We start from the raw sequence: 57,671 nt of genomic DNA, 5'->3' as shown, positions 1-57,671 counted from the left end.
TTCTAAACTACTTCGTGCCGCTGGATCGTTCTTTTTATAGGTTTCCATATCCTCTTGAAAACTCCCCATCTTCTCACTCTCCTTTACTCGTACTATTTTTTTATTATAGCATATTTTCTACCGTTTTTTCGCTTTCTCAAATTAATAAACAAAAAACAGTAAACCTTTTTTGATTTACTGTTACTAAAACTATTATATTCAATTATACAAACTGGAATTTAAAGTGCTATCTTCTTCCATTTTCTAATTTTTGTTCTGAAAGTTCCAAAAGGTGCAACTGTATTGACATGAATAAATTTATATACTTCCCATACTGCTGTTTTAGTCGCTTCATCAGCCCATTTTCTCATATGTGGTTTAAATAATTCTTCCTCACTCAACGAATCAATCATTACACAAATAGAATTAACATTTGCTTTTAATTTTAGTTTTAACTCTTGTATAGATAAATGAGCATAAGTATCCGTAAACCACTGATATAATTCACCAAGTTGATTCCATTTGAATTCATTTGATGGTGTTTTTACTTGAAGTCCATTTCTTTCATCTTCCTCCCATTTAAGAACTAAGCTTGTCCAGCCTACCTGATAAGCAAGATTTTCAGCCGGAGTTCTATCGACTTCATCAAATTTCTTATCTTTTAAACTTTCCGGAATATCCTCAAATTCTGAAATATATTTGCCAAATGCTTTATTTATTTCAAGTTTGAGTTCTTCTTTATTTTCGTATGCTCTCAAAAGCTCACCTCTTCAACTTCTAATTTGTTTCACTCAATATTCCCATGATATTATAGTATATTCTTATCAAGTTTTATAGGTCTAACTCTTATTTTTTTACCTGTGTTAGTTTTCTTTCAGTAATTTCTCTATACAACTTCTAACTCTTTCAGCTTGTTCAACTTCTTTTCGTAGGTTTTGCTTTCTCCTAAATGTTCTTTGAGGTATTTTTAGCCATGAGATTCGCTTTTGCGAAGCTGCTGGCGTCCTTCGCTATATTACGTAAATCATCCTAATATACATCCCTCATCAAAAAAAGTAGAAAACAGAAAATGATTTTTTGATGCTGCATTAGCAATATAAGCCACTCCATTTGTGGCTTATATTGCTGGGAAAATTCGAGACCTTAGGCTCGAATTTTAGGAATGAGACTCGCTTTTTTGCGAGGCTGCTTCCGTCCCTTACTACATCATAAAAATCATTTTCTGTTTTCATACGGCAACACTAGGTTCAAAATAACCCCTGCTAATGCACATAATGATGTACCGGACAATGTCACAGGACCTAATTCTAAAATTGCTCCACCTAATCCTAACACTAACATTGAACTCGCAATAATCAAATTACGCACTTCTCTAAAATCTACTTGCTTTTCAATTAACACTTTCAAACCATTACTTGCAATAACTCCATATAGTAAGATAGCCATCCCACCAAGCACTGCATTTGGAATAGTAGAAATCAACGCTGTAAACTTCCCAAGGAAACTCAACCCAATCGCAAATAATGCTGCATTACGAATCACTGAAACACTAGCAATTCTTGTCATCCCTACAACACCGGTATTCTCACCATAAGTTGTATTCGCAGGACCACCCATAAATGCTGAAACTGCAGTCGCAACACCATCTCCAATTAATGTACGATGTAAGCCCGGTGTTTTCAAAAATTGTCTTCCACAAATTTGACTTAAAACCGTATGATCTCCAATATGTTCTGCAATGGTTACAACGGCAACTGGTAAGATTGCCCAAGTTTCAGGTCCAAAATACCAATGATATTCTTTGAAAAATCCATTTGTCGAAAATGGTAAATATAATTGCGGAATCGCAATCCAATCTGCTTCTAATACTGGAGTGAAATCAACCAATCCAAACAGTACAGCTACAATATATCCTCCAATAATTCCGAATAAGAATGGAATAATTTTTAAAAATCCTTTAGCTTTTGTATTAATAAATGCTGTAATCAAGAAAGTTACAATCGCTACTGTTATTTGTTGAACTGTACCATCTTTAATAAATCCTGCATTTGTCACGGCTGAATTTGCTAATCCTAAACCAATTACCATAATCATTGGTCCAATGACAATCGGTGGTAATAAACGATCAATCCATTTTGTTCCAATTAATTTAACCGCTAATGCTACTATTACATAAACAAGACCTACAAGAACAACCCCTGACTGAGCCGCTGAAACATCTCCATTCATTTGTTTCATTGCAAATGCCATCGCTGAAATAAATGCAAATGAAGAACCTAAGTACACTGGCACTTTAAATTGAGTTGCTACCATGTAAATCAGAGTTCCTAAACCTGAAGCAAATAATGCTACAGAAACAGGCATCCCTAAAATTAATGGTACTAAAATCGTTGCCCCAAACATCGCAAACACATGTTGCAAGCTTAGTAATAAGCCTTTGGCTAAAGGTGGATTTTGATCCACATCAAGTAATAAGTTGACTTTTGAAGTTTGTAACTCCATCATTTCCTCTTTTCCGGGCCTTTTTGTGCATACAAAAAAGCAACCCTATCAAATTTTGTTTGCAAAAGGGCTGCTTTCATACAGAAGAATTCTCTCTATGCATAAAAAATTCTCCTAGAAATATAAACTTGAACTATGATCGCCTTTTTCACCTCACGGGATGAATTTAAAAGCCCTCGCTATGCGAAAGTATACTAGACTTTTCATAAAATAACAAGTGAATTTTTTCGTTTATTTAAAAATTTGTCAAATTTTACACCACGAGTATATCTGTCTCTTAGTTTTAATATTCATTGTATTTTGCTTAAAAATTAATTATAATACAAGCATAAAAGAAAGCGATTTTTTGGCGACTCTTTTATGTATAACTGTATAAGTTATATTCTGCAAATTTTTCTAATCAAAGAAATATAATAGTAAGTGTTAAAGATAAAAATATTGAATTAGGGGATGAATATATGAAAAAGAGAATATTAACGAGCTTGATAACCGTTTTAGGAGTAGCCTTATTTTCTTTTCTAAAAAATTATATGAATGTATCACTAGTAATGAGCGCAGTAATTTCCTGTATTTTTATAGTTTTAGGTGTATTTATGATAGAATTTCGATGTAATAAATAATTCTGAAAAAACGTGTATCTCAATCCTAAGTGAGAAAGTTATATAGTGAGCTTCTCTCGGCTCTAAAATCAAGAAAGTTATCAGTAATTTTTTGCTACTTAAAGTGTGTATATAACAACAGGGACAAAATACTTGCCCCTGTTTTTTATCTTTCTATACCTTCTAATTCAAAAATTTTCTGTTGTCCATAAATGCTATTATTTCCATTTACGACAAATGCGACAATACATACAATTGCTGCATATGGCATCATACTATATCCGAATACTTCACCGATAATAAAAATAGGGGCTAGCCAAGTATTTGTCGCACTTCCAAATACAGCTCCATAACCTAATGCAGCTGCTACCATTGGAGAAATTCCTAGCCAAGAACTCATTACAATTCCTAAAGAAGACCCAATTGAAAAGAGTGGAGTTACTTCCCCACCTAGAAATCCTGCACTAAGAGAAAAAACTGTTAATCCTAATTTTAAAATCCAATCTTGTACAAAAATTGTCTCACTATAAAAACTAGCATGAATTAAATTCGTCCCTAATCCTGCATAACGGCCACTACCAAAAGCCACGATTAAAATACTGACAACAATTCCTAATAAAAATATTCTTAAAGTTGGACTTGGAATTTTGGTACTCCAATATTTTTTCAAATACGCCAAACTCACACTAAATAGTCTTCCTGTTAATCCAAAAGCAATTCCTAAACCTACCATCTTTAATAAAGTTTCATCGAATTGAATTTCTACAGGAATGCCCACCATAAATTTCTCTAATCCTAAACTTTGAGCTACATTCATCGAAATAAAACTGGACAACAATGCATAAAATAATGCATCAATTTGTAATTGCCCGACAATCATTACTTCAATCGCAAAGAACGTCGCTGCTAGAGGAGTTCCAAATAATCCAGCAAAACCACTCGCCATCCCAATCATTAATAAAATTTGACGATTTCTCTTAGAAGAAAACCATTGTTGAAACTGATTTGCAACCGTTGCTCCTAATTGAACCGCAACTCCTTCTCGACCCACACTTGCTCCAAATAAATGAGCTAGCCATGTTCCAATCATCATAAAAGGAATTAACCATTTTGAAATACGATTGTCCTCTCCTTGACCAATTCGAAAGACAATATTCATACCTTCTACTGCATTTTTCCCATATTTTAAATAGACTGTATGAAATAAAAATCCTACTACTGCTAAAAACGGAATCAAATACGCAAAATATTCTACCCGTAATTCGGATACTTTTAATAATACTTGCCCAAAAAAGGACGTTAAAACACCAGTAATCACTCCGACGATGATACTAACCATTCCTAGTAAAACTTTTTCCTTAATTGTACACGAATTCACTAATTAACCTCCTTTAGAATAAAAAAGACTGAAGAAATCTCTCCAGCCTCCTATTTAACCTTCAACTTTTTAATCTATAATTGTGAACTTTTCAATAAATAATGGACTTACTGAACGATTTTCATGAATACGTCTAATCGCTTCAGCCATTAATTGATCCACGCTAACTTGTACAATTTTTCCACCTGTTTTTTCTTCAGGAACTTGAATGGAGTCCGTTACAACTACTTCTTTAATTACAGAAGCATTTAAACGATCTAATGCTGGACCCGATAATACAGGGTGAGTACAACAAGCATAAACTTCTAATGCCCCCGCATCTTGTAAAGCTTGAGCTGCTAATGTAATAGTTCCAGCTGTATCAATCATATCATCGATTAATACGGCAACTTTCCCTTTAACATCCCCAATAATATTCATCACTTCTGCAACATTTGCTTTTGGACGACGTTTATCAATAATCGCAATTGGAGCATGTAAGAATTCTGCTAATTTACGTGCACGAGTTACTCCACCATGATCTGGTGAAACAACGACGATATCTTTATCTTTGAAATTATTTTCTAAGAAATAATTGGCTAATAATGGAGCTCCTAATAAGTGATCCACTGGAATATCAAAGAATCCTTGAATTTGAGCAGCATGTAAGTCTAATGTTAACACACGGTCAGCACCTGCTTGTGTAATCATATTTGCTACTAATTTTGCTGTAATTGGTTCACGTGATTGAGCTTTACGATCTTGACGTGCATATCCATAGTACGGTAATACAACGTTAATTGTTTTTGCACTTGCACGACGTAATGCATCGATCATAATTAATAACTCCATTAAGTTATCATTTACTGGATACGATGTTGATTGAACAATATAAACATGATCTCCACGAATACTTTCATCAATGTTAATTTTAATCTCTCCATCACTAAACTGAGTAACGGATACTTTCCCTAATTCTACCCCGACTTGATCTGCAATTTTTTGAGCTAATGGACGATTTGAGCTTAATGCAAAAATCTTTAAATTTGGATCGGAATAATGTTCCACAATGATAACCCCCGAAGAATTTTATTTTTGTTTTTTCACTACTATAATAATAAACGTTTTTGATTCGTTTTTAAAGAACTAAATGTATATTTCTATGAATTTTTTTGAGCTGAAGGTAATTTTTCAGCATAGTTTTCTTTATTTTCTTGACGAGAACGAGCAATTGCTAATGCTCCATTTGGAACGTCTCTTGTAATTGTAGAACCCGCTGCAATAAAGACATCATCTCCAATTGTAACAGGTGCTACTAAATTCGCATTACAGCCGATAAACGCACGGTCGCCTACAGTGGCTCTATGTTTATTTTTACCGTCATAGTTTACAAAGATTGTTCCACAACCAACATTAATTTCTTTTCCTAAATCAGCGTCACCTACATACGTTAAATGACCGACTTTTGTACCTGTTCCTAAAGTTGCATTCTTCACTTCTACGAAGTTTCCAATGTGAACAGAATTTCCTAGTACAGCTTTTGGACGAAGATGTGCAAATGGGCCTGCATTACTATGAGATTTCATCAATGATTCTTCAATATTTGAACTTGTGACTGTTACATAATCTTCTAAAATAGAATCACGAATGACACTTCCTGAAGTAATATGGCAATGTTGTCCAATGACTGTATTCCCTTTTAAATACACTCCTGGTTCAATGACTGTATCTGAACCAATCACTACTTCTGAGTCAATATACGTTTGTTCAGGGTCAATTAATGTTACACCGTTTCTCATATGTTGTTCATTAATACGTTGACGCATTGATTTTTCTGCTTTTGATAAAGCAACTCGGTCATTAACGCCCATTCCTTCATCCACATTTGGCATTTGATACGCAGAAATAATTTCTCCACGTTTTTTCAAAATTTCTAATACGTCCGGTAAGTAATATTCCCCTTGTGCATTATCATTTCCAACTTCGCTTAATGCGCTGAATAGAGATTGATTATCAAAGCAATAAGTTCCTGTATTAATTTCTTGAATCACTGCTTCTTCTGGAGTAGCATCTTTATGTTCTACATTTTTTAAAACTGTTCCATCTTTCTCACGAACTACATGTCCATATCCAGTCGGGTCGTCTACCCAAGCTGTTAAAATCGTTGCTTTTGCTTTTGTATCTTCATGAACTTTCATTAATTGTTCAAAAGTTTCAGCTGTTAATAGCGGTGTATCTCCACAAACAACTAAAGTTGTTCCTTCTTTGTCTTTCAACAATTCTTCTGCTTGTAAAACGGCATGACCTGTTCCTAATTGTTCTGCTTGCAATGCATAAGAAACACGTTCCCCTAATTGTTGTTGTACCATTTCTGCACCATGTCCAACAATGGCTACAATCGTTTCGGCTCCTGCACGTTCTACTTGATCTACCACATGCTCTACCATTGGTTTTCCACAAACTGGATGCATCACTTTATAAAGTTCAGATTTCATTCGTGTGCCTTTTCCAGCTGCTAAAATAATTCCGTATTTTTGATTCATATTATCCCTCGCAAGTTCTATTTTTACTTCTTTATAATAGTAAACTATGATGTTTTTTGCAAGAAAGTGTCTTGAATATTGGTGAATTTATAAAAAAAGATTCGAATGACATATTTCTATCATTCGAACCTTTAATAATTTAACGTTCTTTATACAACTGAATTAATTCTTTGGAAAATAATTGAACCATTTCAGTCATTGCCATTTGATCTTCAGCATGAATAAAAAGTAGAGATAGTTCAGTCTTTTCTCCTGCAGCTTCTTTTTGAATTAAATCTGCATGAATTTTATGCGCTTGAACAAAGCATTCTTCTGCTTCTGTTACTTTTTCATCAGCACCTTTAAAATCCCCTTTTTTCGCTAATTCCACAGCTTCCATATAAGAAGATTTTGCTGCCCCACTATTCGCAATCAACTGAAAACATACTAATTCCATATCTTCAGACATATTATCCCTCCACTAATGCCAAAGCTTGATCTAAAACTTTCGGTCCATTCATCATGCCATAATCTCTCATGTCAATTGCAGCAACTGGAACATCTCCTGCCAATGATTTTACATTTTCAAGTTCATATCGAATTTGAGGACCAATTAAAATAACATCCGCCTCTTGTAAATTTTTCTTAGCTTCTGTTAGTGACTTGGCTTCAATATGTACTTCAATAGAACGTTCTTCGGCACTTGATTGCATCTTTTTTACTAACATACTTGTAGACATTCCTGCATTACAAACTAATAATATATTTTTCATATTAATCACTAACCTTCGTATTGATTTTCCATGACACGATCATGAACTTTGATAAACGGAATATAAATTAGAACTCCTAAAACTAGGATAATCGCTTGAACAACTACCGCTCTCCAGTCACCACCAGTTGATAAGAATGAGCTAGCAAAAATTGGTGTAGTCCATGGAACTTGTACCACACTAGGACTCATTAATCCAAGACTTGTTGCAACATAGCTAATTAAAATTCCTAAAGCTGGAACTCCGATAAATGGAATTGCCATAGATACGTTATAAACAATTGGATAACCAAATAATACTGGTTCATTAATGTTAAATAATCCTGGAGCAAATGCTAATTTTGCAACATTTCTACTTGCAGCATTTTTACTTACTAAGAATGTAGCAATTAATAAACAGATTGTTGAACCACTACCACCCATTAATGCATATGTTTGAACTTGTGATACATTAATAATATGTGGAATTGCTTCCCCAGCATTATAAGCTGCTGTATTTTCAAGAATGTTGATAATTAATAATGGTTCTAAAATAGAACTATAAATAACGGCTTGGTGAACACCAAATAACCATAACATATTTCCTAATGAGTAAAGGATGATTGCTCCCCATAGACCAGTACTTACGTGACGTAATGGTTCTTGAATAAATGTAGTAATTAATGTAATTAAGTTAGTTCCCCAAATATTGAATAATAGTGTTGATACTAAACCAAAGACTGAAACTACTAAAATAACTGGTACTAAAACGTTAAATGATTTTTCAACTGCAGGTGGAACATTATCCCCTAAATGAATTTTCAATGCTTTAACACGTGTAATTTTAATAAATAATTCTGAAGCTAATAAAGCAACAATAACCCCAGCGAACATTGCTCCTGTACCTAAGTTAGAGAATGTTAATACTCCAGACACTGAAACAGGATCTTTTGCTCCATTTGCCACAACTTGAACGGCATTTGGCATCATCGCAATTAATGAAACTGCTGAAATCATAGCTGCCGCTAATGGATTTTCATAATCACGATTTTGTGCTAAATAATAACCAACCATTACTGCAATTAAAAGACTTGAAATATTCAATGTTCCATTTGCTACAGTAATTCCCCAATATTGAACATTTGATAATGTAGTTGGATCTGAAATAATCCATTTAAATACAGTATTATTTAATAAAACAACCAACCCTGCAAGAATATAAAGTGGCATTACTGTTGCGAATGCATCTCTTAATGTTTTTAGATGAATTTGGTTTCCAAGTTTCCCAGCAAACACAACAAATTTATCTACAAATTTTGAATTTTCCATGTTTATTCCTCCATTATAAATATTTATCTACGTCAATCGTAAATCCATTTTTATTACTTACTTCTTTGTACCAATATCCCGATTTTTTAATGGTTCTTTTTTGTGTTACTAAATCTACCGAAATAAATCCATAACGATTTTTGTATGCATTATTCCAAGACCAACAATCAAAAGCTGTCCATGTATGATAACCGAAACAGTTACTTCCTTCTTCTATCGCTTGATGCAACCACAATAAATGCTCTTCATAGAACTCAATACGATAATCATCCTGAATCATTCCTTGACTATCCATAAAACGTTCTTCACCTTCAACACCCATTCCATTTTCACTAATAAACCATGGGATATTGTGGTAATTATTTTGAATATTTTTAGCAATATCATAGATGGCTTTAGGATAAATTTCCCATCCTCTATAAGGATTTATTCTACGTTCTTTCCACTCATAGTCTGAGAAATATTTATCTGGCATCCATTTTCCATTAAAGGCTTCAGAAGATTCAGGAGCTTGAACTCTTTTTGGATGATAGTAATTCACTCCTAGAAAATCTACCGTATTCTCTTTTAAAATATTGAGTTCATCTTCTGTATGTTCCCAAAGTACTCCATCCTGTTCTAATATTTCTACTAAACTTTCTGGAAATACTCCATTCACAGCTGGCTCTAAAAATGAACGGTTGAAAAAATCATCAGCAAAATGACCTGCTTCAACATCCTCTTTTGATGAACTTCTTGGATAAGCAGGCGTTAAATTTAAAATAATTCCAATTTTTCCATTTAAATTTAAGCTACGATATAATTGAATCACTTTCGCACTAGCTAAATTTAAATTATAAATAATTTGCACTGCTTCTTTTCCATAATATTTTTTATTTGGATAATGAAATGCATATAAATATCCTGCTTCTGGGATTACCATCGGTTCATTAAAAGTAGTCCAATACTCTACTACATCTCCGAATTGTTCAAAACAAGTTCGAGCAAACTTTACAAACAAATTGACTACATGCTTACTTTCCCAACCACCATATTTTTTCAATAAATCAATTGGCATATCAAAATGATGTAAGTTTAGTACCAATGTAATTCCACGCTCCTTAGCTTCTTGAATCACATTACGATAAAACTCTACTGCTCTTCCATCCGCTTCTCCCGTTTCGAAGTCTTTAATCAATCGACTCCATTGAATTGAAGTTCTAAAAGAATTAAATCCTATTTGCGTCATTCTCTCAAAATCTTCTTGATAGTGATGATAAAAGTCACTGGCTACTCCTGGACCAACTTGATTAAAAAATACTTCTGGAGATTTTCTATACCAATAATCCATTACATTTTCATGAATTTTATCTGTACTACCTTCTGTTTGAGGTCCACTAGTAGCAGCTCCCCACCAAAAATTTTCTGGAAATACAATATTTTTATCCATATTTATCCTCCTTCCTCAAATATTTACACCATTAGTATATCACTTTATTTTCATTTGTCTAGACATATTTTATAAAAGTTATAGTCAAATTCTTTTGTTTGTTGATTGTTGTGTATCTGTTTGTTATAATTTTCTTATTAAGAATGAAGGAAAATGAACATGAGTACAAAATATTTAAAAATATATCAACAACTACGTGAAGAGATATTACATCAAGATACTCCTTCTAATACGCAATTGCCTGATGAAATTTCATTAACAAAAAAATTTCATTGTAGTCGTATGACCGTAAAAAAAGCTTTAGACATGTTAGTGGATGAAGGTTTAATTTATCGCAAACGTGGGCAGGGCACTTTTATCATGCCTCAAGTTGAACAAAAACATAAAATTATTGTCCCTGAAAGAGATATTCAAGGTTTAACAAAAATTTCTAAACAATCGCATGCACAAGTGCATTCAGAAATTATTCATTTTAAATTAGAATTCGCTACAAAAAGCATCGCTGAAAAGTTACAGATTTCTGTATCTTCTCCTATATACAATATATTTCGATTAAGAATTATTGATGATAAACCATACGTTTTAGAACAAACTTACATGAGTACTGATTTGATAAGTGGTATTACTGAAGAAATTCTTCACCATTCTATTTATTCTTATATCGAAGGTACTTTAAAGCTACGTATCGCAAGTGCAATGAAAATTTTACGAGCCTCCATTAGTACGGAAACAGATCAAAAATATTTACACTTATCCCCTACTGAACCTATTTTTGAAGTAGAACAAATTGCCTATCTAGATAATGGAACACCATTTGAGTATTCTATCTCAAGACATAGATACGATTTATTTGAATTTAGTTCATACGGATTAAAAAAATCATAAAGGAGCCGACATCATGCAACCTATCTTTTTAAAACCAGTCCTACAAGAAAAAATTTGGGGCGGAAAAAAATTACAAACAGAATTTAACTTAACCTTGCCAAGTGATAAAGTTGGTGAATCTTGGTCGATTAGTGCTCATCCAAATGGACAATCAACTGTTCTTTCTCCTTCTGAATATCAAGGAATGACATTAACAGAACTATATGCTGGGCATGCTGAATTATTTCATCAACAAACATTGCCAACTTTTCCTTTGTTAATCAAAATTTTAGACGCAAGCGACGACTTATCTATTCAAGTTCACCCAGATGATGCTTATGGATTAGAACATGAACACGAATTAGGGAAAAACGAATGTTGGTATGTTATCTCTGCTGAACCAGGTGCCAAAATTATTTATGGACATACCGCACAAACAAAAGAAGAATTTGTTCAATTAATCCAAGAAGAAAAATGGAATGAATTATTTACAGAAGTTCCTGTCAAAGCAGGAGATTTCTTCAATGTTCCAAGCGGCACAATTCACGCTATCGGAAAAGGCATCGTCATTTTAGAAACACAACAAAACTCTGACACTACTTACCGTGTCTATGATTACGATCGAAAAGATGATGCAGGAAATCCTCGTCCATTACATATTCCACAAACGATTGATGTTACTACAATTCCACATCAATTACCAAGTTTTGAACAAATAGTTGAAAATTTTGATGATGCAACGATTACCCATTTCATTACAAATCACTATTTCTCTGTTTGGAAATGGGAAATTGATGGAACTTACGCTACTACATTAGATGACAACTACTACTTAGCAACAGTTATCGAAGGGGAAGGAACGCTAGTAGTAAATGACGAATCATTTGCACTTAAAAAAGCAGATTCCTTTATCTTACCAACACCAATTCATGATGTAACTGTAAAAGGAAATCTAACACTAATCATTTCTCGTTCAGAAGAATAAGACAAAACAAAAGAGTGAAATCAACCTTCATCGATTTCACTCTTTTTTACTTTACCCTAATAAATACAAAATCACTGCAACAATAGTACTTGTCAAACCTACTAATGCTTCGTAAGGAATTAATTTCATACGATCTTCAATACTCATAAAGACTGAGCCTCCAGTAGCATGGAAGAATGAGCCATGAGGAAGAGAATCTAACACTGTTGCCCCAGCATGAATCATTGCCGCTGCTGCCACTGCAGGAACTCCAGAAGAAACTAGAGGAGCTGCAAACGTTTGAGAAGCTATCGTAGCACCAGCTGTTGTAGAAGCTGTAGCTGCTCCCATTAAAATACCTGATAATGGTGCTAAAACGAATGATGGCATATTCAAAGCTTCCAACACATGAATCATATCAACTTGTAGCGAAGAAGCTTTAATAATTCCTGCAATCGTTCCTGTTCCAATTAATAAAATCGATACACCAATTACTTTACTCAATCCAAATTCAGTATATTCTACGGTATGTTTTGAATGCCCTGTTACTAAAATCGTTACTAATCCACCAATTGGTAATGCAATTAAAGGATCCACGCTTACTCCGACTAATGAACGTAAAGCTAATAACGCAATGACCACAACCGGTCCAAGAATTGCTTGGAAAAATGGTACAGAATTGTGATGTTCTGCTTCCTCTTCCATATTGTCAAAAGCATGATCGACTTTCTTTGCTAGAAATCCTGCTAATACAATACTCACAACTAATGCCACTAATGCTGGAATAATATTTTTAGCCATTAATGCTGTTAAATCTAATTGAAATGCTTCTGAAGCAGCAATCGTATTTGGATTTGGAGAAATAATATTTCCTGCTTTTCCCCCACCAATCATCGCTAATAAAATACCTGCTTTTGATAAATTTGCTTTTTTTGCAATCGCAATAGCAATCGGTGCTACTGTAATAACAGCAATATCAATAAATACTCCCACTGCACAAATAATCATTGTAGCAATCGCAATCGCTGCAACAGCTCTTTTCTCCCCTAACTTCTTCACAATTGTTTCAGCAATCGTTTCAGCAGAACCTGTTTTAATTAAAGCTCCTGCTAAAATACCAGAAGTCATAATTCTTAATACCGGAGACATCATTCCTTGTGCTCCTGTTACCATCGCACTAACGGAATCTGCTAACCCTGCTCCACCAATCACGCCCCCTACTAAAGCTCCTAAAATTAAACTATAAGCTGGATGAACTTTTTTAATAATCAGTATAATTGCGAGAATTAATCCAACTAAAGCTCCTAATGTACTAATTTGACTAACCATTTTATTTTCCTTCTTTCATCATTTCTACTACCCTAAAAACTTGTTCCACTGTATCCACCATATTTTGATGAGCGACTTCTTTATTCATTGCTTCTTTGAGTGTTACAACTCCTCTTAAAATTGGGAAAAATGCATCAATTCCATGTTGATTACATTCTTTTGCATCTGGTGTAACAGCTCCTGCAAAAGCTAACACTTTCTTTTGATACTTTTTAGCTAAGGCTGCTACTCCTATTGGAGCTTTGCCTAATGCCGTTTGACCGTCAAGTCTTCCCTCTCCTGTTACAACAAAATCAGTAGTTGTTATTAATTCTTCTAATTTTGTTTCTGTTAATACAATTTGAACACCTGATTCTAACGTTGCATTAGTATAAGTTAAAAATGCAAATCCCATACCACCAGCTGCCCCTGTTCCAGGATAAAATCTATTTGAATGAGAATTAATGTTCTTAGACAATTCAGCATAGTGTAATAATAATTGATCCAATTCTTGAACTATTTCAGGAGTTGCTCCTTTTTGTGGACCAAAAATAGCACTGGAGCCATTTTCACCACATAATGGATTCGTTACATCACAAGCTACTTTGAAAGTACATTCTTTTAATGTTGGATGTACATTGCTCTCTTCAATACTCGCTAATTCTCTGAGTCCATTTCCTCCATAAGAAATAGCCTTGCCTTCTTGTGTTACAAAATCATATCCTAATGCTTGTAACATCCCAACTCCACCATCATTTGTCGCACTTCCACCAATTCCAACAATAAAATGTCGACAACCTCTTTCGATTGCATCTAGAATTAACTCACCAACTCCATAAGTAGTCGTATTCATTGGATTGCGGCTTTCTTCAGGAACTAATGTAATTCCTGCTGCAGCCGACATTTCAATAATGGCTGTTTTACTCAAATTATCCTTTGATTCAATAATTCCGTAGACTGCTTCTACTTTTTCTCCTAATGGTCCTGTTACTTCTTTAGTAACAAAGACTCCTCCCATTCCTTCAACTAATGCTTCAACAGTTCCTTCCCCACCATCTGCTAATGGACGAACTACTACCTCCGCATGTTGATAAACTCGTTTTACGCCTTCTGCTATCGCTTGCCCAGCTTCCATAGACGATAAGCTTCCTTTGAACGAGTCAATGGCAACAACGACTTTCATATTCAAGCCTCCCTTTTCATAGATTAATACACTATTTTAGCAAACGTTTACAATTTTTCATAGTATTTTTAGAACATTTCTTAAAAATTCTTTTAATAAACAAAAGAAGGATGAGAACCCTCATCCTTCATCAAATTATATCTCATTATTTGTTTGCTAATAAGTCACGGATTTCACGTAAGTAATCTTCAGCTTTTGGTTCTGGAGCGACTTCTTTAGCAGTTTCTTCTTGTCCACGTTTCGCCAAGTCTTGAACAGCGTTCATTCCTTTAACAACCATGAAAAGAACAAAACCTACAATGACAAAGTTAATAACTGCTGCTGCAAAAGCACCTACACCAAGTGTAGCTGAACCGATTTGAACAGATACTCCTGCAATTGAATCTGCTTTGAATACCATTGCAATAATTGGTTCGAAAATGTCTTTTACTAATGAATCAACGATAGCTTTGAAAGCTGCCCCGATGATTACCGCAACTGCTAAATCAACAACATTCCCACGCATTAAAAACTCTTTAAATTCTTTTAACATTATAATTCCTCCTATATTTAAAATATTAATTTTGAATATAGTACAAGAATTTTCCAGAAAATACAACAAATCTGATTTCTGTTATATTAGTTTTTGGATATAATTTTCTGGAGTATAAGAATCCACGTTAAATAAAGGTGTATCACCAAGTGACAACTGTGCTAATAATGCTCCAATCCATACTCCTGAAGTTAAGCCTGAAGAACCTAGACCGCTAGCGACAAATAGTGTTTCTTCACCAGGAACACTCCCAAAAAATGGTAAGAAATCAGAAGTATATGCTCTTGTTCCAATTCGACTACCAAGCCATTTAGCTTCTTTTAACGGTGGGAATACTTCACACGCTTCTTCATACATTTTTTGTTGTAGATCTTGGCTATCTCTTAAATCAAACCCTTGGTCATTCTCATGTGTTGCGCCCACAATGATTTTACCATCTGCAAATGGTAAAATATCAATTTCTCCGTGTAACATACAAACAGGCCATTTCTCTGTTTCTTCAGTTGTCTCTAATTCTAATTCAATTAATTGTCCCTTTTGCGGGCGAACGTCTACATAATATCCTAGTGGTTCAATTAACTCTTTTACCCACGCTCCACTTGATACAATAATTTTATCGAACGGTTCCAATCCGTTATTGGTCTTAACAACTACCTTACCATTTTCATCTCGTACTAAGCTCACTTTTTCTTGTTGAACATTAGCCCCATTTTGTTGTGCTAAATACAATTGCTGTTCGACTAAAAGTTTCCCATCAACTCTTCCTCCACCAGAACAATGAATGGCTCCATGAGTTCCATTCCATCCAGGAACATAAGAGGAAATATTTTCAGATTCAATTTTTGTTAAAGTACCAATTCTCTCTTCTTCTTTTCTTCTTTCAGCAGCAATTTTTTCTAACTTTTCTAATAATTCTGGAGTCTTTTTAAACACTAACGCTCCTACTTGCTCATATGGTAATGGCGTTACACCATCTTCTTTTAATTGTTCCATTAATTCTGGATAATAAGAAGCTCCTCTTGCGGTCAATCGATACCAATCTTTATTTCTTCTTTGAGATAACCATGGGCAAATAATTCCTGCTGCTGCTTTTGTAGCTTGACCAACTCCATCATCATAGACGACTAATTCTACTTCTTTATTTTTTGATAATTGATATGCAGCCGTTGCTCCCACAATTCCTGCTCCAATAATTGCAATTCTCATCCTACTTCCCCCTTAACCTTTTCGATTCCATTGATGTTCTTGTTCAAAAATTTCTGCAATTTGTAATAATAAATCTTCTCGTCCTTTTGCAGCCATCACTTGCACTCCAACCGGTAGTCCTTCTTGTGTACAATAAATCGGTAGGCTAATCGCTGGTTGCCCAGTGATATTGGCTAATTGAGTAAAAGGCGTTAACTCCAATGTTTTTTCAAACATTTTCCAAATAATTTCTTGTTGCTCTTTTACTGAATATTGTTCGATAGACTCTAGTGCTACTCTAACAGATTCTTTCATTGGATACTGATCATGTTTTGGAGCGACATCATTCACACATGGAGTTAAAATCACATCATAGTCTTCATGACACTCTTGCATTTGTTTTGTCCAATAATCCCACTGGTTCAATGCTGCACTGTAATCTTTCGCTAAAATACGCTGCCCAGATTGGTAAATACCCCATGTCATTAATTCCATATCTTCTTTTGTAAGTGGACGTTGTAGCATTTTTTCAATTCCATCCATCATCGTAGCAGTTTCTACACTATTCATGATATAGTAATTTTTCATCACTTCAATACCATCTACTGGCCATTGGATTTTTTCAATAGAATGTCCTTTTTCTTGTAAAAAGTTTACTGCTCGATTCAAAGCATTTTTTGCAGCATCTTCTACTTTATTGCCAATCGGTGAATCTTCTATGACCGCAATTTTTAGCGGTCTTTCAATGATACCATAGAGTTGATGTTTCGATAATTTTGGTAATATAAACGGGCTTTCCATTTGTTCTACTTGCAAGACTTCTAGTAATTTTCTTGTATCACGAACGGTTTTAGTTAAAGCAAAATTTACTGAAGCTCCTTGCCAGCCACGATAGCCATTTGGACCAACAGGGATTCTACCACGACTTGGCTTTAATCCTATCAAACCAGTAAAACTAGCCGGAATTCGAATCGATCCTCCACCATCACTTGCCATCGCAATTGGAACCATTCCACTCGCCACTGCACTTGCTGCACCACCACTCGATCCTCCTGCATTACGACTGATATCATAAGGATTTGAAGTAACTCCCCACAAACTCGGTTCTGTCATATTTTTAAATCCAAATTCAGGTGTATTTGTTCGACCAATAATGACAAATCCTGCTTCTTCTAATTTAGTGACTAATGTATCTTGATGTGTTTGAAGGATATTTTTAAATAAACGTGAACCAGCAGTAGAAGGTTCTCCCTTTTGACATTGTCCTAAATCCTTCAACAATAAAGGAACACCTGCAAAGGGCTTATCACTAAAATTGCGTGTTCGAGTTTCTCTTAACGCTCTTTCTTCTTGCAAATGCACAACTGCATTTAAAGTTGGATTCAATTGATTTACTTTAAACAAAGCATCTTGAACTAATTCAACAGAAGAAACTTCTCCATTTCGTACAGCTTCTGCCATTGCTGTTGCATCTTTGAATTCTTGCATGTTTATTCCTCCCTCCATTTACTCTTCTTTATTGTACACACCTATTTTCTATTCGTAAACCTCATAATCATCGTATTTTAAGATATCTTTTGAAAAATAAACGACACCTTTGTTATACTAATTTCAAACTAAGAAAAAAGGAGTTCTATTTATGAAAAAATCTCATTTGCTACTAGGGCTGGGAATCTCTATTAGCTTATTAACAGCTTGTCAAAATTCAAGTTCTAATTCTAACTCTGCTACAACAGAAGCAGAAACAACTACTCAAACAACCGTTGCACCAAAACCTGTAACGGATTATACATTGTATAATTCAGTCCTTAAGGATTATAAGGAAGTCGTTGAGAATGTTACTAACAATAACGGACAAAAAAATCAATTACCAAAAATCAAAATATTAATTCAACTGCTTATTCCGTAAAAAGAGTTTATGATGCTCCCGGTATTAGCTATACGTTAGAGGATTTTGATAAAAATGGAGTAGATGAATTAGTGATTTCTATGGGACCTAGAAGAGAAGATCATACCACTTTAGACATTTATACTATTTCAGATGGAAAAGTCATTCGACTTACTAATAAATTAGATAAAATTGGGGATAAATCAAACTTATATCCATTAGAAAATGGTAGTTTCTCTTATGTTAGTACCGATACAGCAAGTACTTCTCCATATGCACACTATCACCTTAATAAAAAAGGAGATTCATTTGAAATCGTAACAGAAGGTACAACTGAGGATACAATTAAAAATCTCCCTCAAAAATTAGATTTAAAACAAAAAGAATGGAAACCAACACAATGGTACATCACTTCTCCTGAAAAACAAAAAGAGGTTGCTCAGAAAAAATTAGATATTCAAGCGATTCAAAATGGAGATTATTCAAGCCTAAAAGGCACTTGGGTAGACGGTACTGGGCATACCTTTATTTTTGATGAAAAAGGTCTTGTAGATGAAAATTATGAGATGATATTATCTTATTTTAAAGAATATAAAGGCACATTAATTGGAAAATATGGTCCTAAAAATTTACCAGTTGGTGGTGCAGCTGTTTATATTATCCCCGGAGGAGTTCTAATAGCAGATGATAGAAATAGTACTTTCGTAGACCCTATCCAAACAGATAAAGATCGTATTTTTGCTGGACAACAATTTCCACGATTCGCAAGTGAGTTTCATTATCGAATTGATGATTAACTAAAATTTTAACAAAAAATCATGACCACCATTTTTACGATTAGTCATGATTTCTTTGATAATAATATTCTTTAATCTACATCTAATATTAGTACCATTTATTATTTACTAGTATTATCTGGAATAATTATGAATTTCTTTTTTTAATAACTACTATCTTTAAAAGTAATTTCATCACTATATTCTAATGCTCTGTAGCCTTAAGAATAATTGTAGGATTAATTTTTGCATTATTACTCTTTTCTAGGGTAATCTTTTTGACAGCTTTAAAATTACTATTATTCTTTTGACTATTTGTAACTACCTCGTTTGATTAATTAATGTGTTTTCTCACAACTATAGCATTTGATTCTTGAGAATTACTTTTGTTCGTAACAGCCTTTGAAATATCTTCTATTTCACTCTTATTTTCTAATTTTTAACTATTTTTAATTCATAAGTCAAATACCTTACTCTATCTTCTACAGATGGTTCAATCACTTGTTTTAACGCATATTGACTGACCTTTAATTCATTTAATTGAGCATCAATATTAGTAGGATTGAAGAATGCTATTTTTAACTTATTCAATTCTTTTTGAATAGTATATATTCCTTTTTCTTTTAAAATAAGATTATCTTCCAATTTCAACTCAGAATCATCATATTTAACAACCCCATAAGTATTATTTAGTTTGTCATAAATAACTTGATTCGTTTCTGAATTCTCAATTACAGTAATCTCTTCTCTGCTGACTTCTTCTGCAAATTCTTTTTCATCTCTATTCGGATAAAGAACGTAGGCATAACTATTTCTAACCATATCATGTGGTTGTACAATTTTTAAAAATGTATTTTCTACACTCTTATTACTTTGACTTTCATTGATATCTTTCCAAGTACCACTTCTTGTTTCTTTTTTCAGATTTAATGAAGTTGTGTTTAAAAATTTGTATCCAATATTCATTTCTTTATTGGAAGATTTTAGGAAAATATTATTTGCTTGTAATTCCATTTCATTACTATCTACTGTTTTCTCTTTACCATCCACAATTACCTTGTAATCTTCTTTCTCCATACTACAGTTTTTAGAATTTCTTTTAATCTTTCTATTTTCAATAACAGTATATCCATTTGTGCCACTTGCATCCTTTACTCCCGAACCTAAGAATACTACTCGGTCTCCTAAGATAAACCAAGATTTTTTAGCACTCATTGTATTATCTAAATTTGAAAAATCCATTGCTACTGTTCCGAATTTTTTATTTAAAGAAGTAGAACCAACAAATGAATTTTTCATTGTTGTCATTCCTAAACCTTTTTCTCTTGCTTTATTATTTTCTGTTATCCCAGGCAACTTATACGGATCAACTGTAGCCCAGTAATCATCACTAAAATGACTCAAGTCATCATTATATAAATAAGAAACGCCATCACTTGTATACCATCCTTTGGCATTTTCCTTATTCATAAACTCATAATTTTGAATCTTATCAGAATGCATACTAATTCCAAAAGCAAAGCCATGTTCTTTATTGTAGTAGGCAACTTTATTCATATCATTATACAATTTTAAATAAGTATTTCTTTCAATTTCTCCCACCATATTATTCGATAAAAGAGTTTCAAAAAGATACACATCATAGAATGATTTTAACGATAAGAATGTATCATAATAATTATCTGATTGAATAATGTTTTTTACAATTTCTTGTAACTTATTTTTTTCAGATGGTTCACTTACTTCAGCAATTCTCAAAATACCTCTTAATACTTCAACTGCAGCAATATGGGCAGATTGGGATTTTCTACTAAGTGATCTTCCTCTGGTCATATCCATCAATTCGCCTCTATAAATTAACGGTAGAAAACCTTCATGAATCCAGTTATATAAAATTTTTAGTTTATTTTGTTCAATTTTATATGGACTAGTTTGGATAATTGGAAGTAATTGAGAGAATCCATCTATTAATACATTTCCATAAGCTCCTGTATACGCTATATTGGTGTGATCTACATACGAACCATCATAGTGAAATCCTTCTCCTTCAGAAACCACCTCTAAGACATTACTCACAGTATTAATCGCTACTTCTAATTTTTCGTTATCCTCTAATAAAATTCCTTCAATAACTTTTACTTTTCCTAAATCAGAAAGATTTCCTCCAAAAGCTTTTTTCCCTCTATTTTGGCTTACCATTATTTTTGAAGGGTCAGGTACCATTTTAGAAATTGGGAGTAATAGTTTCACAATTTCTTCTTTACTAAAATATTGATTCATAATGGTTAAAATATTATTAATAGCTCTTGGAGCACCAATTTCATAATCCCACCAATTACCTTTTGATTCAGTGTTTTCATTATAATAATTATCTTCCATTAACTTCATACTACGTTTTACTGTACTTATGACTTCCTTATCATTGTAGTATTTAGATTTTGGATTTGTAACTGATTTTGCAATTTGTTCAAGACGACGATAAGTTTTCGTTAAATTAGCTGATTTTGAATAATCAGCTAAATCATCCCAAATTTTCTTATCATCTTTCTGGATTTTTTCAAGATATGTTGTTATCTCTATTTCATTTTGTTCAAAAATTTTATTCATACGACTATTGTCAGTATTAAAATATTCTAGGCCTAAAATAATCGAATTCCATTTTTGTAAGAGTTGGAGAAAAGTTTGATTATCCTCCTCAACAACTAATGTTACTATTTTATCTTTTCTTCCTGGAGAACTAACTACTAATTCTGTTTTCCCTATATTTCTTGGAACTACAAAACCATCCTCCAATGAAGCAATACGTTCGTCTCTTATTTTGTATGTATAGTCTGAATTTAATAACCATCGCTTATTACTATTTAGTGTAATAGATTTATCAAGCTGAAAACTTTTTGTTTCAGTATACTTAGAATTCATTTTCTCCTTCTGCTTTATTAAAAATTCATCGTTCGTTACAGTAAATTTAAAAGTACCATTTTTTACAAGATTAACAAATTGATTGCCTATATTTTCGGAAAATACTTGTTTATAATTAACAATAGCTAAAATAAATATCATTACAAAACAATATATTAATATATACAATTTACTTTTTTTCATTAAACTTATCCTTTCCAATTTTTAACTTTATCTATTAATCTTATAAGAATATTATACAAAAATATCCTATTTAAAAATAGGATATTTTTTGACTTCCTCTTTTATTGTTTCTTCAAAATATACTTCTAAATGCTTTTCAAACTAAAAAATGCCCCTATAAAGGGACATTAAGATTTAAAACTTATTAATCATTAGAATAATTCTTTATAGAAAGCAATTGTTTCTTCTAATGTTGGCATGAATGGGTTACCAGGTGCACAAGCATCGATTAACGCATTTTTAGATAGATATTCGAAATCAAAGTCTTTTTCTTCAATTCCTAATTCAGTTAATTTCTTAGGAATACCTACAGTTTCAGATAATGTTTCAATTTCTTTAATAGCATAAGCTGCACATTCTTCATCTGATTTACCTGCTGGATCTAATCCTAAAGCTTTAGCTACATCACGGAATGCTGCAGGAACACGTTTTGCATTTTCACGTTCAATAACTGGTAATAACATTGCACAGCATACACCGTGTGGTAATTTATAAACCGCACCTAATTGGTGAGCCATTGAGTGAACATAACCTAAACCTGCGTTGTTGAATGACATACCACCTAAGAAGATAGCATTTACCATTCCTTCACGAGCTTCGATATCATGACCGTCTTTTACAGCACGTGGTAAGTATTCTTTAATTAATTCAATTGCACCAATTGATAATTTTTTAGTTACTCCATAAGCACCTGGTGTTACTAATGCTTCAACAGCGTGAGTTAAAGCATCCATACCTGTTGCCGCAGTTAATGGAGCTGGTTTAGAAACCATTAATTCTGGGTCATTAACTGAGATTAATGCTAAACTATTTTTATCAACCATTACCATTTTAACTTTACGTTCTTCGTCAGTAATAACATAGTTAATTGTAATTTCTGCTGAAGTACCTGCTGTAGTGTTGATCGCTACTACTGGTAAACCTTTTTTAGCTGATTTGTGTAATCCTTCATAGTCTTGAGGTTTTCCACCATTTGTTGCGATAACTGAAATACAGCTTGCAGCATCTTGTGGAGATCCACCACCTAAACTAATAATGAAGTCACAGTTATTTTCTTTTAATGCGCTAACACCATCTGTTACGTTTTTACAAGTTGGGTTAGGTTCTACATCTGAGAATACAACATAATCAATCCCTGCTTCATCTAAAGGTTTTGTAACTTTAGGAAGAATTTCACTTGATTGGATAAATTTATCCGTTACTAATAAAGCTTTATTGTAACCTAAATCTTTTACATAAGAACCAATTTCGTTTACTACTCCTCTTCCGATTAAGTTAATTGCTGGTACATAAAATGTTGACATAATGTTTCTCCCCTTAAATTCGTTTCATTAATTTTTTGTGTTTTTTAGTGTTTATAAAACACCTTTTTTAAGAATGATATTGCCATACAAGGCACTTTCGCCCGTTTGAATGACTAGATAAGCTTTTTCAGCTTGATCGTAAAACTCAAAACGTTCAAATTCTTTAATCGCTGCACCTGGATGACTTTCTTCTAATAATTTTTTATATTCGTCCCAAATAACTGGAACTGTTGTATCTCCCGGTACTACTTGCATAAGTCCTGCTTGGTAAGAACTATATGTGTCTAATGGTAATAATTGTAGAATTGCTTCTAATACTACTGGAACTCCATGTCCGTCCATACGAACAACACGTTGTCCAATGCGGTGAGCTGGAAAATTCGCATCCGCGATTACCAGCTCATCACCATGACCCATTTCCATTAAATATGCCACTAAATCAGGACTCAAAATTTTAGGAATTTGTTTTAACATGATGAAATTCCTTTCTTAATTTGTTTGAATTTTTGTTGAATATTAGTAAATCCTTCAACAGGTTGAGGCTCATAACGAGTCACAACTTCTGAAGCTTTAATTAGATTTTGTGCTTCTTGACGTGAATGAATCACTTCTAGTGTCAATAATTGAGAAAGGATATTTCCTAATGCACTTGCTTCCACTGGTCCTGTAATGACAAGACGATTTGTGAAGTTTGCAGTAATTTGACACAATAGTTTGTTTTGGATTCCTCCACCTACCATTTGTACGGTTGTCATTTCTTGTTTTGTTAAGTCTTCTAATTGTTCAATTGTTTCTAAATAAGTTAATGCTAAACTTTCAATTACAATTCGTACAATATGTCCTTTTGTTTGAGGAACAGCTTGTCCTGTTACTTTACAAAACTCTTTAATTTTACTTTCCATATCTCCTGGTGAAGCAAATACTGGATCGTTTGGATAAATCCATGTTTGATTATCCGTTACTTTTTCAGCTAATTGTACCATGTCAGCAAAGCTTACTTCTTCACCTTGACTTCTCCAGTCACGTTGTAATTCTTGGATAATCCACATGCCAGTTGTATTTTGAAGTAATCTATATTTACCATCGAAGCATCCTTCATTTGTTAGACCTGATTCAAATGCTTCATCCGTAATCACTGGTTTATCAGATTCAATTCCTACTAATGACCAAGTACCACATGAAATAAATACAGTACCTTTTTCATTTTCATAAGGAATTGCTAAAACTGCTGCTGCTGTATCATGTCCAGCTCCTGCAATTACTTTAAACGGTTCAACTTTTAATTCTTGAACAATTCTAGGTGATAAATCTCTTAATACAGATCCATTTTTAACTGGTTTTGAGAACCATTTGGTTGGAATTCCAAGCTTTTCAAAAATTTCTTCTGAAAAATCTTGTGTGAATACATCGAGTAACCCACTCGTACTTGCGATTGTATATTCGTTTGCAAGAACACCCGCTAATAAGTAATTAATTAAATCTGGGATAAACAAAACTCTTTGTACGACTTCTTTTAGCTGTGGTTTTTCTTGTAAATCTGAATAAACTTGCAAGATTGTATTATACGTTGCAGGTTGAACTCCTGTTTTCTTAAATAATTCATTTTTTGAAATTAATTGATAGAACGATTCCTCATAACGCCCCATTCGATTATCTCTGTAGCAATGCGGTTGATAGAGCAAATCTCCATTGTGATCTAAGTATGCATAGTCCACTCCCCATGTATCAACAGAAATGGAACGAATCGGAATAGAATCATTTGAAGCTTTTTTAATTCCTTGTTTGATTTCACCAAATAGGTGTAACAAATTCCAATACAATCCATCGTTAAGATTCACCGGCTCATTTTTGAACCGATGAACCTCTGATAACTGGAGGGAGCTGCCATTGTAAACGGCTTGCATGACACGACCTGAACTTGCTCCTAAATCAATAGCTAACACTTTCATTAAGCTCATGCTTTTTCCTCCAAATTCTTTAAATTTTATTCATATAATAATGCTTTGATATCTTCTTTGTCGATGTTTGAAGCATCATACCATTTAGAACCTGTATCTACGTCTTTAACTGTTTCACCTTTAGCTGAAGCAATTGCTAATTTAACAGCTTGGTAACCAATTTGAACTGGGTCTTGAGTAACTGAACCTACAAATACACCTTTACGGATAGCGTCTTGTTGTAAAGCACCTGAGTCAAAACCAACAGCTAAGATTTTATCTTTGCCTAACTTAGATTCTTTGAAACCACCGTTTGCGTTGATGATTGCTTTAGCAGCAAATTCATTTGAACCATAAATTGCGATAGTATCTTCTTTTTCTAACACTGTTGAAGCTTCTGTTTTACCAGCAGCATCATCTACTTGTGCAGGAACACGAACTTCGATAACAACTTTAGCATCTGCTTCTGCAACATTGTTTTTGAATTTGTCATGTCCAACTACAGCTGTTTTAATACCTTTTTTCTCTAATAATTCAACCATTTTATCAATGAAACCACTTGTTCTTTGTGTGATTGATAGAGAGTTCACTTCTTGAGAAACAACCCCAATACGAGCTTTTTTATCTCCAACTTTGCTTTCTAATAATTTGAATAAGTTTTCTGCAGCATTTCCCCCAGCAGCATGGTTGTCAGTTGAAGCTGTTGCTTTAATAGCTCCTTCTGGTGCACCAGGTACCCCTGAGTCAAACCCGATAATTGGAATATTTTTGCTTTGAGCTTGTTTAATTGCATCTAATTCAGCTTCTGTATCTAAAGCTGCTAATGCAATAGCTTTTGGATTTTTATTAATTGCGTTGTTTAATTGTTCTAATTGTTCAGCAATTGCTGTTTCATTTTGAGGTCCTACGAATGTAATTTTAGCACCTAATTCATCTGCTGCTTTTGAAGCACCTTTATTAACTGCTTTCCAAAAGTCATGTTGGAAACCTTTCGCAATTACTTCAACTTTAAAATCTCCACCTTTTGAACCTGATGCTGATCCACCACCTGATTTAGATGAACAGCCTGCTAAAATTGCAGAAGCACAAGCAAAAGTGGCAATTGCAAATTTCAATGATTTTTTCATAAGATTTCTCTCCTTTTATTTATCCATTTTGGATGTATACTAAAATTTTGAAACACTCAATACTTTTTAACGCTTATTTTTTCTTGTTTTGACGGATTAAGATATCAGAGTAAACCGCTACAATTACAACAAATCCTGTGATGAATAATTGATAGTGTGGTTGTAAGTCGATATATGGTAAACCAATCTTCAATACTGACATGATGAATACCCCAATAATTGTACCAATTACTGAACCAACACCACCGGCTAATGAAGTACCACCGACTACTACCCCTGCGATTGCATCAAGTTCCATACCGTTACCAGTACCAGGAAGAATTGTTGAGTAAGTTGCTGCATATGCGATACCAGCTAAACCAGCTAATAATCCACTAATAACATACGCTGTACCTTCCCATTTGATAACATTAACCCCAGAAAGTCTTGTAGCTTCTTTGTTAGAACCAATTGCGAAAATGTAACGACCAACTTTTGTTTTATTTAATACAACTGCTGCTAAAAGTGCTACAACAATCAGTACAATCAACCCTGTTGGAAGATTATCTTGCGTTCTGAATAAATCTTTATACCAACCTTCACCAGTTCCACGTAATGGGAAAGTGATACTTTGTACATTAGATACGATTGAACTTAAACCACGTGAAATCATCATTGTACCAAGTGTTGCAATGAATGGTGGTAAACCAAATTTCGCAATTAATACTCCGTTGAATAATCCGAATACACCTCCAATCACTAAAATTGCTAAAAGTGCTAACCATAAAGGCCAACCCATTTTTGTATGGAGCACACCACCAGTAATAGCAGCACACATCATTACAGTACCGATAGATAAGTCAATCCCACCAGTGATAATAACGAATGTTACCCCAATAGCTAAAAACCCAATGTAATAAGATGCATCTAAGATGCTGACTGCTGTATCAAATGAACGGAATGATTCACTTGAGATTGCAAAAAATCCGAAAATAACAATCAATGCGATTATTGCGATTAATTTTTGTAGCCCAACTGTTTTTACTAGTTTAGTCCAGATGGAGTTTCTCTCTTCCATATTTATACACCTCTTCAATTATCGATCTGTAGCTAAAGCTAAGATACGTTCTTGTGTTGCTTGACTAATGTCAAGTTCTCCTGTTTTACGACCTTCACACATAACAACAATACGGTCACTCATACGTAGTATTTCTGTTAATTCTGAAGAAATCATAATGATTGATTTTCCTTGAGCAACTAGCTCGTTCATTAATGTATAAATCTCACTTTTTGCCCCAACGTCAATTCCTCGAGTTGGTTCATCAAAGATTAAAATATCACTATCTTGTTCTAACCATTTTGCGATAACAACTTTTTGTTGGTTACCACCTGATAAGTTACGAACTAATTGTTTTGAGGATGGTGTCTTAGTTCTTAATGATTTAACAAATTTATCACTTGCTGTAACAATTTCTGCATCATTAATTAAACCACCATGTACATACTTATCTAAGTTTGTCATTACTGTATTATTAGCAATTGTCATATCCACGATACATCCATAACGTTTACGGTCTTCAGACAAGTATCCAATACCTTCACGAATAGCATCTTGAGGTGATTTAATATCAACTTCTTTACCATTAACTTTAATGGTACCGCTATCTTTTTTATCCGCACCAAACAGTAAACGTGCTACTTCTGTACGACCTGCCCCCATTAAACCGGAGAATCCTAAGATTTCGCCTTTTCTTAATACAAAACTTACATCTTTTACAGAACTTCCTGCATTTAAATGTTCAACTTCTAAGACTACTGGTGCATCTTCTGCTACTGCTGATGCTGCTTTTGGATCTTCATAAATTGTACGTCCTACCATCATCGCAATAATTTCATCTTTAGTTGTGTCTTTTGTATTTACTGTACCAACATATTCACCGTCACGCATAACAGTTACACGGTCAGTAATACGAGCAATTTCGTCCATACGGTGAGAAATATAAGTAATTCCTACACCTTTTTGACGTAAATCATCAATAATCACGAATAATTCATTGATTTCTGATTCTGTTAAAGCTGCAGTTGGTTCATCAAATACAATTACTTTTGCATCCATTGATAACGCTTTTGCAATTTCAACCATTTGTTGTTTCCCAACTGTTAAATGACCCACTTTTTCTTGTGGATTAATATCCAGTTTTAACAAGTTGAATAATTCTTTTGCCTTTTTATTTGCAGCATTATCATCAATAAAGAAACCTTGACTAATTTCTTCACGACCGATGAAAATATTTTGTGCTACTGTTAAATCATTCATCATATTTAATTCTTGGTGAACGATAACAATACCATCATCCATTGCTTCTTTTGGTTTTGAATATTCCACTTGTTTTCCGTTATAGTGAATCGTTCCTTCATTTGGTTTATGAATCCCTGTTAAAACTTTCATTAATGTGGATTTTCCTGCACCATTTTCACCCATTAGGGCGTGTACTTCTCCAGCTCTTAAGTCGAAATCTACACCTTTTAAGGCTTTTACTGGTCCAAAGCTTTTTACGATTCCCTTCATTTCAAGAATAACTGGATTACTCATGCGTTTCACCTACCTGTTCCAGTTTGTTAACGCGCTCTTGGAGCGCTTTCATTTGTGCTTGTTGTTCAATGACGATGCCAACCATTTCGACGAGTAAGTGACTATTCATAAAGTGATCCTGTGCATGTACAGCTAGTAATGTTGGAGCACTTGCTTCTCCTTTAATTTCTAGTTGAATCATTTCTGTTTGAATATTGTGAGCTTCTACTCCTTTAACTTTCGCTTCATCGAGTAATTCTCTTGCAGATGATATATCACCTGCAAGAGCACTCTTCATGGATTGCATTGCTAAAGTTGTCACTTTACTACTTTTTACTATGAGTTGCATCAATCGTCCTGTTTCTGCTTTTTTAGTATCACTCATAAGTTTATCCTAATAATTCAATACCTTGTTTAAGAACTTCTTCTCCACGCATATTTTCAAAATCTTCATCTGAAATAACTGCAACTGGAATTTCAAGGTTTGCTTTTGCTTTTTCTTCAAGATAAGCTAATTGAGGTGATAATAGTAGAACATCTACATTTTTTAAATTATCAACACCTGTAATTCCTACTGAGTAGAAAGAATAATCTAATTTATCACGATAAATTACTTCATGAATTCTTTCTACTAACATACTTGTTGTTAATCCGCCAACGCAGGCTAAAATAATTGTTTTTGTCATTCTAGTTACCTCTTTTATTTATGAATTGGACCTAATAATTGACAAGCACGGTAATCAGCTGATTCTAAATCTTCTGTTCCGAATAATGACCAATTTTTCGGTCTGAAAATATCTTCTTCATCCACATTGTGCATATTTACTGGAATACGTAGCATAGAAGCTAATGTAATTAAATCTGCTCCAATATGTCCATAAGAGATTGCACCGTGGTTAGCACCCCAGTTGTTCATCACATCGTATACTGACTTGAATGCGCCTTTTCCTGTTAAGCGAGGTGCAAACCATGTTGTTGGCCAACCTGGGTCTGTACGATTGTCTAATGTATGGTGAACTTCTTCTGGTAATTCTAATGTGTAACCTTCAGCAATTTGTAATACTGGTCCTACACCTTTTAATAAGTTTAAGCGAACCATTGTTACAGGCATATTTCCTTTTGTTAAGAAGCGAGTTGAGTAACCGCCACCACGGAAGTATTCTCTGTTTGCTGCTGGGAAATCTGTATTTTCAAGCATTGCATCTACTTCATTTTGAGATAATTCCCAGAATGGTTTCATAACAGCTTCTCCATCACGAGTAGCTTGACCTGTACCGTCTAAAGTACAAGAACCTGAGTTAATTAAGTGTAAGAATCCATTTTCTGCATGACCTTCTAATTTATGTCCTGTTACACGTTCAACTGCTTCTGGACTCCAGTAAGTACGAACGTCTGCGAAAATTTGTGGTGTATTTGTTAATAAGTAGTTGAATAACATTGATACACCATTTAATGCATCATTTTCTGTAGCGAAAATGTAAGGACGACGGATACCATTCCAGTCAAATTGAGTATTTAAGAATGTTTCCATAAAGTCCCCATTAGGGAAGTGGTCTGTCCATTGACGTTGACCTTGGAATCCACCTACTAAAGCATAGTGACCAACAGCTTCTTCTTCAAAACCAAGTTCAGCTAAGCGAGGGTTACCAACCATCAAGTCACGACCAATCATGAACATTTTAATAACAAATTCCCATTGTTTATCTTTTTCTTCACGACTTAATACTAAATCTTCACGGTTACGATCGAAACCTTCTTTAACATTTTCTTTTACCCAAGCTAGAGCACGTTCAAATTCTTCATGGTCATAAATACCACGGTCGATACGACGAGTAAATTCTGTCATATCCACTGATTCATTACGCATTCCTAAATATTCTTGGAAGAAATCAGGATCTACGATTGAACCACCGATACCCATTGAAACGCTACCCATTGATAAGTAAGCAGTGTCTCTCATTAATCCAGTTGCTAATGCTGCTCGAGCATAACGTAAAAGTTTTTCTTTTACATCTTCTGGAATTTCTGTTGTAGATGCTTCTTGAACATCTTTACCATAAATACCAAATGCTGGAATTCCTTTTTGAGCATGAGAAGCAAGAACGGCTGCTAAATATACAGCTCCTGGTCTTTCTGTTCCATTGAATCCCCAAATAGCATGTGGAATATCAGGTGACATATCCATTGTTTCACTACCATAACACCAACATGGAGTTACTGTGATTGTTGCACAAACGTTTGATTTTTTGAACAATTCATGTGAAGCCGCAGCTTCTGGCACACGTCCAATTGTTGATGGTGAAATCACACATTCAACAGGTTGTCCGTCTGGATATTTCAATGTTGACTCTAGCAAAGCTGCCACACTTTTGGCCATATTCATTGTTTGTACTTCTAAAGATTCGCGAACCCCTTGACGACGGCCATCGATCGTAGGACGAATCCCGATACGTGGATGTTGTATCATTTTTTCCTTCCTCCTTGTTTTACCTTTTGTCAGTATCATTCAATCCATATTTTGAACGCCTGACTTTTTAACTTCCTATCTTTTAAAACTTTTGTTTTAAATGTTTCCCCCTTCTTATTTTTATTGATACTTGTTGGCGTTAAGATGAAGGTATGATCATCAAATGTCATAATAGTACCATCTATTTCTTGATTTCATCATACCAATATTAGAAAGCGGATACAATACATGAAAGCGCTATTGGAATTTCTCCAAAATTTGTGCTATAATTTGTTCAAAAGTGTTCAAAATTATTCAATGTGTATTATATCAGGAGGGGTTAATATGGTTTCTTACGAACGAATGTCAAAAATATTAGATATTTTATCGAAAAGAAAAATGATTTCTACAATACAATTGGAATCACTCATGTTCTGTTCTACTTCAACTTTAAGAAGAGACTTAATTCAATTAGAAAAAGATGGAAAGATCATTCGAACTCATGGAGAAGTGAGACTAGTAACAACAAACAATGTTGAATATACTTATGAGAGTCGTAAACAAGAAGAAACTTCAGGGAAAAAATATATCGCTGAAACAGCTTCAACATTTTTAACGGATAATCAATCGATTTTTATTGATAGTTCATCAACAGCCGCAATGCTCGTTCCATATTTAGCAAATTTACAAAATTTACGTGTGATAACAAACGGACTAGAAATCGCACGGCAACTGAATAATTATGACAATATCACTTTATTTTTCTGCGGTGGCCACATTGATTACGGGACAAATTCAGCATTGGGAGATTTCGCCAACCATTTTATCAATAATTTTCATGCAGACATTTGTTTCATGAGTTGTAGAGGTCTCGATCGATTTGGTTCTTATGAAGCAAACTATAATCAAGCTTTACTAAAACAACAAATGATTGCTAATTCAGATTTGACGGTATTATTAGCAGATTCTTCTAAATTCCATACAAGTCACTATTTTAAATTAGCCAATTACAATGTAATTGATTATATTATTACAAACGAAGCACCTGTAGAATCATTCCAAGATACAGTTAATAAACAATGCGAGATTCTTTGGTAATGATTATTAAATAGTTATAAAAATCTTAGACCTTTTTTGTATTTGATTTTTCATCAAAGCAAAAAAGGATTTTTTAGTTAAAAAAGACTTCCCATAGTAGCATTAGTCCAATGAGACTCGCTTTTGCGAGGCTACTTGCGTCCTCCTGCTACTATACAAGGGAAGTCTATTCGTAATTTTATAACATTATTACAGCTCTCTTCGTCCTTCAATTGCTTTGAATAAAGTCATTTCATCTGCATATTCAATATCACTACCAACTGCAAGACCATGCGCTAAACGCGTCACTTTAATTCCAGCTGGTTTAATTAAACGAGATAAATACATCGCAGTTGCTTCACCTTCTGCAGTTGCATTAGTGGCAATAATCACTTCTTCTACAGTAGGATCTTGAAGACGCTGAATAAGAGAAGCCACATTAATATCATCAGGTCCTGTCCCTTCCATTGGAGAAAGAACACCATGAAGAACATGGTACAAACCTTTATATTCCTTCATTCTCTCTAAACTCATCACATCTCGACTATCTTCAACAACTAGTATTTTGGTTCTATCTCTAGAAGCATCTTGGCAAATCTCACAAGGATCTTCTTGCGTAATATTCCCACAAACAGAACACATCGTTAAATCTCGTTTACAACTAATGAGTGCATTGGCAAAATTCATCACTTCTTCTTCCGGCATTTCCATGCTGAAAAAAGCTAGACGAGCTGCTGTTTTCGCCCCGATTCCAGGAAGTTTCATATAACTATCCATTAATCGAGCAATTGGTTCTGGATATTGCATCCTCTCACCTCAACTCATTAAAATCCAGGGATATTTAATCCTCTAGTAAATTGTCCCATTGTTTGCTCATTTGCTTTTTCAGCTTGCTCTAAGGCACGATTTGTTGCCATTAATACTAAGTCTTGTAATAATTCAACATCATCTCCATCAACCGCTTCTGGTTTAATCGATACAGAAAGTACTTGACGTTTTCCATTCACTGTCACTTGTACTAAGTCACTTTGAGAGCTTCCTACATATTCTGTTTGGTTTAACTCCTCTTGAGCTTGTGCCATTTGTTTTTGTAATTTTTGCATTTGTTTCATCATGCCTTGCATATTTCCCATTCCACGCATGTTGATTCCTCCTTAATTGTTTTCTGTTTCTTCTGAAATATGAACAATTTCTTCTCCAAACAAATCAATCGTATTTTGAACTAATTGTTCTACTTCATTTTTTTCTTCTTCATCAGTCGGTTGCTCTTCCATTTCTGTTGCATGAGTCACACCTTCTGCTTCTTGCTTTTCTTTCTTATCTCGTAAATAATCTTGTCGAATTTGTACCCATTGTTCTCCTGTCACACTGACAAAATTCCCCGGATACTGCGCTAATGTTTGACAATGACGAGCAATATCTTCATGAAGTTCTACACTTTCCTGCGCTCTTTGACATAAAATTTCATAATCGAATTTTAAGACGAATCCATTTGGACTAGCTGCTACAGGTTCACTTGCTTTCAATAACGCTCTTTGAGTGGTCGAAAGCATTTGTAATAAATCGCCCCACAATTCTCGAATAAAAATTAAATCTTTACGAGTTGCAGCATCAAGCACTTTATACACTTCACCAATATTTGGTTTATATGTACTTGCTTTTGCCTGTGGAGTTGATGTCACTTTTTTAGGAGCTACTACTCCTTGTCCTTGTAATAATTGAGACATCTGTTGCTGTAAACTTTGCAACTGTTGTTCCAATTGTGAGACATATTCCTGATTAGCTGGAACTGCTTGCTGAGTTACCGCTACTACTGGTTGTGCCATTTTAATTGTAAAGACTTCTAAACTAATAGTTGGTTTTGTCGTAAATCGCATTTCTTGTTGCGTTTGATTTAAAGCATCCATAAAGCGATATAAAAAGGCTTCTTCAACCTCTTTTGCAAACTCTACAAAAGCTTCACTTCTACCAATCATATCTCCTGTTTGCTTAGCAACTAATAAATCTCTAGAAAATTCTAGCCATTCTTCAATTAAACGAGATGCTTCTTTTCCTAGCAATAATAAGTCTTGTAATTGTAATAATGCTGCTTGTGCTTGTTGCTGAGTCAATAATCGAACAAATTCAATCATTAAATCATCCGTTAAACTTCCAGAAACTTGAATGGCTTGTTCAAAACTCACTTTATCATCACTAAATGAAATAACTTGATCTAATAAACTTAATGCATCACGCATTCCACCATTAGCACAACGAGCAATAACACTTAGTGCTTCTTCTTCATATGCAATCTCTTCTTGCTCTAAAATATAACGAAGTCTTTGAATAATTTCATCATTCGTTATTCTTCTAAAATCAAATCGCTGTGTTCGTGAAATTATCGTTGCTGGAATTTTATGCGGTTCAGTCGTTGCTAGTATAAAAATGACATTTTTTGGAGGTTCTTCCAGTGTTTTTAATAAAGCATTGAATGCTCCTGTTGATAACATATGCACTTCATCGATAATATAAACTTTATACGTTGCTTGAGTTGGCGCATAACGAGCTTTATCTCGAATATCACGAATTTCTTCTACCCCATTATTACTCGCCGCATCAATTTCAATAACGTCCCCAATCGTTCCTTCTGTAATGCCTTTACATAATAAACATTCATTACAAGGTTCTCCATCTTGAGGATTCAAACAGTTAATTGCTTTAGCAAAAATTTTCGCAGCACTTGTTTTCCCAGTTCCTCTTGGTCCTGTAAATAAGTACGCATGACTTGTTTTATGATGGATAATCGCATTTTTCAATGTTTTTGTAACTGCAGTTTGTCCCACCATATCTTCAAATTTTTGTGGTCGCCATTTTCGGTATAACGCTTGATAAGCCATCGGTCTTCTCCTTTTGACTTTATACTAAGAAAACACAACGCTACAATTGTAGGTTATGTTTTCTATCCTTTACTATTTTACATTTTTTTATGAGATTTGACTACCGGAATGTTCCAAAAACAGACATTGGTGCTTTAGAGTTTGCAATAAAACTTGTCACATCTGGAGTCGTTAAAATATTCAAGCGATGTTTTGCACGAGTACAAGTTGTATAGAACATAAAGCGTTCTTTCATCGTTGCATAGCGATCTTTTGTAGCTTGCCAAATAAATACTTGGTCAAATTCTAGTCCTTTAGCAACTTCAATCGTTGTCACTACTAATCGACTACCTAATGATTCACTTGTATCCTCTAATAATTCAGCATCATACTCGACTAACTCTTTTTGTAAAGCTTTTGCTTCGTCCATTGTACGGCAGAAAATAGCATTTGTATGATAACATTCAGGTGTATCTTCAACTAATTTCTTCAATCGTTCAATTGAAGGTTCTTCATCAACAAATACCCCTACTTCTTCACCTGTACGTGGAAAGACATTTTTATCTAATTCCCAACCTAAAATACCATTAGCAAAACGAGTAATTTGCGCCGTACAACGGTAACTAATTTCTAATGAACGATGTTCTAATACACGTTCTTTGAAAAAGGCTGCTACTAATTCTGGATGACGTTCTTCTAAAGAGAAAATCGTTGTAGCTGTTGAGAATGATTGGAATGTATCTCCTACTACTGTAAATTTTGCACGGAAATAATAATTGGATAATGCTGCCATAAATAATAATGAAACATCTTGAACTTCATCAATAAATAAGTGAGTATATCCTTGATAATCACGAATTGGAGCAATCATTGTTGCTACGTAAAGTAACACTCTTACTCCTTCTGCTGTTACTTGAAGACGTCCTTCACCTGTATCTTTTAAAGGTAACTGAGCATTATCTACTTTTCCTAATTCTTCTCTACGCTGTTTTGCTAGTGGCATCCAGTCTTGTAAATGTTTAGCAAAATTGACAAAAGCAAACATTTCTACTTGTTGTTCAGCATCCTGTGATTGTTTTTCAAATACTCGTTGTCCTAGCATTTGATAATATTCTGTCTCACTATTAAATTCTTGATTTTTCATTAATACTTCAATTTGCATAGGAGACATTTCTTCATATACACTTTTAGCGACTTCAGAAACATAAAAACGATTTAAACGACGTTTTAAGTTCTTTTCTAACACTTCCTGAATTTGTACCAATTGTTGATATAATGTTAATTTAGGATTTACTTGTTCAATAATTTTTTGATAATCTTTTTCACCAAAAATTCTAAATCCTTTAATTGAAATCGGACGGAAATATAAATTCGCTACCGATAAAGCTGGCAATTGTTCAGCAATAAGAGCCGCCCATTCACTATCTGTTAAATACGCTCTTCTCGTTTTAGTTGGTACTAACATAGTTGTTTTATTTAAGAAAAACTTTTTAAATAATTCTACTGTATGTTGTGCTAATGTTTGTTGATATAATTCACTACCTGTCAAATTTGGAATAACATGTGAAATATACTTAGCAAATAATTGGTTACGTGATAACAATAACATATCATTATGCGTTTGATCTTTTGATTGGTACATCAAATACGCAATTCGTTGTAATAAAATCGTTGTTTTCCCACTACCTGCACAACCATTAACGATTAACCAATCTTTTTGTTTATGGCGAATAATTTCATTTTGTTCCTTTTGAATTGTTGCTGTAATTCCTTCTAAATGTCCATCACGATTCGTAGGTGCACTTAATGTTTCCATTAATAATGATTCTTCATTTTCAACATCATAAACCGATTGAATTTTTCCTTTTTTAATGACAATATCACGTTTTAAAAAAGCTTGTCCATGTTGAATTCCTGAAGGAGTTTGATACGTTAAATCTCCTAAAGTTCCTTCATAAAATAAACTCGCAATCGGCGCTCGCCAATCATAAACTTGCACTTGTTTTTCTTCATCAAAAAATGTAGATGAACCGATATACATTTTTTCCACTTCTGGTTCACCTTCAAACTGCACATCAATTCTTCCAAAATACGGAGATTCTTTTTGTTCTTCTAATTGATGAATTGAAAAATCAATGAAATCTTGACGTTGTTGATCTAAATGTTCATCTTTTAATCTTTGTTTTTCAGATTGTATTTTTGCATCAAATTTCGATTGAACTTCTACTAAGTGCTTTTCTTCCTCTTTGAATCCTTTGTTTTTCACTAGAGAGCTCCTCCATCTATTCCAAAATACTTACTTATAAAAACAGGCTGGAACACTAGCCCCAGCCTGTAATTTCTTCTATGTACATACAGCACATAACGAACGATACTTATAGCTGCTTCCTTCCGGACCTGACTCGATTCATATGTTCGCTATTGCCATATGGCCTAACGGCAGATATTATTATACTCTACTTTTCTGAAAATTGCAACAGTGCAAAGAAAATAGTTTTCACGTTGTGTTTCTTAGAGTGTGCATGGTGAAAAATTAAGATTGACATTTTGTATACAAAGATATATAGTTTATACGTAATATTGTTTTTAAAATTAGATATACGTTAGTATCATTATTGTACTTTAAGGATGGTTGATTTTGGAGAAAATATACAGAAGAAGCCTAGTTGCGGTTATTTATAATTTAATAATAATGATTTTTGGAGCACTTGTTGCATTTTTAATTTCCGGAGTAATTGGAGGATATAAAGTTGCAATTATTATATCTTCTATCATCATTATTTTGGTTGTAATAAGTATATTTAGGCAATTGAAAACTAAAGTAATTATAAATGGAAATCGTTTATCGATAAACGATGGGAAAAAGGAATTTAACTATAATCTAAATGAAGTTCATATTTCTTCAGAACAAAGAAACAATGACTCGTTTTTCTTATATCTTTATACAGAAGATGGTAATAAGGAAATGTTTGATTTATCTTCGCTAGGAAAAAGAAAATATAATGAACTTATTGAAGATTTAGGAGTGGTTGGAGTAAAAAGCAAGACAATTAAATTAAATGATGTTAATAAAAATAATTAAAAAGGAGAATGAAAATGGATAAATATTTAGAAGCATTTTTTTCAATGGGAGTATATGCCTATGTTGTGATTGCAATTTTTATATTAGCGGCTGTTTTTTCGTTTGTGTCAAATAAAATGAACAAAAATGCCTTGAATAAATGGTTAGCTGTACATCCTAATGCGGTGAAAATTGAGCTTTCTTCCGGAAATAATGTAATCACTCAAAAACAATTATATGCTAGAGTAATCAGTGGTGAAGCTGCTATTTTTAATGAAAAAGCAAAATATATAGTTTGTGCAGATCCAGGAGATATTGTTTTAGAAGTAACTTACACATATACTAGACCTGGAGTGTTACATAAAAGCGTTACTACAACATGGGGCCCTGCAAAAGTGGAGCTTAATGTTGAAAGAGGAAAAGACTATTTACTAAGTTTTGATAAGAAAGAAGAGCAATTTAAGTTATCTAGTAAATAATTATTTGATTGACTTGAGTTGAAGGAATAGCTATCGTTCAAAAATTTTGTATTAAAGATAGTTATCATTTAATATTATGTATCAGTTTAATTAACAGCAAATCAAACAGGTTTGCTGTTTTTTGTTGTTCAAAATAAGGCGTCAATAAATGAGAAAAGGTACTTGACAAAACGCTTCATGGGAAACGACAAAAGATATTCAGCCGTATGTGGATGAAAAGTCCCAAAATAATATCTTACTTACTCAAACTGAGCGATTAACAATAAATGGAAGACCGGCAAATCCAAAGTATGCAAGAAATAAAAATGTACTTGTTATAGGTGATTCTGGTTCAGGAAAAACGAGATTTTATGTAAAGCCGAACCTAATGCAAATGCACTCTTCATATTGTGTTACAGATCCTAAGGGAACGATAGTCGTTGAATGTGGCAAGATGCTGAAGAAAATGGCTATGAGATAAAAATCTTAAATACCATCAACTTCAAAAAGAGTGTCAAACACAAGTGATAATGTCTCAATGAAACACAAATAAAAATAATCAAAAGAATATTATTATAACAACGTGATTTTTTACACATTTCACTGTTATTTTCATTTCGTTTATGGTACACTCTCCGCGTAGAAAGTTTTAAGGCGGTGGCAATCTCTTATAAAGGTAGGTGATGCTTATGAGCATCTATTCCAAATCTATCGAAAGGAGGTTGTATTTTGTCAGTCTATGAAGCATTGACATTGGTGTGTTCTTTTGCGACTTTACTAGTTTCATTAGTATCACTTGTTGTCAAGCTGATAGAAATCAAGACAAAAAAATAACACCGCACAAAACTTGGGTATAGTTTGCGGTGTTATTAAAACATCATAAACAAGCCACCGTCTTTTTAACGGTCTACACAGAGTCGAGTTGCAGCTCGGCTCTTTTTGTATCTTCATTATACCAAAAAGAAAACGAATTGCAAACTTCTCAAATCCAAGGCCCCTCTCATGATCAAACACAAGTAAAAATGTCACTAATCATATAAACATTCATTTCTATAACCATTCACGATATTTCTTAATATACACTTTTTTTACAATCGTTACTAATAACATATAGCTTACTGTAATTAAAATTAAAGCTAAGAAATACATCCCATTTAAAGTAGCTAGTTTTAGGGAAGTTGCTAATGGTGTATACGGTAATACTGTCACGATAAATAACGCAAATAATGATGTCACTAATAACGAAAAGGCTGGTTTTGATTGAATAAATGGTAATTTAGGAGAACGAAGCATATAAATTACCATTGTTTGAGTCCACATGGATTGAATAAACCAACCTGTTTGGAAAACCATTAAGAAGAATGCAGGATTTGTTGACTCAGCATAACTACTTCCTGTAATCATTGGCGCAATTCCAAAGAACATCACTGCAAATGTAATAATATCAAAAATAGAACTAGTTGGTCCTAACCATGACATAAATCTTGTAATCGATTTAGCAGTCCATGCACGTGGTTCTTTTAAGAAATCATCATCTACATTATCAAATGGCAACGCTACACAACTCAAGTCATAAATTAAGTTAAGCACAATTAAATGTACGGGAGCCATTGGTAAAAATGGTAAAAATACACTCGCAAATAATAATGAAAAAATATTTCCAAAATTAGATGAAACGGTCATTTTGATATATTTTGTCATGTTCGCATATACTTTACGACCTTCAATTAATCCTTTTTCTAACACTAATAAATCTTTATCTAAAAGAATGACATCCGCTACTTCTTTGGCAATATCCACTGCTGTATCTACAGAAATACCTACATCTGCTACTTTTAGAGACGGTGCGTCATTAATTCCATCTCCCATATATCCAACTTTATGACCATTCGCTTTTAATAATCGAATAATGCGAGCCTTTTGTTCTGGAGAAAGTTTTGCAAAAATAGTTGTCTTTTCAGCTTCTATCGCTAAAGTTGCATCATCCATCTCTTCTATATCTGTCCCTAATAAAATATAATCAACAGGTAATCCTACTCGTTCACACACTGTTTGTGTTACTTTTTCATTATCTCCTGTTAAAATTTTTGTCATAACACCATGTTCTTTTAACGCTTGAATCGCTGGTGCTGCTGAAGGTTTTGGTGGATCTAAGAACGCTAAATATCCCATTAAAATCATATTGGATTCATCTTCTACTGCGAATCGATGTGAATTATTTGGATAGAATTTCTGACTAACTCCTAATACACGAAGCCCCTGTTCATTTAATTGAGAAACAGCTTCTAAAATATTTTGACGGATTTCTTCTGTTATTGGATAAATTTCCTTTCCATCTTGTACATAAGAAGAAATACTTAGCATTTCTTCAAGAGCACCTTTTGTTACTAATAATGCTCCTTCTTGCGTTTCTTCTTTTACAATCACACTCATACGACGACGTTCAAAATCAAATGGTAATTCATCAATTTTTTTGTAACGAGTTGAAAGATCCCGTAAATCTTCATGCTCAATTGATTCTTTTTCTGTACGTGTAATAATGGCACGGTCTAATAAATTTTTAAGTCCTGTTTGGAAATAACTATTTAAATAACCAATTTTTAGTACTCCTAAATCAAGATTCGCATGAATATCTAGTGGATATTCCAAAATAATTTCATCTTGTGTTAACGTTCCTGTTTTATCGGTACAAAGAATGTCAATAGCGCCCAAATCTTGAATTGCATTTAATTTTTTAATGACTACTTTTTCTTTTGCCATAATAACTGCACCTTTGGCAAGGCTTGCTGTAATAATCATTGGTAACATTTCTGGTGTTAACCCAACCGCAACACTGAGCGCAAATACTCCTGCTTCTAGCCAGTCACTATCGGTTAAACCATTAATCACAAATACAACAGGAACAAGTACTAACATTAAACGAATTAATAACCAAGAAATTGTATTCATTTCTTTTTCAAAACTTGTTGGTTCATCAAAATTATTTAACGTCTTTTCAATACGACCAATCATCGTATCATTTCCTGTTACTAAAATAACCGCTAGTGCACTACCACTCACGACATTCGACCCCATAAATACAAAGCGTTCACTTTCTAATACAGTTTTTTGAGTTTCATCTTCTGACGGAATCCACATTGCTTTTTTCTCAATGGATTCACTTTCACCTGTTAAGCTTGATTGTTGGATAAAGAAGTCTCTTGTTTCAAGTAGCAAAGCATCTGCAGGCAACATATCTCCTGCACTTAATTTAATCATATCTCCTACTACTAATTCTTCAATAGGAATTTCTTGCTGAATTTCATCACGAATCACAGTAGCCGTATTTACAATTAAGCTAGATAAATTACTTGCTGCTTTATCACTTTTTAATTCTTGGACAAAACGAATCCCTCCTGAAATTAGGACTAAAACAACAATAATGATGGATGTTGTCGGATCTTCTTCTCCAGGTTTGGCTAAAATCACATTCGTCATTAACGAAATAACAGCAATGACTAATAAAATTACTGTAAATGGATTAATAATCGATTCATAAATTTTCTTCCAAAGTGGTACTTCTTTTGCTTTCGTTAATTTATTTTCTCCATAAGTTTCACGAAGTGTCTCCACTTGTTCTTCTCGAACTCCAGTAATAGAAGTTTCTAAATAATCTAGTACATCTACTACTGAATTTGTCATTGCAAAATCAAATCTTTCTTTTGCTGTTTTCATTTTACTTCACCTCTTTTGTTAAGTCAGATGAAGCAATGGTGATTATCATGCAATCGCCTTTGTTCATCTGCTAAATTTTGCTTACTATCCGGTTCCGGCATTTCTAATCACCCCTTTTGAAAAATTTCGGCAAATGAAAAACATCTTGTTCCGTGCTTAGACGTAACAAGATGCCTTAAAATACAAAGTTCTTATTTCCCCGTCCAAGCTTTAACATCATGGAGCAATGAAATGACATTAGTTTCTGCCTTCACGACAGGAACTGCTAACCAACGAATAGTGTCTCCACTACTTTGCGGTAGCCATCCGTATCTCCATGGTAGTCTCACCTACCGATTTACATGAACAGTATACTGAATTCCTTTATCTACTGTCAAATAAAAAGAATACAGCGCCTTCCTAAAGTATCAAACACACGGAATAACTTCTCTCTAGAATCCTAACCGTTTATTTTTATATACGCTAAACAACTAACCTTCATACCCAATTTCAAAAAACGCTAGCTCTAAAGACACTGCACGATTCCAACGTTCTTGAAGTGCTGAAACAGTTCCTTTATCCTTACAAATTCTATTCAACTCATTAACGAGAAATTGAACCCATTCTTCAAAAAATTCTCCTCTATGAAGATGAATCCACTCCAGATGAACATATTTCTCTGGAAGAGGTAATTCCTTAGAGCCCCAATCTAAATATAAACCTTCTGCAATGACTAACATCACTAAAAGTTGAGCATAATCAGATGAATCTACTGCTGAATACATTAGTTTTTGAAACTCTTTTGTCACAGGATGTAACGTTACTTCTAAATATTCATTTTCTGCCACTCCTAATTCTTTAAATGCTTTTTGAAAATAGCCATCTTCATCTGCTTCTAAAAATCCTAATTGTTTTGCAAATCGTAATTTTGCTTCAAGCGTGTCAGCATGTGCCACACAAGCCCCTAGCATCGATAAAAAAGCATCAAAAAAATGATAGTCTTGAATCAAATATTTTATTAGCACTTCATCCTCAATCGTTCCTTCAAAAAGCTCCTTTACAAAACGATGATTGACTGCAGCTTTCCAATCTTTCTGACTATTTTTTAGCAATTCTTCCACAGCATTTCCCGTTTTAAAAGCATATTTTCCCATATATAACCATTCCTTTCCTATTCCATATTTTGCAAAAATCCTCTTTCATTTACCAAATGATGAGGCAAACAAAAGAGGATATTAGATGATTATTCAAATATAAGTCTTTTTCCTTAATCTATCCTATGGATTAGACATAATTAGCGAATCATTTCCCTTCGACAGTACGAACTGCATCAGGTTCAATGGGTATCATCTCAGCCATAAAGGCACCCCAAATGTTCTCTCATTTCATTCGAAACCAGTATAACAATACAGGGATTTAATGTAAAGTTTTTGATTTTTGAATTTGTAAAACCTTTATAATACTTCTTCATAATTCTACTCCCACTTGAAGTTCTCCAAATAAAAAGTTGTCATTTGTTCAAATCGTTCAATGAGCTAAAATGTACAATTTTACTCATTACATTTATAATAATAAATAAGTAAATGATTTTAGGAGAACATTATGAAAGAAAAAAGACCTAATTTTAAAGATATCCATTCATTTGAAGAATTTAATCTCTATTATTGGTACCGAGAAGAACTATCACAAATTTGTAAATCCCTTGGATTAGAGTATAGAGGTACGAAGCAAGAATTGAATGATATCATTCATCAATATTTTTTAGGAAATAAAGTAGAAAAAAGTGTGGGGAGAAGAAACAAAAACGAAGTCGAAGTTATAACTTTGAATACTCCATTACTTTATTGTGGTTTTTCTTTCAACCAAAAATTTCGTGATTATTTTTCTGCTGTAACAGGTATTAGTCCGTTTAAATTTAGTGCTAATATGGCAACAGCATGGAGAAAAGTAAAAAGAGATAAAGATATAACATTCACGATTCAAGATATGATTAAAATATATTATGGTGAATCAGATTATGCCAAATATGATAGCTCAGCTTGTCAATGGAATCAGTTTCTAAAAGATTTTTGCTCAGATGAATGTAGCAAATTTTATTCAAATAAGTTAAAAGTTGCATCTATTCTTTGGAAAGAAGTTAAAAATTCGACTAATGAAAAAATTTATTCTAGAGAACTTTTAAAAGAATATGAACATAAAGTAAAGGAATATCGTAAGGAGACAGATTCCAACTGATTAAGTTAGATACTTCATTAGAAGAGAGAGGTGTCATAAAAAAACGATGAGTAACCTAAGGTCATTCACCGTTTTCTAATTTCTTTTGTTCTTTTCGTCTTTTGTTTCGTTCTCTTAATCCTTTAAAGAAGTCTTTTAAAATTTGTTGACACTCTTCTTCTAACACGCCATGTTCGACTTCTACTTGATGATTAAACCGTTCATCTTGTAATAAATTCATAAATGTTCCTGCTGTTCCGGCCTTAGGATCAAAAGCTCCAAATGTTACTTTTTTTAAACGAGATAAAATCATGGCTCCACTACACATGGGGCATGGTTCTAATGTTACAAATAATTCGCAATCTTCTAATCGCCAACTTCCTAGAACTTGATTTGCTTGTCGAATTGCTTTGATTTCCGCATGTAAGGTTGCATCTTGTTCTTTCTCACGCAAATTATGTCCACGTCCAATAATTTCCCCATTTAACACAACGACTGCACCAATAGGAACTTCTTCCTTATCATAAGCTTTTTGTGCTTCCTTTAAAGCTTCCCTCATGAACATTTCTTTTTCCATTTGTTCGATGATTCTCACCTCGTTTATCCAAAAGTTTCAACGCTTCTTCTCGTTTGATGACTAATTCTTTTACAAGATGATAGAGAACTGCACAAAATGGTGTGAAAAATACTAATCCTAGAATTCCAAATAAATTCCCACCAATCAAGGCTGCGGCTAATGTTAACACTGTTGGCAATCCAATCGAATTTCCTACCACACGAGGATAAATAAAATTCCCCTCAATTAATTGTAATCCATAGAAAACACCAATCGAAATTAACGCTTGAATTGGGCTTACTGTAAAAATGAAAATAGCCCCTAACATACAAGCCGAAAATGGTCCGATATATGGAATAAATGACAACACTCCTGCCAATACACCAGTAATTGCTGCATAAGGCAATTGAAATACACTATATGTAACAAACACTAATGAACCAATAATCATCGCTTCGATTAATTGTCCCATTAAAAATTTATCATAAGTATCTAATGTTACTTTACCGATATACTGAAGTAATTCATATCGATTTTCTGGAAGAATCACCTTTAATAATCGATTGATTAAATATTGTAATTGCTCTTTACTTCCTAAAATATTTAACATTAAAAATACTGCCATTAAAATCGTAAATACATTAGAAAAAATTCCAGTAATATTAGAAGTAAACCCACCTAATAATGAAACAACGCTAGAAACAATATTACTTTGATTAATAAATCCAGTAATTCGTTCTACATCCGTTGCTTGTAACCAACCAGAAGTCTGAATCCAATTCACACAAAAATCCATTAAGTAATTAAAACTTTCTCCTAATTGAACAACCGTATTCGCTAAAGTTGGAACAATAATCCATGAAATAGCCACCATAATCGCAATAAATATGAATAGTACTCCTAAAATTGCAATCCCTCTTCTAAAAGATTTAGGGACTTTAACCTTTTCTAATTGTTTTTCCATATGTTTCATTGGAACATTAAAAATAAATGCCATTAATAATCCTAAAACAATCGGAGATAGCATTCCTAAAAAAGTATTCACTCCTGCGTATAAATACCTAATATTTAATACGAAAAATAAACTCGCCGCAGCTACTGCAATTAATATTAATTGTTGTTTAAAATTTTTCTCCATTACTTGTCTCCATTTTTCTGTAATTTCTCTTGAATTTCTTCCATTAAAGCTTCGCAACCTAAACAAACATCTTGATATGTTTGTTCAAAATCCCCGGTATACCAAGGATCTGCAATATCTCGCTTGCTCCCTGCAAAACTTAATAAAGATGCAATTGTGGCAGAAGTCTTTCCTTGCATCATTCGTTTAATATTCATCATATTTTCCGAATCCATTCCAATGATGTAATCCGCATCGACATCTACAGAGGATAATTGTCTAGAATACATTCCATCTGTCGAGATTCCGACTTTTGCTAATTGTTTTCTAGTACCAGAGTGAACAGGATTCCCTTGTTCCCAAGAACTTGTTGCTGCAGAATCAATGATGACTTGTTGTTCCAACCCTTTATCTCTTACCATTTGTCTAAACACAGCTTCTGCCATTGGTGAACGGCAAATATTTCCTAAACATACAAATACAACTTTCATCTGCAACTCTCCTTTTCTCTTTCTGTCAGTATATCATATTTTAGAAAAATCGTCCTTTTAATTCCATAACAAAAAGCACACGAACGACAGTTTCATTGTCTTTCGTGTGCTAGCTATTCATATCATTATTCCACTGTTACAGATTTTGCTAAGTTTCTTGGTTTATCCACATCTAATCCTTTACCAAGAGACGTGTAGTAAGCAATCAATTGTGTTACAACAACACTTAAAATTGGTGCTAATTCCATTTGTACTTTTGGTAATACGATATCGTCGCCTTCACGTTCGCTTCCTTCCATGGCAATCACCATTGTTTTAGCTCCACGTGCTTTCACTTCTTCGATATTTCCTCTTGTATGGCTTGCCACTACTGGTTCACTTAATAAAGCAATAACAGGTGTGCCTTCTTCGATTAAGGCAATTGTACCATGTTTTAATTCTCCAGCAGCGAAACTTTCCGTTTGTACATAAGAAATTTCTTTTAATTTCAACGCTGCTTCCATTGCTACATAATAATCTAAATGACGACCAATATAAAAGGCATTCGCTGTATCTAGTAAGTTTTGATCGACTAATTCTTTTACAACAGATTTTTCATCTAATACACCTTCGATTGCAGAAGCAATAACAGCTAATTCATGACTCATATCAAATGTTTGAGGACGTCCTTTTGTACGACGTAATACTTCTGCTAATACAGCCATTACTGTAATTTGTGCTGTATAAGCTTTTGTTGAAGCTACTGCAATTTCTGGTCCTGCATGAAGTAATAATGTATGAGTTGCTTCACGAGATAAAGTTGAACCTTTAACATTTGTAATCGTTAATGAAGGATATCCTTTTTCATTCACTTTTACTAATGCTTGACGGCTATCTGCTGTTTCCCCACTTTGTGTTAAGAAAATAAAGAATGGTTTTTCAGATAAAATCGGTTGATGATATGCAAATTCACTTGCTAAAAATACTTCAACAGGAATTCCTGCTAATTGTTCTAATAAATATTTTCCAATCCAACCTGCATGGTAACTTGTCCCACAAGCTACAACATAAACACGATCACTTTGTCCGATTTCTTCTAATAATTCGCTAGGAACTTCTAATTCACCAGCTTCATTTGTATATTCTTTAATAATGCGACGTAAAACAGCAGGTTGTTCATCCATTTCTTTTAACATGTAATGAGGATAAGCACCTTTTTCAATATCATCTGCATCTAATTCTGCTTTAAATGGTGCACGTTCTACTGCTTCACCATTAATCGTTTCAATCTCTACTTTATCTTTTGTAATCGTAATTAATTCTTCATCTTTAATTTCTAAATAAGTATCCGTTTGAGAAATAGTCGCCATTGCATCTGAACAAATAACATTGAATCCATTTCCTACTCCTACTAATAGAGGGCTTTTATGTTTTGCAGCATATAATACTCCTGGAGCTTGTTCATCTAATAAACCGAATGCAAATGACCCACGAATTTCTTTTAACGCACGACGGAAAGCTTCTTTACCAGATAAACCTTCTTTTTCTGCAAAATATTCTACTAAGTTCACTGCAACTTCTGTATCTGTTTGAGATTGGAAGTTTACATGTGATAAATAAGTTTCTTTTAATTCAGAGAAATTTTCAATTACTCCATTATGAACTAATGTAAAGCGTCCATTTTGAGAACGATGTGGGTGAGCATTATTTTCTGTTGCTGGTCCATGAGTTGCCCAACGAGTATGCCCAATCCCTGCAAAAGCTGGAACTGATTCATCCACTGCATCACGTAAGTTCGCAATACGTCCTACTTTTTTCACTAATTGCGTTGTACCATCAGCATCTGCGATAAATAATCCTGCTGAATCATATCCACGATATTCTAATTTTTCTAATCCATCTAAAATGACCGTTTGAATACGGTTATCTCCAATACATCCTACAATTCCACACATATATATAATCTCCTTTAATGAAGGGTTTCCTTCAAACAAATTTTCATTGTTTCTGGTGCTTGCAAAAATTTTGTATCCCCGCAGAGATTTTTGTATATTGCTGTAGACTGCACTGCCTTGAGTCACCCGCCGAATCCTTCGATAAACTCAATCCTCGTCACTTATTCTCTCTCGTAATAAGCCTGGCGCTATCCTATGTTGCTACCTTTCTTAGCATTTTATTTTCAGAAACATGACTAATCATACACGATTTTGTACATATTTGTCAAAACTCTCGAATTTTATATTTATTTTTACGCAAAAAAGCCATAAGTCACTCATTAGTAACTTATGGCTTTGATTACTTACGAAAATCATTAACTAATTGATAATTTCCCTTCAACCACCAATTGTCTCTTTCATATTCTTATATAACCTTTATATACTAGTATGAGCAAATCTTACTGTTAGAACTCCGCAAGAATATTGTAATTCTCCTCTAACCATTTTTCGTCATTAACATGTCTCTTACTTGCGAACATTCCTATTGATAATTCATAGGGATCATCAGAATTTTTATATTTCACTCGTAAATAATATTCTACAATTCCTTTATACCTCTTCTTAAACTTACGAATACCACGAATTTTATCCAATGATTCCACATAAAATTCATCAGCATGAATAATAATATACCCTTTATAAACTAATAGAGCAAAATCCTTTGAAACATACTCGGCATTTTCCACTAAAAGATTCATATGACCTTGAACTTCTGGGAACAGTTCGAATAATTCTTTATAATTCTCATAGTTATGATAAATAATTTTTCCAGATGCTACTAATAATCCTAATCCCACAATAAGAATAACTAAACCTTTCCCTATTTCAAACCATAAATCAATCTCATCAAATTCATCAAAATAGATGTCTGTTCTTAGGAATGATACTTGATAGATATTACCTAAAATTGTATCATTTTTCGCTTCTCTTTCTTTTTTCTTCGCTAAATTACTTTGTTGAAAAACAGCTTCAAAATCCTGCTGCATTTCCGGAGAAATCTTTACAATTTTTCTTCCTTTTCTGCCCCCTGTAATTTCAGGAATGACTCTTATTTTTAATAAAACTAATTTATTATCAAATGGTCTTGCTTTTGAAATTTTGCTAGCTTCCTCTGCAATCTCGTCTAATTTTGCATCTCCTGATTTTAACATATGATAACCTAATTCATCTTCAATGATATAAAAGACTTTTTGTTCATTTGGTAATTCTACTTTTTCGATATCATAAATTCGAACCACTTGAACCTTTTCTAATTCCTTTTCACTAAAAGGTTGATTAATATACATTTCTTCAATTGGTTCAGTATAACTAACAACATTTTTTAGCATAAAAAATGATATGAATATTGTGAACAAACTAATGAGCAAATACAATCTTGCCCCTTTTGTGACCCTTTTTTTAACTTTCATTTCTATCTCCCTTTTATGGTAACATTTCATCTTATTTAGCAACAGTTTACTCTAAACTCTATAAAAATACTACTTTTTTCGAACAAAAAAGGCGAGATTTCTCTCGCCTTTTGAATCTCTTCTCTGATTAAGATTAAGCTTTACCAGTTGAACCGAAGATATCCATTGTTTCTTTAGTGATTTTAACGATTGCATCAAAACCAGGTTTGATTACTTTACGTGGGTCATAAACATTAGCATCTGCATTTAATTTAGCACGAACTGCTGCAGTCCATTGTTGTTGTAATTCAGTGTTAACATTGATTTTAGCATGTCCACGTTCGATTGCTTTTTTGATTTGATATTCTGGAATACCTGATCCACCGTGTAATACTAATGGAGCACCAGTAGCTTCAGAAATAGCTAACATTTCGTCAAATCCTAATACAGGTTCACCTGCATAAGTTCCGTGAACTGAACCTAAAGCTGCTGCTAAAGCATCAATTCCAGCTTCTTTAACCATACGTTCACATTCGTGTAAGTCAGCATATTTAATTCCACCTGTAACGCCATCTTCAGTACCACCTACAGTACCTACTTCAGCTTCTACAGAAACACCTTTTGGATGTGCATATGCTACAACTTCTTTAGATAATTCAATGTTTTCATCAATTGGATAATGAGAGTGGTCAAACATTACTGAGCTGAAACCAGCATCAATATATTTTTTACATACATCTACAGATGAACCATGGTCTAAGTGTAATGCAACTGGAACTGTGATATCCATAGTTTCTAATAATGCATTTACCATAGCTGCAACTACTAATGGGCCACCCATGTATTTACCAGCACCTTCAGATACTCCTAAGATGATTGGTGATTTTGCTTCTTGAGCAGCAGTTAGAACAGCTTGTGTCCATTCCAAGTTATTGATGTTGAATTGACCTACGGCATATTTACCTTCTTTAGCTTTGTTCAACATTTCTGTCATACTTACTAAACGACTCATTTAAAATTTCCTCCTTATACTAGTTCCCTAGTATTTATTTTTACGTTATTATTATACCCCAAATTTTATAGGATAGCTAGCCATTTTAAATATTATTATGAAATTATTTCACGTTCTATTTTCTTTTCATGGTATTTCATTCACTATCATTTCGGGATTTACGGACTTTTTATTTAAATTTTTTATAGAAATTTTTCCGTTTTGCTTTATAATAATGATAGTATAAACAATTTGGGAGGGTTTGATATGAACCAACGTCAAAACAGTTCACATCATAAACGTGCTGTTAGAGAAGCACGTTTAGCAAAATTATTATTTGCTTTTATCGCAATAGCTTCACTTGCTATTGTAGTTTTCATTTTAAATATTCCATCAATTATTAATAATGAAAATAAACTATTAACTAAAAACTTATCTACGACCCAGCAGAATTCTTCAACAACTTCAGAAGATAAAGAAGTCCATACTGCAAGAATTACAGCAAGTGGTGATATGCTGTATCATGATATTGTCTATGGTAGTGCTTTTGATGGACAAACTTATGATTTCAAAAATGATTACGAGCAAATTACTCCTCTAGTTTCTTCTGCTGATTTAGCTCTTGGAGACTTTGAAGGTACGATTAATCCAGATAGACCTTTAGCCGGTTATCCGATTTTTAATGCTCCTGAAGAAGTTATTCAAAGTATTAAAGACGCAGGATATGATGTTTTAGACTTAGCTCATAATCATATTTTAGATACAGGAATTAGTGGATTAAAATATACTGCCACAGCTTTTCGTAAAGCAGGTTTAGATATTTTTGGAGTGAAAGTAGATCCAAACGAAGGAATTTTAGTCAAAGAAGTGAATGGCATTAAAGTTGCTATTTTAGGATTCTCATATGGATTCAACGGAATTGAAGCAAGTATTTCTCAAGAAGACTACAACAATCATTTATATGATTTAAATATGGATAAAGTAAAAGAACAAATTGAAAAAGCGGAAGAAATCGCTGATTTTACAATTGTGATGCCGCAAATGGGAGTGGAATATAAATTATCTCCAACAGATGCTCAAGTAGACACTTATCATAAAATGATTGAATGGGGAGCAGATGTTATCTTCGGAGGTCACCCTCACGTTGCCGAACCGACTGAAACTATTGAAAAAGATGGACAAAAGAAATTTATTATTTATTCAATGGGGAACTTATTATCGAACCAACGTATTGAAACGTTAGACAATATTTGGACGGAACGTGGTGTTATTATGGATATTACGATTCAAAAAGAAGGTAACCAAACGACCTTAACAAGTGTACAAGCTCATCCAACATGGGTTTCTCGTACTCCAATCAATCGTACATTCCAAGGCTACCCTGCATACGATTATCAAGTATTCCTAGCTGAAGATTATTTATCTGGTGCAAAATACGCCAATACTGTTGACGAAACAACACGACAACGAATTGAAAAAGCTTATCATGAAATGTTAGAGTTATTAAATATTCAATTCTAAAACAAAAATTCCACACAACTGTTAAAAGCTGTGTGGAATTTTTATTTTCTATTAAAAAGCACTGTAGACAAATTCTGCTACATTTGAAAAATCTGCATGAATAAGGTATAAGCCTAACACAACGAACAAGACATAAAATGCTAATGTCCATACAAATAGTTGATGCTTTTCACTAATCTTTTTGATAGAATTTATACATTTCTTCAGCAACTTCAGGCCATCCTTTCCATCCAGGGTGAACCGTATCATACATAAAATAAGGTTCATATTCTTTTTGTGTTAAATCCATAATTTTATATCCATACGTTTCTGTAATCTCTGTTAATTTTTTAGAATAAATCGCTCGTTGTTCTGAACCAATACCAATGTAATCATACCAACGACCATTAATTGGGAAATTAACGACTTCTACTTCTAATCCCAATTCTTTAGCCATTTGTAATACTAATGCATAGTCATCGTATTCTGTTGATTGATCATATTTATAATTAGAATACTTATTTTTTAGTTTTTCCTTACGATTTTTAATTTCAGCATTATATTGGCGATTTTCAACATAAAATTCATTATTATCTGTTGCTTTTTTTGCTTCCTCTAAATATTTATTTTGAATTTCATTCCAATCATACTGAGGAGTTTTCTCTCCACTAGAAGGTATTGGTTTAACATTCCCTGTAAAATAAAAGGCAATTTTATTATTTAATGCAAATTTTTCCACATCAAACCAGTTTAATAAATCATCTAGAAACGTACCCTTATTATCAAGCAATCGACGTTTGTATCTTTCGAAATTTTGATGTACAAATTTATTATCTTTAGATAATTCTAAAATACGATTCATAAATTTTTCTTTTGTTTTATGACTAAGTTTAGGATTCTTTAATGTATAGTAAACATGTTCATTTGATACACGATTTAAAAATGCTTTCGGATTCATTCCATATTGATCAAACCAAATAAATGATTCACTTAAAATAAATTTTTGTTTAGGAATACTATCCGATAATGAACCTAGCATAGAAGCTTGAATAATATTTTGAAAATTCCCTCCACCTACAGCCATAATATGAAAATCATCGTAATTAAAAAGGTGTTTAATATGGAATGGATAATTACTAGGTGTACTTAATTCAGAGGAACCAAACACTACTAAAGTTTTATCATCTATATTGTCTTTAATAATATCTCTACTTTTATATTTCGTATATTCGAAATTATATCGAACACTATTATCACTCACATGATAATAATCTGCTAACTTTTGATTCAATACATGAACATATAACCCAAGAGTGAGTATTGCAAGTACTAAGGCTATTCCAAATGCCTGTATTTTCTTCATTATTTGTTCACCCTAGTTTCAATATAATGAATAATTTTATTAGGCGTATCAATCTCTTCATAAGTTACTTCTGTTGGAGCTACTTCGATACCAAACTCTTCCATTCGAACTAATAATTCCACAAAAGCTAATGAATCCATTAACCCTTCTTCTTTTAAATTAATGTCACGTTCTTCATAAATGACATCATCTTCGCAAATTTCTTCAATAATCGCTAAAACCTTTTCTTCTAACATGATGTTCACCTCTTATTATTTCATCAATAATTTTACAATAAATTCATATGGTTTCTCAGAGAAAATGAGTAAACCAATCATGACTAAATGCATTGTCACAAACCAACTTACCACTTTATAAGCTGTTTTCTGTTTATATTTTTTATAAAATTTAGATTTCTTCTGATACCATTCAAATGCTGCCATTAAAATTCCATGGTAAAATCCGTATGCGATGTAACTCCATGAAAGTCCATGCCAGAATCCCATAAAGACCATATTAATCATATACGCAAACATTGCGGTTGATAAACGAGTTTTAAACCATTTATATCTCATTGACTTCATTACAATTCTTGAGAAAATGAAATCTCTCAACCATGTGGACAATGAAATATGCCAACGATTCCAGAAATCTTTAATATCGATACTTAAAAATGGTTTATTAAAGTTCATAGGCGTTTGAATTCCCATAATATTACTTACACCGACTGCCATTAAACTATATCCAGCAAAATCAAAGAATAAGTAAAATGTATACAAATACATATAAGAAACAGTTGTAAATAACAATCCTCTATGTGGAATATGATTCATTGCTAAATACAATAGTCCAGATAACACTACTTTATAAACTAATCCTAATAATAGTCTAAATAATCCAGTTCCTAATAATTCAATATATTCTGCTCTTGGAATTGTCTGATGAATATCTTCCATAAATCTTTTACTTCTATCAATCGGTCCCGAACTAATGGTTGGGAAGAATAATAAAAATTGAAGATAATCAATCAAACCAATTGGCTCTTTTATAATTCCATCATACGTTTCAAAAATAATTTGTAACACTTTGAAAGTCATATAAGAAATTCCTAAAAAACCGAAAATGGAAACTTTCCAAATAACGACTGTTTTTGCGGCAATTAATAATAAACTCGCAAAAAATATAATAGGATATTTCGTAGATTTTTTCTCTCTAAAATAAAATCCTAATCGAACTAATAGATAGGTCTCCAAAATAAAGACGACTAAGTTTATAAAATGGTTCGGCTGCTCTTTAAATACTGCAATCGCAATTCCAATGGAAATTACTAAGGTAATCCAATAAACCGATTTTTCAAAGAATCGTAATAAAATTACTGGAATCAATGCAAAAATTAATGTTCCAAAGAAATCTAAGCCTTCAAAATACTCCATTCTATAACTCCTTCAATTTTTTCTTATCAATCTTACCATTATTATTTAATGGCATTTCATCTAAAAAGACAATTTTTTTAGGAATCATATATTCTGGAACATATTGTGCTAAATCTTGTTTTACTAATTTACCTGTTGCAAATCGGCTTTCCACTTCTTCTGTATAGACAACATAAGAAATGATAGATTTAATTTTTCCATCTTCTGCATACGATGGCACCGTTGCAGCTTGGCGAATTTTTGGATTTTTCAATAAATTATTATCAATATCCTCTAATTCAATACGATGTCCATGTAATTTAATTTGGAAGTCAATACGTCCTTCACAGAATAATAATTCTCCTTCAAAATGACCCAAGTCTCCCGTTTTATAGCTACGTTCACCAACTTCAGGAATAACAAAACTTTTCTGCGTCATTTCTGGATTTTGATAATATCCATTTGCAACTGTATCCCCTTGGATAATGATTTCCCCACTCTGTTCTCCATCAATCGTAACTGTTGTTCCTGGTTTAATCACACCGACTGGTAAATTATTTGGATACTGATCCAAAATTTCTCTTGTAATGGATACCCATGTAATCATTACAGTAGATTCTGTTGGTCCATAAGTATTTACGACTTCTGCATTTGGGAAACGATCTAATAATTTTTGCGCAGTTGTGGCAAATAATTTTTCACCACAGAAAACAAATTGATTAACTTGTGGCAATAATTCTTGATTAAAACTTGGATCTACTAAACACATTTCTGCAAATGAAGGTGTTGAAATCCAAATTGTTGCATTTGATTCTTTTAATGTATTGAAAAGTACTTTAAAATCTTGTAAATGTTGTTTATCAATTTGCACTAATGGTGCATTCATATAAAGTGATGGCCATAAAGACATCACTGACAAGTCAAATGAAAATGGCGGATGTCCTAAAAAGACTTGCGGACCTTTTTCTGTATAATAGCCTGTATACCATTTTAAGAAGTTATTTAGATTTTCGTAAGTAATCGAAACCCCTTTTGGTTTACCTGTACTTCCTGAAGTGAAAATAATATAAAAAATATCTTCATCTTTTACATAATATTTAGGGTCGATACTTTCAGAAGTTGTGCGAAGAATTTCTTTAGTAGCTGAAACATCTAATAATGGAGTTTCTAACTCAATTACTTCACTTGTTAATACAACTGGTGATTGTACCGTTGTAATAATATCTTGTACTCGATCAATGGGTGTATTTACATCTACTGGACAAAATGCACGTCCTGATTTAACACAGGCTAAGAAATAGACAAGCATCATTGGATGCTTATGTCCATAAACAACGATTGGTTGACGATTATCTTGCAATCTTTCCTGTAAATAATAGGCTAATTTATCAGAATATTCCCAATATTGTGCTGGTGATAATTCCTCTTCTAAAAACAAATCATGACGATAGATTTTTTCAGTAGTCCCTTTTAAACTCATTAAACGATCTAATAACTTTTCAAACACCTTATTCATTTCCCTTCTCTATCTAATCGCCTGACAGTAATGTCTACACTGCCACATAATGAAAGTATACCATATTATAGTTTTTCTGGAAATCGTATTCCTAAAAATAGCAAACTTTTATAAGAAATTTTACCGAAATTCTTCACATTTTAGATTTTTTCTGCAAACTCCCTTCTTTTTACCAATAATAAAAAAGGCTGGAACAACATTGAAGTGACCCCCGTAAATGAGAATTAAATAAAAACACCTCCAAGTTAGATTTGGTACAATATAATCAAATGCACATGGAGGTGTCTTTTTATAGTTAAAAATCGTGTTGGTAGAAAAATCGTCTACTTCTACCAACACGATTTTACAAA

The 57,671-nt window shown here is 33.3% G+C and carries 51 protein-coding genes, 1 other RNA gene, 1 pseudogene and 2 riboswitches (1 of these 55 running past the window's edge); of the genes and pseudogenes, 11 read left to right on the top strand and 42 right to left on the bottom strand.

Features of this window, described 5'->3' with window-relative positions; all coding sequences use genetic code 11:
• The 10 genes from epsC to RWL86_RS01560 form a co-directional block, all read right to left on the bottom strand.
• A protein-coding gene (gene epsC / locus RWL86_RS01605; protein ID WP_314076864.1) for a serine O-acetyltransferase EpsC crosses the window boundary here: on the bottom strand, positions 1-69 show its start. 501 nt of this gene lie to the left of the window's left edge; the window shows 69 of its 570 coding nt (coding positions 1-69); it begins with the start codon at positions 67-69; its stop codon lies beyond the left edge, outside the window.
• A 149-nt stretch (positions 70-218) separates the two neighbouring features.
• Entirely contained in the window at positions 219-737 is a 519-nt protein-coding gene (locus RWL86_RS01600) for a ClbS/DfsB family four-helix bundle protein (protein ID WP_314076863.1), read from the bottom strand.
• A 457-nt stretch (positions 738-1,194) separates the two neighbouring features.
• Positions 1,195-2,481, bottom strand: a complete 1,287-nt coding sequence (locus RWL86_RS01595; protein WP_314076862.1) for a solute carrier family 23 protein — start codon at positions 2,479-2,481, stop codon at positions 1,195-1,197.
• 765 nt (positions 2,482-3,246) lie between these two features.
• Positions 3,247-4,458: a chloride channel protein gene (locus RWL86_RS01590; RefSeq protein ID WP_314076861.1), complete on the bottom strand. Its 1,212-nt coding sequence runs from the start codon at positions 4,456-4,458 to the stop codon at positions 3,247-3,249.
• A 69-nt stretch (positions 4,459-4,527) separates the two neighbouring features.
• Positions 4,528-5,508, bottom strand: coding sequence for a ribose-phosphate diphosphokinase (locus RWL86_RS01585; protein ID WP_314076889.1), 981 nt, complete (start codon positions 5,506-5,508; stop codon positions 4,528-4,530).
• Between the two features lie 89 nt (positions 5,509-5,597).
• Positions 5,598-6,980 (bottom strand): bifunctional UDP-N-acetylglucosamine diphosphorylase/glucosamine-1-phosphate N-acetyltransferase GlmU, encoded by a 1,383-nt coding sequence (gene glmU / locus RWL86_RS01580; RefSeq protein ID WP_314076860.1) that lies wholly within the window; start codon positions 6,978-6,980, stop codon positions 5,598-5,600.
• A gap of 139 nt (positions 6,981-7,119) precedes the next feature.
• Complete coding sequence (locus tag RWL86_RS01575; protein ID WP_314076859.1) at positions 7,120-7,428, bottom strand: PTS lactose/cellobiose transporter subunit IIA; 309 nt, start codon at positions 7,426-7,428, stop codon at positions 7,120-7,122.
• A 1-nt stretch (position 7,429) separates the two neighbouring features.
• Positions 7,430-7,732 carry a PTS sugar transporter subunit IIB gene (locus RWL86_RS01570; protein ID WP_314076857.1) on the bottom strand — a complete coding sequence of 101 codons (303 nt, stop codon included), beginning with the start codon at positions 7,730-7,732 and terminating at the stop codon, positions 7,430-7,432.
• 8 nt (positions 7,733-7,740) lie between these two features.
• Positions 7,741-9,039 carry a PTS sugar transporter subunit IIC gene (locus RWL86_RS01565; RefSeq protein ID WP_314076856.1) on the bottom strand — a complete coding sequence of 433 codons (1,299 nt, stop codon included), beginning with the start codon at positions 9,037-9,039 and terminating at the stop codon, positions 7,741-7,743.
• A gap of 13 nt (positions 9,040-9,052) precedes the next feature.
• Positions 9,053-10,468 carry a glycoside hydrolase family 1 protein gene (locus tag RWL86_RS01560; protein ID WP_314076855.1) on the bottom strand — a complete coding sequence of 472 codons (1,416 nt, stop codon included), beginning with the start codon at positions 10,466-10,468 and terminating at the stop codon, positions 9,053-9,055.
• A 159-nt stretch (positions 10,469-10,627) separates the two neighbouring features.
• Here RWL86_RS01560 and RWL86_RS01555 point away from each other — a divergent pair, with 159 nt between their 5' ends.
• Together RWL86_RS01555 and manA are read left to right on the top strand one after the other, a co-directional pair.
• Complete coding sequence (locus tag RWL86_RS01555) at positions 10,628-11,353, top strand: GntR family transcriptional regulator (RefSeq protein WP_314076854.1); 726 nt, start codon at positions 10,628-10,630, stop codon at positions 11,351-11,353.
• A gap of 10 nt (positions 11,354-11,363) precedes the next feature.
• Positions 11,364-12,317, top strand: a complete 954-nt coding sequence (manA, locus tag RWL86_RS01550) for a mannose-6-phosphate isomerase, class I (protein ID WP_314076888.1) — start codon at positions 11,364-11,366, stop codon at positions 12,315-12,317.
• 51 nt (positions 12,318-12,368) lie between these two features.
• On the opposite strand, the gene RWL86_RS01545 is transcribed toward manA, so the two are convergent.
• From RWL86_RS01545 to RWL86_RS01525, 5 genes are all read right to left on the bottom strand, one after another.
• On the bottom strand, positions 12,369-13,625 hold the full coding sequence (locus RWL86_RS01545) for a GntP family permease (protein WP_314076853.1): 1,257 nt from the start codon (positions 13,623-13,625) through the stop codon (positions 12,369-12,371).
• Between the two features lies 1 nt (position 13,626).
• On the bottom strand, positions 13,627-14,787 hold the full coding sequence (locus tag RWL86_RS01540) for a glycerate kinase (RefSeq protein ID WP_314076852.1): 1,161 nt from the start codon (positions 14,785-14,787) through the stop codon (positions 13,627-13,629).
• Positions 14,788-14,932: 145 nt separating this feature from the next.
• On the bottom strand, positions 14,933-15,319 hold the full coding sequence (gene mscL, locus RWL86_RS01535) for a large conductance mechanosensitive channel protein MscL (protein ID WP_314076851.1): 387 nt from the start codon (positions 15,317-15,319) through the stop codon (positions 14,933-14,935).
• Positions 15,320-15,400: 81 nt separating this feature from the next.
• Positions 15,401-16,525: an FAD-binding oxidoreductase gene (locus RWL86_RS01530; RefSeq protein ID WP_314076850.1), complete on the bottom strand. Its 1,125-nt coding sequence runs from the start codon at positions 16,523-16,525 to the stop codon at positions 15,401-15,403.
• 12 nt (positions 16,526-16,537) lie between these two features.
• Positions 16,538-17,992, bottom strand: coding sequence for an amidase (locus tag RWL86_RS01525; RefSeq protein WP_314076849.1), 1,455 nt, complete (start codon positions 17,990-17,992; stop codon positions 16,538-16,540).
• 151 nt (positions 17,993-18,143) lie between these two features.
• Here RWL86_RS01525 and RWL86_RS01520 point away from each other — a divergent pair, with 151 nt between their 5' ends.
• Together RWL86_RS01520 and RWL86_RS01515 are read left to right on the top strand one after the other, a co-directional pair.
• Entirely contained in the window at positions 18,144-18,413 is a 270-nt protein-coding gene (locus RWL86_RS01520) for a hypothetical protein (RefSeq protein ID WP_314076848.1), read from the top strand.
• Between the two features lie 80 nt (positions 18,414-18,493).
• Positions 18,494-19,189 carry a DUF6287 domain-containing protein gene (locus RWL86_RS01515; protein WP_314403559.1) on the top strand — a complete coding sequence of 232 codons (696 nt, stop codon included), beginning with the start codon at positions 18,494-18,496 and terminating at the stop codon, positions 19,187-19,189.
• A 411-nt stretch (positions 19,190-19,600) separates the two neighbouring features.
• Here RWL86_RS01515 and RWL86_RS01510 read toward each other — a convergent pair whose 3' ends face one another.
• The 10 genes from RWL86_RS01510 to RWL86_RS01465 all read right to left on the bottom strand — a co-directional run bounded on the left by RWL86_RS01510 (position 19,601) and on the right by RWL86_RS01465 (position 31,695).
• Positions 19,601-22,087 (bottom strand): polysaccharide lyase 8 family protein, encoded by a 2,487-nt coding sequence (locus tag RWL86_RS01510; RefSeq protein WP_314076846.1) that lies wholly within the window; start codon positions 22,085-22,087, stop codon positions 19,601-19,603.
• Between the two features lie 374 nt (positions 22,088-22,461).
• Positions 22,462-23,613, bottom strand: coding sequence for an iron-containing alcohol dehydrogenase (locus tag RWL86_RS01505; RefSeq protein ID WP_314076845.1), 1,152 nt, complete (start codon positions 23,611-23,613; stop codon positions 22,462-22,464).
• A 51-nt stretch (positions 23,614-23,664) separates the two neighbouring features.
• Positions 23,665-24,087, bottom strand: a complete 423-nt coding sequence (locus RWL86_RS01500; protein ID WP_314076844.1) for an RbsD/FucU domain-containing protein — start codon at positions 24,085-24,087, stop codon at positions 23,665-23,667.
• Complete coding sequence (locus tag RWL86_RS01495) at positions 24,081-25,571, bottom strand: rhamnulokinase family protein (protein ID WP_314076843.1); 1,491 nt, start codon at positions 25,569-25,571, stop codon at positions 24,081-24,083. The genes RWL86_RS01500 and RWL86_RS01495 overlap by 7 nt, the downstream gene beginning before the upstream one ends.
• A gap of 26 nt (positions 25,572-25,597) precedes the next feature.
• The gene (locus tag RWL86_RS01490) at positions 25,598-26,677 is read right to left on the bottom strand and encodes an ABC transporter substrate-binding protein (RefSeq protein ID WP_314076842.1); all 1,080 of its coding nucleotides are present in this window, start codon (positions 26,675-26,677) and stop codon (positions 25,598-25,600) included.
• 73 nt (positions 26,678-26,750) lie between these two features.
• Positions 26,751-27,734, bottom strand: coding sequence for an ABC transporter permease (locus RWL86_RS01485; RefSeq protein ID WP_314076841.1), 984 nt, complete (start codon positions 27,732-27,734; stop codon positions 26,751-26,753).
• An 18-nt stretch (positions 27,735-27,752) separates the two neighbouring features.
• Positions 27,753-29,249 carry a sugar ABC transporter ATP-binding protein gene (locus tag RWL86_RS01480; RefSeq protein WP_314076840.1) on the bottom strand — a complete coding sequence of 499 codons (1,497 nt, stop codon included), beginning with the start codon at positions 29,247-29,249 and terminating at the stop codon, positions 27,753-27,755.
• The gene (locus RWL86_RS01475; RefSeq protein ID WP_314076839.1) at positions 29,242-29,613 is read right to left on the bottom strand and encodes a PTS lactose/cellobiose transporter subunit IIA; all 372 of its coding nucleotides are present in this window, start codon (positions 29,611-29,613) and stop codon (positions 29,242-29,244) included. Before RWL86_RS01475 ends, RWL86_RS01480 begins: the two co-directional genes overlap by 8 nt.
• Before the next feature lie 4 nt (positions 29,614-29,617).
• Complete coding sequence (locus RWL86_RS01470; RefSeq protein ID WP_314076838.1) at positions 29,618-29,914, bottom strand: PTS sugar transporter subunit IIB; 297 nt, start codon at positions 29,912-29,914, stop codon at positions 29,618-29,620.
• 14 nt (positions 29,915-29,928) lie between these two features.
• On the bottom strand, positions 29,929-31,695 hold the full coding sequence (locus tag RWL86_RS01465) for an L-fucose isomerase (protein ID WP_314076837.1): 1,767 nt from the start codon (positions 31,693-31,695) through the stop codon (positions 29,929-29,931).
• A 324-nt stretch (positions 31,696-32,019) separates the two neighbouring features.
• On the opposite strand from RWL86_RS01465, the gene RWL86_RS01460 reads away from it, so the two are divergent.
• Complete coding sequence (locus RWL86_RS01460; protein WP_314076836.1) at positions 32,020-32,772, top strand: DeoR/GlpR family DNA-binding transcription regulator; 753 nt, start codon at positions 32,020-32,022, stop codon at positions 32,770-32,772.
• A 189-nt stretch (positions 32,773-32,961) separates the two neighbouring features.
• Here RWL86_RS01460 and recR read toward each other — a convergent pair whose 3' ends face one another.
• The 5 genes from recR to ffs all read right to left on the bottom strand — a co-directional run bounded on the left by recR (position 32,962) and on the right by ffs (position 38,045).
• The gene (gene recR, locus RWL86_RS01455; protein ID WP_006703355.1) at positions 32,962-33,558 is read right to left on the bottom strand and encodes a recombination mediator RecR; all 597 of its coding nucleotides are present in this window, start codon (positions 33,556-33,558) and stop codon (positions 32,962-32,964) included.
• A gap of 17 nt (positions 33,559-33,575) precedes the next feature.
• Positions 33,576-33,893, bottom strand: coding sequence for a YbaB/EbfC family nucleoid-associated protein (locus RWL86_RS01450; RefSeq protein WP_006703354.1), 318 nt, complete (start codon positions 33,891-33,893; stop codon positions 33,576-33,578).
• A 12-nt stretch (positions 33,894-33,905) separates the two neighbouring features.
• Positions 33,906-35,627: a DNA polymerase III subunit gamma/tau gene (gene dnaX / locus RWL86_RS01445; protein ID WP_314076835.1), complete on the bottom strand. Its 1,722-nt coding sequence runs from the start codon at positions 35,625-35,627 to the stop codon at positions 33,906-33,908.
• 100 nt (positions 35,628-35,727) lie between these two features.
• Positions 35,728-37,872: a UvrD-helicase domain-containing protein gene (locus RWL86_RS01440; protein ID WP_314076834.1), complete on the bottom strand. Its 2,145-nt coding sequence runs from the start codon at positions 37,870-37,872 to the stop codon at positions 35,728-35,730.
• Between the two features lie 73 nt (positions 37,873-37,945).
• Positions 37,946-38,045, bottom strand: an RNA gene (ffs, locus tag RWL86_RS01435) — signal recognition particle sRNA small type.
• Positions 38,046-38,244: 199 nt separating this feature from the next.
• Between ffs and RWL86_RS01430 the strand changes: the two genes are divergently transcribed.
• The 4 genes and pseudogenes from RWL86_RS01430 (at position 38,245) to RWL86_RS08415 (ending at position 39,959) form a co-directional block, all read left to right on the top strand.
• Entirely contained in the window at positions 38,245-38,688 is a 444-nt protein-coding gene (locus tag RWL86_RS01430; RefSeq protein ID WP_314076833.1) for a hypothetical protein, read from the top strand.
• A 14-nt stretch (positions 38,689-38,702) separates the two neighbouring features.
• The gene (locus RWL86_RS01425; protein WP_314076832.1) at positions 38,703-39,146 is read left to right on the top strand and encodes a hypothetical protein; all 444 of its coding nucleotides are present in this window, start codon (positions 38,703-38,705) and stop codon (positions 39,144-39,146) included.
• A gap of 169 nt (positions 39,147-39,315) precedes the next feature.
• Positions 39,316-39,647, top strand: a pseudogene (locus RWL86_RS01420) (type IV secretory system conjugative DNA transfer family protein); the annotation flags it as partial.
• Positions 39,648-39,854: 207 nt separating this feature from the next.
• Entirely contained in the window at positions 39,855-39,959 is a 105-nt protein-coding gene (locus RWL86_RS08415) for a putative holin-like toxin (RefSeq protein ID WP_399534240.1), read from the top strand.
• A gap of 216 nt (positions 39,960-40,175) precedes the next feature.
• On the opposite strand, the gene mgtA is transcribed toward RWL86_RS08415, so the two are convergent.
• Together mgtA and RWL86_RS01410 are read right to left on the bottom strand one after the other, a co-directional pair.
• Entirely contained in the window at positions 40,176-42,839 is a 2,664-nt protein-coding gene (gene mgtA / locus RWL86_RS01415; protein WP_314076831.1) for a magnesium-translocating P-type ATPase, read from the bottom strand.
• A 188-nt stretch (positions 42,840-43,027) separates the two neighbouring features.
• Positions 43,028-43,183, bottom strand: a riboswitch (M-box (ykoK) riboswitch).
• A 126-nt stretch (positions 43,184-43,309) separates the two neighbouring features.
• On the bottom strand, positions 43,310-43,972 hold the full coding sequence (locus RWL86_RS01410; RefSeq protein ID WP_314076830.1) for a TenA family protein: 663 nt from the start codon (positions 43,970-43,972) through the stop codon (positions 43,310-43,312).
• 136 nt (positions 43,973-44,108) lie between these two features.
• Positions 44,109-44,199, bottom strand: a riboswitch (TPP riboswitch).
• A 221-nt stretch (positions 44,200-44,420) separates the two neighbouring features.
• Here RWL86_RS01410 and RWL86_RS01405 point away from each other — a divergent pair.
• Positions 44,421-45,053 carry an SAP domain-containing protein gene (locus RWL86_RS01405; protein ID WP_314076829.1) on the top strand — a complete coding sequence of 211 codons (633 nt, stop codon included), beginning with the start codon at positions 44,421-44,423 and terminating at the stop codon, positions 45,051-45,053.
• Positions 45,054-45,114: 61 nt separating this feature from the next.
• Here RWL86_RS01405 and tadA read toward each other — a convergent pair whose 3' ends face one another.
• From tadA to fba, 6 genes are all read right to left on the bottom strand, one after another.
• Positions 45,115-45,609 (bottom strand): tRNA adenosine(34) deaminase TadA, encoded by a 495-nt coding sequence (gene tadA, locus RWL86_RS01400; RefSeq protein WP_314076828.1) that lies wholly within the window; start codon positions 45,607-45,609, stop codon positions 45,115-45,117.
• Positions 45,554-46,726 (bottom strand): AI-2E family transporter, encoded by a 1,173-nt coding sequence (locus tag RWL86_RS01395; RefSeq protein ID WP_314076827.1) that lies wholly within the window; start codon positions 46,724-46,726, stop codon positions 45,554-45,556. The genes tadA and RWL86_RS01395 overlap by 56 nt, the downstream gene beginning before the upstream one ends.
• Positions 46,726-47,196, bottom strand: coding sequence for a low molecular weight protein-tyrosine-phosphatase (locus RWL86_RS01390; RefSeq protein ID WP_314076826.1), 471 nt, complete (start codon positions 47,194-47,196; stop codon positions 46,726-46,728). Before RWL86_RS01390 ends, RWL86_RS01395 begins: the two co-directional genes overlap by 1 nt.
• Before the next feature lie 125 nt (positions 47,197-47,321).
• Positions 47,322-49,130 carry a glutamine--fructose-6-phosphate transaminase (isomerizing) gene (gene glmS / locus RWL86_RS01385; protein WP_314076825.1) on the bottom strand — a complete coding sequence of 603 codons (1,809 nt, stop codon included), beginning with the start codon at positions 49,128-49,130 and terminating at the stop codon, positions 47,322-47,324.
• Positions 49,131-49,576: 446 nt separating this feature from the next.
• Positions 49,577-50,581 carry a hypothetical protein gene (locus RWL86_RS01380; protein ID WP_314076824.1) on the bottom strand — a complete coding sequence of 335 codons (1,005 nt, stop codon included), beginning with the start codon at positions 50,579-50,581 and terminating at the stop codon, positions 49,577-49,579.
• A 133-nt stretch (positions 50,582-50,714) separates the two neighbouring features.
• Positions 50,715-51,572: a class II fructose-1,6-bisphosphate aldolase gene (fba, locus tag RWL86_RS01375; protein WP_314076823.1), complete on the bottom strand. Its 858-nt coding sequence runs from the start codon at positions 51,570-51,572 to the stop codon at positions 50,715-50,717.
• 246 nt (positions 51,573-51,818) lie between these two features.
• On the opposite strand from fba, the gene RWL86_RS01370 reads away from it, so the two are divergent.
• Positions 51,819-53,072, top strand: coding sequence for a CapA family protein (locus RWL86_RS01370; RefSeq protein WP_314076822.1), 1,254 nt, complete (start codon positions 51,819-51,821; stop codon positions 53,070-53,072).
• Positions 53,073-53,244: 172 nt separating this feature from the next.
• On the opposite strand, the gene dltD is transcribed toward RWL86_RS01370, so the two are convergent.
• The 4 genes from dltD to dltA are packed head-to-tail and all read right to left on the bottom strand — an operon-like array spanning position 53,245 to position 57,321.
• Positions 53,245-54,414, bottom strand: a complete 1,170-nt coding sequence (gene dltD, locus RWL86_RS01365; RefSeq protein ID WP_314076821.1) for a D-alanyl-lipoteichoic acid biosynthesis protein DltD — start codon at positions 54,412-54,414, stop codon at positions 53,245-53,247.
• The gene (gene dltC / locus RWL86_RS01360) at positions 54,414-54,650 is read right to left on the bottom strand and encodes a D-alanine--poly(phosphoribitol) ligase subunit DltC (protein WP_314076820.1); all 237 of its coding nucleotides are present in this window, start codon (positions 54,648-54,650) and stop codon (positions 54,414-54,416) included. Before dltC ends, dltD begins: the two co-directional genes overlap by 1 nt.
• A gap of 15 nt (positions 54,651-54,665) precedes the next feature.
• Positions 54,666-55,826, bottom strand: coding sequence for a D-alanyl-lipoteichoic acid biosynthesis protein DltB (gene dltB, locus RWL86_RS01355; RefSeq protein WP_314076819.1), 1,161 nt, complete (start codon positions 55,824-55,826; stop codon positions 54,666-54,668).
• A 1-nt stretch (position 55,827) separates the two neighbouring features.
• Positions 55,828-57,321 carry a D-alanine--poly(phosphoribitol) ligase subunit DltA gene (gene dltA / locus RWL86_RS01350; RefSeq protein WP_314076818.1) on the bottom strand — a complete coding sequence of 498 codons (1,494 nt, stop codon included), beginning with the start codon at positions 57,319-57,321 and terminating at the stop codon, positions 55,828-55,830.
• Positions 57,322-57,671: the final 350 nt, after the last annotated feature.

Origin of the sequence: uncultured Granulicatella sp., from assembly GCF_963515095.1 — a bacterium.
Taxonomy (GTDB): Bacteria; Bacillota; Bacilli; order Lactobacillales; family Aerococcaceae; genus Granulicatella.
Note: the sequence above shows the minus strand (reverse complement) of the source record. Positions and strands in the feature narration are given on the sequence as shown.

Excerpts from the sequence above, each read along its gene's own strand:
- dnaX (WP_314076835.1), bottom strand. The coding sequence starts at position 35,627 with ATGGCTTATCAAGCGTTATACCGAAAATGGCGACCACAAAAATTTGAA.
- RWL86_RS01465 (WP_314076837.1), bottom strand. The coding sequence starts at position 31,695 with ATGATACAACATCCACGTATCGGGATTCGTCCTACGATCGATGGCCGT.
- RWL86_RS01555 (WP_314076854.1), top strand. The coding sequence starts at position 10,628 with ATGAGTACAAAATATTTAAAAATATATCAACAACTACGTGAAGAGATA.
- RWL86_RS01450 (WP_006703354.1), bottom strand. The coding sequence starts at position 33,893 with ATGCGTGGAATGGGAAATATGCAAGGCATGATGAAACAAATGCAAAAA.
- RWL86_RS01490 (WP_314076842.1), bottom strand. The coding sequence starts at position 26,677 with ATGAAAAAATCATTGAAATTTGCAATTGCCACTTTTGCTTGTGCTTCT.
- RWL86_RS01530 (WP_314076850.1), bottom strand. The coding sequence starts at position 16,525 with ATGAGAATTGCAATTATTGGAGCAGGAATTGTGGGAGCAACGGCTGCA.
- RWL86_RS01380 (WP_314076824.1), bottom strand. The coding sequence starts at position 50,581 with ATGAAAGTTAAAAAAAGGGTCACAAAAGGGGCAAGATTGTATTTGCTC.
- RWL86_RS01540 (WP_314076852.1), bottom strand. The coding sequence starts at position 14,787 with ATGAAAGTCGTTGTTGCCATTGACTCGTTCAAAGGAAGCTTATCGTCT.
- RWL86_RS01405 (WP_314076829.1), top strand. The coding sequence starts at position 44,421 with ATGAAAGAAAAAAGACCTAATTTTAAAGATATCCATTCATTTGAAGAA.
- fba (WP_314076823.1), bottom strand. The coding sequence starts at position 51,572 with ATGAGTCGTTTAGTAAGTATGACAGAAATGTTGAACAAAGCTAAAGAA.
- dltD (WP_314076821.1), bottom strand. The coding sequence starts at position 54,414 with ATGAAGAAAATACAGGCATTTGGAATAGCCTTAGTACTTGCAATACTC.
- RWL86_RS01390 (WP_314076826.1), bottom strand. The coding sequence starts at position 47,196 with ATGAAAGTTGTATTTGTATGTTTAGGAAATATTTGCCGTTCACCAATG.
- RWL86_RS01565 (WP_314076856.1), bottom strand. The coding sequence starts at position 9,039 with ATGGAAAATTCAAAATTTGTAGATAAATTTGTTGTGTTTGCTGGGAAA.
- RWL86_RS01575 (WP_314076859.1), bottom strand. The coding sequence starts at position 7,428 with ATGTCTGAAGATATGGAATTAGTATGTTTTCAGTTGATTGCGAATAGT.
- RWL86_RS01505 (WP_314076845.1), bottom strand. The coding sequence starts at position 23,613 with ATGTCAACATTTTATGTACCAGCAATTAACTTAATCGGAAGAGGAGTA.
- RWL86_RS01495 (WP_314076843.1), bottom strand. The coding sequence starts at position 25,571 with ATGAGCTTAATGAAAGTGTTAGCTATTGATTTAGGAGCAAGTTCAGGT.
- RWL86_RS01475 (WP_314076839.1), bottom strand. The coding sequence starts at position 29,613 with ATGAGTGATACTAAAAAAGCAGAAACAGGACGATTGATGCAACTCATA.
- RWL86_RS01485 (WP_314076841.1), bottom strand. The coding sequence starts at position 27,734 with ATGGAAGAGAGAAACTCCATCTGGACTAAACTAGTAAAAACAGTTGGG.
- glmS (WP_314076825.1), bottom strand. The coding sequence starts at position 49,130 with ATGTGTGGAATTGTAGGATGTATTGGAGATAACCGTATTCAAACGGTC.
- recR (WP_006703355.1), bottom strand. The coding sequence starts at position 33,558 with ATGCAATATCCAGAACCAATTGCTCGATTAATGGATAGTTATATGAAA.
- RWL86_RS01545 (WP_314076853.1), bottom strand. The coding sequence starts at position 13,625 with ATGGTTAGTCAAATTAGTACATTAGGAGCTTTAGTTGGATTAATTCTC.
- RWL86_RS01525 (WP_314076849.1), bottom strand. The coding sequence starts at position 17,992 with ATGCAAGAATTCAAAGATGCAACAGCAATGGCAGAAGCTGTACGAAAT.
- RWL86_RS01560 (WP_314076855.1), bottom strand. The coding sequence starts at position 10,468 with ATGGATAAAAATATTGTATTTCCAGAAAATTTTTGGTGGGGAGCTGCT.
- mgtA (WP_314076831.1), bottom strand. The coding sequence starts at position 42,839 with ATGAAAACAGCAAAAGAAAGATTTGATTTTGCAATGACAAATTCAGTA.
- RWL86_RS01395 (WP_314076827.1), bottom strand. The coding sequence starts at position 46,726 with ATGGAGAAAAATTTTAAACAACAATTAATATTAATTGCAGTAGCTGCG.
- tadA (WP_314076828.1), bottom strand. The coding sequence starts at position 45,609 with ATGGAAAAAGAAATGTTCATGAGGGAAGCTTTAAAGGAAGCACAAAAA.
- RWL86_RS01570 (WP_314076857.1), bottom strand. The coding sequence starts at position 7,732 with ATGAAAAATATATTATTAGTTTGTAATGCAGGAATGTCTACAAGTATG.
- glmU (WP_314076860.1), bottom strand. The coding sequence starts at position 6,980 with ATGAATCAAAAATACGGAATTATTTTAGCAGCTGGAAAAGGCACACGA.
- RWL86_RS01500 (WP_314076844.1), bottom strand. The coding sequence starts at position 24,087 with ATGTTAAAACAAATTCCTAAAATTTTGAGTCCTGATTTAGTGGCATAT.
- dltC (WP_314076820.1), bottom strand. The coding sequence starts at position 54,650 with ATGTTAGAAGAAAAGGTTTTAGCGATTATTGAAGAAATTTGCGAAGAT.
- RWL86_RS01370 (WP_314076822.1), top strand. The coding sequence starts at position 51,819 with ATGAACCAACGTCAAAACAGTTCACATCATAAACGTGCTGTTAGAGAA.
- mscL (WP_314076851.1), bottom strand. The coding sequence starts at position 15,319 with ATGTTAAAAGAATTTAAAGAGTTTTTAATGCGTGGGAATGTTGTTGAT.
- RWL86_RS01470 (WP_314076838.1), bottom strand. The coding sequence starts at position 29,914 with ATGACAAAAACAATTATTTTAGCCTGCGTTGGCGGATTAACAACAAGT.
- RWL86_RS01410 (WP_314076830.1), bottom strand. The coding sequence starts at position 43,972 with ATGGGAAAATATGCTTTTAAAACGGGAAATGCTGTGGAAGAATTGCTA.
- RWL86_RS01510 (WP_314076846.1), bottom strand. The coding sequence starts at position 22,087 with ATGAATTCTAAGTATACTGAAACAAAAAGTTTTCAGCTTGATAAATCT.
- RWL86_RS01520 (WP_314076848.1), top strand. The coding sequence starts at position 18,144 with ATGAAAAAATCTCATTTGCTACTAGGGCTGGGAATCTCTATTAGCTTA.
- RWL86_RS01595 (WP_314076862.1), bottom strand. The coding sequence starts at position 2,481 with ATGGAGTTACAAACTTCAAAAGTCAACTTATTACTTGATGTGGATCAA.
- dltA (WP_314076818.1), bottom strand. The coding sequence starts at position 57,321 with ATGAATAAGGTGTTTGAAAAGTTATTAGATCGTTTAATGAGTTTAAAA.
- dltB (WP_314076819.1), bottom strand. The coding sequence starts at position 55,826 with ATGGAGTATTTTGAAGGCTTAGATTTCTTTGGAACATTAATTTTTGCA.
- RWL86_RS01515 (WP_314403559.1), top strand. The coding sequence starts at position 18,494 with ATGGGACCTAGAAGAGAAGATCATACCACTTTAGACATTTATACTATT.
- RWL86_RS01460 (WP_314076836.1), top strand. The coding sequence starts at position 32,020 with ATGGTTTCTTACGAACGAATGTCAAAAATATTAGATATTTTATCGAAA.
- RWL86_RS01480 (WP_314076840.1), bottom strand. The coding sequence starts at position 29,249 with ATGAGTAATCCAGTTATTCTTGAAATGAAGGGAATCGTAAAAAGCTTT.
- RWL86_RS01425 (WP_314076832.1), top strand. The coding sequence starts at position 38,703 with ATGGATAAATATTTAGAAGCATTTTTTTCAATGGGAGTATATGCCTAT.